The following is a 56979-nucleotide window of genomic DNA, read 5'->3' on the forward strand; positions in this document are numbered from 1 at the left end:
GGCAGGTCGCCACGCAGGGCGACGATGCGCCTGATGCCGGCGGCCTGGTACTCGGCGAGCAGGGCGCGCAGGTCGTCCTTGCTGTCACCCACGCAGGACAGGTGCGGGGCGGCCGGGACCTTCACTTCGTTTTCCAGCTGCAGCACGGTGTTCAGCGTGCGGTCGCGGGTCGAGCCACCGGCACCGTAGGTGCAGGAGAAGAAATCCGGGTTGTAGCTGGCCAGCTGGCGGGCGACACCCATCAGCTTCTCGTGGCCGGCGTCGGTCTTGGTGGGGAAGAACTCGAAACTGTAGCGGCGTTCTTGTGACATCTCTCGTTCCTTCGGCGGCGCGCCTGGGGCGGCTACCTGCAAATAAAAGCCAGGACGGTTGGGGCCGGCCTGGCTCGGACATCGGTTCGACGCGTTGCCAGCCAGCGCCAGGGCGATTGCCCGGCGCTGGCGCCGCTGCTTAGTAGCGGTAGGCGTCCGGCTTGAACGGACCTTCGACGGTCACACCGATGTACTCGGCCTGCTGCGGGGTCAGCTGGGTGACCACGCCGCCGAAGCCACGGACCATCTCCAGGGCCACTTCTTCGTCCAGCTTCTTCGGCAGCACTTCCACGGTCAGGCGCTCGGCCTTCTTGGCGGCTGGCAGTTCGGCGAACTTCTGCTCGAACAGGAAGATCTGCGCCAGGACCTGGTTGGCGAACGAGCCGTCCATGATGCGGCTTGGGTGGCCAGTGGCGTTGCCCAGGTTCACCAGGCGGCCTTCGGCCAGCAGGATCAGGTAGTCGTCGTTCTGCGGATCGAACACGCCAGCACCGGTGCGGTGGATCTTGTGCACCTGCGGCTTGACCTCTTCCCATGCCCAGTTCTTGCGCATGAAGGCGGTGTCGATCTCGTTGTCGAAGTGGCCGATGTTGCAGACCACGGCACGCTTCTTCAGGGCCTTGAGCATGTTGGCGTCGCAGACGTTGACGTTACCGGTGGTGGTGACGATCAGGTCGATGCGGCCCAGCAGGTCCTTGTTGATGCCGGCTTCGGTACCGGTGTTGATACCGTCCTTGAACGGCGAGACCACTTCGAAGCCGTCCATGCAGGCTTGCATGGCGCAGATCGGGTCGACTTCGGTGACCTTGACGATCATGCCTTCCTGGCGCAGGGACTGGGCCGAGCCCTTGCCCACGTCGCCGTAGCCGATCACCAGGGCCTGCTTGCCCGACAGCAGGTGGTCGGTGCCGCGCTTGATGGCGTCGTTCAGGCTGTGACGGCAACCGTACTTGTTGTCGTTCTTGCTCTTGGTGACCGAGTCGTTGACGTTGATCGCCGGGACTTTCAGCTCGCCCTTGGCCAGCATGTCGAGCAGGCGGTGCACGCCGGTGGTGGTTTCTTCGGTCACGCCGTGGATCTTGTCCAGCATGGCCGGGTATTTCTTGTGCAGGATTTCGGTCAGGTCACCACCGTCGTCCAGGACCATGTTGGCGTCCCATGGCTGACCGTCTTTCAGGATGGTCTGCTCGATGCACCACTCGTATTCCTGCTCGGTTTCACCTTTCCAGGCGAACACAGGGATGCCGGCGGCGGCGATGGCGGCGGCGGCCTGGTCCTGGGTGGAGAAGATGTTGCACGACGACCAGCGCACTTCGGCGCCCAGGGCGACCAGGGTCTCGATCAGCACGGCGGTCTGGATGGTCATGTGGATGCAGCCGATGATCTTCGCGCCCTTGAGCGGTTGCTCGGCTTGGTACTTGCGGCGCAGGCCCATCAGTGCGGGCATTTCCGATTCGGCGATGATGACTTCCTTGCGGCCCCAGTCGGCCAGGGAGATGTCGGCGACCTTGAAGTCGGAAAAACCAGCAGGCGTGTTTACAGCGCTCATTGAGAGCCTCCATTCGTAGTGTGCGAATGGGCGCCGTTGTGCGTTGAGCGTCCGCTTGCGCGGACAACGCCCCAACCGAGCCTGACAGGCCGAGCCTGCTGCAGCGCCCCTCGGTCGGGTGGCGGGATGGCCACCACTGCGGGGGACCATGTGAAACGGCAAGGATTATAGCCGCGGGCGTGTGACACACCCAAGACTTTCTGTCGATTTATCGAGACGATAGTCGATGTTCAATGGAGCGTGACCAAGCGGTCTGCCATCATGACTGCACGTTAGCCAAGCCGGTCAGGAGTAAAGATGAACTTTCACACCCGCAAATGGGTAAAACCCGAAGACCTCAACCCCAACGGCACCCTGTTCGGCGGCAGCCTGCTGCGCTGGATCGACGAGGAGGCGGCGATCTACGCCATCGTCCAGCTGGGCAACCAGCGCGTGGTGACCAAGTACATTTCCGAGATCAACTTCGTCAGCGCCTCGCGCCAGGGCGACATCATCGAGCTGGGCATCACCGCCACCGAGTTCGGCCGCACCTCGATCACCCTCAAGTGCGAAGTGCGCAACAAGATCACCCGCAAGGCGATCCTGACCGTCGACAAGATGGTCTTCGTCAACCTGGGCGAGGATGGCCAGCCGGCGCCGCATGGGCGTACCGAGATCAAGTACATCCAGGATCAGTTCCCGGACAGCGCCGTGGAGTGAGACCGGCGTTCGGCTCTTCGCGGGTAAACCCGCTCCCACAGGTCCTTCGGCGCCCTTGAAGGTTCTGCCATCCTGTGGGAGCGGGTTTACCCGCGAAGCAGCCAGCTCGATGCATCAGGCTTGTTGGCTTACGCCTTTGACCACCTTGCCGACCGTCAGACCCTGCACCAGGATCGACGACAGCACCACGATGTAGGTGATCGACAGCAGCAGGTCGCGCTCATCGCCCTGTGGCAGCGACAGCGCCAGGGCCACCGACACGCCACCGCGCAGGCCACCCCAGGTCAGCACGCGGATGGTGCCTTGCGGCACGGTCCGCCAGCGGCGCAGCAATACGATGGCCGGGGCCACGGTCAGCAGGCGCGAGGCCAGCACCGCCACCGCCAGCACGCCACCGGCCGCCAGGTGCAGCCAGTTGAACGGCAGCAGCAACAGCTCCAGGCCGATCAGGGCGAACAGCAAGGCGTTGAGCATGTCGTCGATCAGTTCCCAGAAACCGTCCATGTAGCGACGGGTCATGTCGTTCATCGCCAGGTTGCGCCCAAGGTTGCCGATGATCAGACCGGCCACCACCATGGCAATCGGCGCCGAGACGTGCAGCTCATAGCACATGGCCGAGCCGCCGATCACCAGCGCCAGGGTCAGCATGACCTCGACCTGGTACTGCTCGACGCTCTTGATCATGCGATAGGTGGCATAGCCGATCAGGCCACCGAAGACGATTCCACCGATGGCTTCGCGCGCGAACAGGATGGCGGTATCGGCGACGCTCGGGGTCTCACCCAGCTGGATGATGCCCAGCAGCACGGTGAATACCACCACTGCGGTGCCGTCGTTGAACAGCGATTCGCCGACGATGGTGGTCTTCAGCGGTTTCGAGGCGTTGGCGGTACGCAGCGCGCCGAGCACGGCGATCGGGTCGGTCGGCGAAATCAGCGCGCCGAACAACAGGCAGTAGATCAGCGGCACGTTCCAGCCGAACAGGGCGAATACCCAGTGCGCCAGGTAGCCGATCACCACGGTGGCGATCAGCACCCCGATCGTGGCCAGGAGGCCGATCGGCCAGCGATAGCTGCGCAGGTCGGCGAGGTTGACGTGCAGGGCGCCGGCGAACAGCAGGAACGACAGCATCCAGTGCATCAGCAGGTCGTTGAAGTCGATCTGGTTCATCAGGCCTTCGACGCGCTCTTCCAGGCCAGGGAAGCCGATCAGGCTCAGGCCTTGCAGCATCAGGGAGAACAGCAGTGCGGTGACCATCACGCCGATGGCCGGCGGCAGGCCGATGAAGCGGTAGTTCACATAGGTGAGGAGGGTGGTGAGGCAGATAAACGCGGCAACTAATTCAAGCATCCCGAATCCTGTAACAGTGGCTTCCAAGTCGTTTCCCGAGTGACTCGGGCAGTTCTTGGATGATCTGGCGACGGGCTCGGGACACACCTATGACCGGATTTATCGAAATCGTTCCCGCTCCCCTTGCAGGCGCCGGCTTGCCGGCGAACCAGCCGGCACGCTATATAGTGGTGGCCTCTAACGGCCCCAAGGATCCGAAGGCGTGTTGGCAACCTCCCTGGTACTGGTCGCGGCCCTGCTGCACGCCACCTGGAATACCCTGATCAAATTCAGCGCCGAGCGCCTGCTGGTGATCGCCAGCATGGACCTGGTCGCGCTGGTCTTCGCGGTCCTGGCCGTGGCCTTCGTCGACTTTCCACCGGCCAGCATCTGGCCCTGGCTGCTGGCTTCGGCGCTCGCCGAACAGCTTTATCGCTACCTGTTGATAAAAGCCTACAAAGTGGGCGACCTGGGCTTGGTCTATCCGCTGATGCGGGGCCTGTCGCCACTGGTGGTGCTGGGGCTGACCCTGGCCTTTGCCGGCGAGTCGCTCAGCCAGCAACAGGTCATCGGCATCTTGTTGATCCCGTGCGGTATGGCGTGTCTGCTGTGGCAAGGTGGTGGCGGGGATCGCTTGCCCTGGTCGATGCTGCCGGTGGTGGCGCTGATCGGCCTGTGCATCGGCTGTTACACCTGGTTCGACGGCCAGGCTGTGCGCCTGTGGGGCAAGCCCTTGGACTACCTGGTATGGCTGACCCTGCTCAGCGCCTGGCCGTTCCCGCTGCTGGCCGGTGTGGCCCGGCGGGCGCCGTTCGTGCTGTTCTGGCGAACCCAATGGAAGCTGGGCCTGGCGGTCGGTTTATGCGTGCTGTTCAGCTACGCCCTGGTGCTGTGGGCCATGCATCTTGGCTCGGTGGCCGAGGCGGCGGCGCTGCGCGAGCTGAGCGTGATCCTCGTGGTGCTGCTGGGCATGCGCTACCTCAAAGAACCTTTTGGCGGGCCGAGACTCCTAGCTTGCGGGCTGGTCCTGGCCGGCATGCTGGTAATGAAGCTGTGAATCGATCCCCTGTGAACAAGGAGTCCTGTAGATGACCGTTGCCCTGTGGTGCATTCTCGTCGCGCTGGTCCTGCCGCCGCTGTGCGCATTGATCGCCAAGCTCAGCAGCGGGTATTTTGGCCTGCGCGCCAATCACGACCCGCGTGCGTTCCTGGACAAGCTCGAAGGGCTGCCCCGGCGGGCCCATGCTGCCCAGTTGAACGGCTACGAGGCATTTCCCGCGTTTGCCGCGGCGGTTCTGGTGGCCGACATCGTCGGCAATGCCGAGCAGGTGACCCAGGATGTGCTGGGGGTGGTGTACATCACCAGCCGGCTGCTTTACATCATTTGCTACCTGGCGGACTGGGCCGTGCTGCGTTCGCTGGTGTGGTTCGTCGGGATGGCGCTGATCGTGGCGTTCTTCGTGGTATCCATCTGAACCTGTTGCGGGGCAAGTCCGCTCCGCGGTGGGAGCGGGCTTGCCCGCAACAGCGGCTGTCAGGGCACTTTCGGCACTTCGGGCAAAGGCTGCCCCTTGGGCCATAGCATCCAGATCTGTCCCTGCTGTTTCATGTTCCCCGCCAGCTCGCCAGCCTCGGGCCCGGTGCCCCAGAACAGGTCCGCGCGCACTTCGCCGGTGATGGCGCCGCCGGTGTCCTGGGCGCCGACCGGACGCACCACCGGGCTGCCGTCCGGGCGGGTGGTGGATAGCCAGAGCAGGCTACCCAGGGGGATCACCTTGCGGTCGATCGCCACGCTGTAGCCCGCGGTCAGCGGTACGTTGAGCGAGCCGCGCGGCCCCTCGTTGCTGTCCGGGCGGGTGCTGAAGAACACGTAGCTCGGGTTGCTGGCCAGCAGCTCGGGCACGCGCTGCGGGTTGGCCTGGGCCCAGGCGTGGATGCTGCCCATGGTCACCTCTTCCTTCGGCAACTGTCCTTGCTCCACCAGCCAGCGGCCGATCGGGCGGTATGGGTGGCCGTTCTGGTCGGCATAGCCCAGGCGCAACTGGCGACCGTTCTCCAATTGGATACGGCCCGAGCCTTGTATCTGCAGGAACTGCAGGTCCATCGGGTCGGTCAGCCAGGCCAGTACCGGCGCCCTGGCGCCGTCGCGGTTGATCACCTCGGCGGTGTCGTAGGGCTTGAGCACCCGCCCGTCGAGGCGCCCGCGCAGGCGCTTGCCCTTGAGCTCGGGGTACACGCTGGCCAGGTCGACCACGATCATGTCCTCAGGTACGCCATACACCGGGACGGACGCGCTGTCGGAACGGGCCAGGCTGCCGGGGTAGACCGGCTCGTAGTAGCCGGTGATCAGGCCGTTGGCGCTGTTCTGCGCCGAACGCAGGCCATAGACCTGCAGATTCTGTTCGAGGAAAGTGCGCACCTGGGTGGCATTGGCCGTTGCCGAGCCCGCCGCCTCGCAGGTGGCGGCCCATACCGGGTCGCGCCTGAGCTTCTCGCAGCCGTTGCGCCAGGCGTAGAAGCCGGCCAGCAGGTCATCGTCGCTGACCTGGGGCAGATCCTTGAAGGTGGCAGGCACATAGGTGGCGATGGCATGGGGTTCGGGTTTGGCGCTCTCACCGCCGTTGCAGCCGGCCAGAAGCGCCAGGGCAGGCGGTACCCAGGCGAGATGGCGCAATGCAGATTTCATGTCTTCGATCCTGTAAGGGGTGAAGCATGAAGATTCACCCATGTTTTCTGTGTGGCTATTGGTCTTTGCCTGCGGGGCGGCGATACTGGCCGCCCGTTTTCCTGGCCGAAGAGACCGTGATGTTCAAGCGATTGACCGTAGTACTGCTCGCCGCCCTTGCCCTGAGTGCCTGTGACGGCGTTGATCCCAACTCGCCACTGGGCCAGCGCAAGGCGATCTTCAAGCAGATGCTCAAGACCAGCGAAGACATGGGGGGCATGCTGCGTGGGCGCCTGCCCTTCGACGGGGTCAAGTTCGCCGACGGCGCGGTGAAGCTGGACACCCTGGCCCACGCGCCGTGGCAGCACTTCCCGCAGCTGCGTGACGCGGGCGACAGTAGCGCGCGGGCCGAGGTCTGGGAGCGCCAGGCGCGGTTCCATGACTTGGCCCGGCAACTGGAGGGCGTCACCGGCGAGCTGGTCGCGGTGACCCGTACCCAGCCACTGGATGCGGCGCGGGTGAAGGCGCCGATGGACAAGGTCGAGGCGGCGTGCAAGGCCTGTCATAGCGAGTTTCGCAATCACTGAGCCGAGGGGCTCTTGTGGGAGGCTATCCGGTCAGCGTTCGAGCTCGTCCACGGCCTCCTGCAACTCCTTCTTCGCCTCGGCCAGCTTGTCCTTGCGCTTGTTGATCTTCTCCGCGTCGCCCTTCTTCATGGCCTTGTCCAGGTCCTTGGTGCGCTGGTTCACTTCGTGGCGGGCGTCGAGCACCTTCTGCTCGCGCTCCTTGCGCAGGCCGGCATCGGTGCAGTGTTCAGTGACTTCGCTCAAGGCTTTTTCCAGGCCCGCCTGCTGATCGCTGTTGCCATGGGCGCGGGCTTGTTCGATCTGTTCGCTGATGGCCTGGCGCTTGGCCGCGCAGCCGGTCAGGACCGGCTGCTCTTCAGCGGCCAGCAGCGGGCTGGCGGCGAAGCCGAGCAGGGTGGACAGGGCGAGGGACGAAAGCAGTTTCATCGAGGGCTCCATTCGGGGCTGGGCAGCAGAAAGCGAAATGCTGCCCTGATCCGCGCAAATTAGAAACCCTCGATTGCATGGGTGCGCAGGTTTCGGACAAGTTCCTGGACCTGCTCGTGGGCGAAAAAGGCTTGCAGTTGCTCGGCCCGACCCAGCCCGACGCCAGGTTCGGCAAGCCATTGCTCGATGTTTCTGGACGCCAGTGTGTGCCAGTCGGGGCCCAGTTGCAGGCTGGATGGCGCGGGTACGCCGAGGCCCCGCAGCCAACGCTGGAAAGGCTGTCGGCGTGCCTGGGCGAAAGCCATTTGCAATTGCCTGGCCCGTGCCTGGGCGATCCCGGGTACCTCGAGCAGTTGGTCCTGGCCGAGGCTCAGCCAATCGGTCAACTGCACGATATGGCCATTTTCGACAAGGCGTTTCCAGGTTTCGGCCCCCAGACCTGGCAGGTCGAGGCCCTGCTTGCCGCCCAGCCAGGTCAGGCGGGCAAGGAACTGCTGCTGGCATCCCTCGCTGGCCTGCCAGCAGCTGAAGGCGTGGTAGTTCGCCGGATCTGGAGCCTGCACGATGGTGCGCCGAGCGGCACGATGCACCACGCTTTCCAGGCGTGGGATGGTCAGGCCGGCCAGGCTGACCGCTATCTGGTCACCAGGGCGGATATCCAGGTACTTCCAGCGCGCGAGTGAGCCAAGGCTGAGCTGTCGGATCTGGCGGTCGTCCAGGGTCACCGGCTGCAACAGCAGCAAGGGTGTGATGCGCCCGGTACGGCCGATTCGGAATTGCACATCCCTTACCTGTGCCAGCGCCTGGGCGAATGGGTATTTCCAGGCGGCGATCCAGTACGGCGCCTGGGCCCGCCAGCGCGGCGCCGCCGGGCGGCTGTCCTGGCGAAGGATCACGCCGTCGCTGGCGAAGGGCAGGGGCGAGCGGTACCAGTGCTGGCGCCAGCGCGCTGCTTCGGCAATGCCTTTGATGGCTACGCTGAGGCGCTGGCTGTCGGTGAAACCCAGTGCTGCCAGGCGTGCCAGGCGCTCGGCCTGGTTAGCCGGGCCGTGCGGCCAGTCCCAGACAAAAAGGCCGATGCCTGCCCCTTGTTCCTCGGTCATCCGCTTGCGTGCCAGCAGCCCGGCGACGGAGCTGCGGGCGTTGGCGCTGCCTGCTTCTGCTTGCACGTGGTGGTCCAGGCGCCAGTACAGCTCACCCTGGAACACACTGTCCAAAGGTTGGGAAAGTTGCCGCACGATACCGCTCAGCGCCGGGATGTGCCGGCTCCAGTCGTGCCCTAGTGTGCCGTCGCCACGGCTGAGCAGGCCTGTCAGTTGGCCCTGGCGGTAGATCAGTGACACCGCGACGCCGTCGACCTTCGGCTGCATCCAGATGTCGCGTTTGCCCAGCAGCCAGCGGGCTACGGCCTGCTCGTCGGCAAGCTTGTCGACACCGGTGTGGGGGATCGGATGGGGGATAGTGCCGCGGGCGCTCGCCAGCGGAGCGTCGTCGTGGGAAAGACCAAAGCAGGCTTGAAGCTCCAGCAGGTGCTGGCGGCTTTGATCGTAGAGTTCGTCGGCCACCAGGGCGATACCCTGGCGATGGTACTGGTCGTCCCAGTGGGCGAGGGTGGCGCGCAGCCGGGCGACCTCGGCCTCGGCCTGCGCCGAGTCCCAGGCCGGGCACACACCCGCCAGGACAACGGGGTGGTGCAACAGCAGCGCTATGACTATCAGCAGTAATGACATGGCCGGCATCCTTGCAAGGCGGGAAGGAGTTCTCAGCCTAGGCGGGTGACGGCGTGGGCGACGGTGGGCATTTGTCAGCCCATATGTCACAAAAAAGCCCCTGCCGATCATTCGGCAGGGGCTTTCCGGTACTGCTGTAGGAGGCTTACAGGCCAGCGGCGTCGCGCAGGGCGGCGGCGCGGTCGGTGCGCTCCCAGGTGAAGGTGGTGAAGGTGTCGTCGCCGACGGTCTTCTGCTGCGGCGTACGGCCGAAGTGACCGTAGGCGGCGGTTTCCTGGTACATCGGGTGCAGCAGGTCGAGCATGGTGGTGATGGCGTACGGACGCAGGTCGAAGCACTCGCGCACCAGCTGCACGATCTTCTCGTCCGAAACCTTGCCGGTACCGAAGGTGTTGATCGAGATGGAGGTCGGCTGGGCCACGCCGATGGCGTAGGACACCTGGATCTCGCAGCGCTCGGCCAGGCCCGCGGCAACGATGTTCTTGGCCACGTAGCGGCCGGCGTAGGCGGCGGAACGGTCGACCTTGGACGGGTCCTTGCCGGAGAACGCGCCACCGCCGTGGCGGGCCATGCCGCCGTAGCTGTCGACGATGATCTTGCGGCCGGTCAGGCCGCAGTCGCCCACCGGGCCACCGATGATGAAGTTGCCGGTCGGGTTGATGTGGTACTGGGTGTCCTTGTGCAGCAGCTCGGCCGGCAGGGTGTGCTTGACGATCAGCTCCATCACCGCTTCCTGCAGGTCTTTCTGCGAAACCTCAGGGTTGTGCTGGGTCGACAGCACCACGGCATCGATACCGACTACCTTGCCGTTTTCGTAGCGGCAGGTGACCTGCGACTTGGCGTCCGGGCGCAGCCATGGCAGCAGCTTGGACTTGCGCGCTTCGGCCTGGCGCTCGACCAGACGGTGCGAGAAGCAGATCGGCGCCGGCATCAGCACGTCGGTCTCGTTGCTGGCGTAGCCGAACATCAGGCCCTGATCGCCGGCACCCTGGTCTTCAGGGCGCGAGCGATCGACACCCTGGGCGATATCCACCGACTGCTTGCCGATGATGTTCATCACGGCGCAGGTGGCACCGTCGAAGCCGACGTCGGAGCTGTTGTAGCCGATGTCGATGATCACTTTACGCACCAGCTCTTCCAGGTCGACCCAGGCCGAGGTGGTGACTTCACCGGCGATGATGGCGACACCAGTCTTGACCAGGGTCTCGCAGGCCACGCGGGCGTACTTGTCCTGGGCGATGATGGCGTCCAGCACCGCGTCGGAGATCTGGTCGGCGATCTTGTCCGGATGCCCTTCGGACACGGACTCGGAAGTGAAAAGGGAGTATTCGCTCATCTCGATGGGTTCCTGAAATTTACCGATGTTGTATGTCGCCAGTGGTCCGCTGGAAGTGCCGGACCTGGATCTGGAAACCGTTACGCAAGCCCACGTAAAGGCTGTCCCCGGGGGCCAGCCCTGCCGCGTTGGCCCAACGGGCCAGGTCGTCCTGCTCGAAGCCAAGCCACAGGTCGCCGCAGGCTTCGCGCGCCCACCCCTGGTCATGGCTGCACAGCTCGGTGACCAGCAGGCTGCCGCCCGCCTTCACCCGTCTGGCCAGCAGGCGCAGGGCCTGGGCCGGATCGCTGAAATGGTGCAGGACCATGTTCAGCACAACGCAGTCGGCTTCCACATCCGTTGCACCCAGTGCATCGGCCAACTGCAGGTTTACGTTATTCAACTCATGGCGCTCGCAGACCTGGCGGGCCAGCTCGAGCATGGTCGGGCTGTTGTCCATGGCCGTGACCTGTTCGAAGCGCCTGGCCAGGTCGGGCAGGAAACCGCCGTCGCCGGGGCCGACCTCCAGGGCGCTGGCGCCCGCGTCGAAGCTCAGCTTGTCGAGCAGCGCCAGCAGGCTTTCGCGGTATTGCGGCAGGCCGGCGATCAGGTCCTGCTGGGCGCGGAACTTCTCTTCCACGCGCAGGAAGAAATCCTGGCTGGTGGCGGCGCGACGCTGCTGGACCTGGGCGATGCGAGCCTGCACTGCTTGAGGCAGGGCGAGGTCGTCGACCTCCTCGAGCAGCGCCAAATGCAGACGGCCGCCCAGGCGCTGGCTGTCGGGCAGGGCGCGGCGGTAGAAGATCGCGTTGCCTTCGCGGCGGGTCGCCACCAGCTCGGCCTGGGCCAGCACCTTCAGGTGATGGCTCATGCCCGACTGACCGATGTCGAAGATCTGCGCCAGTTCCAGCACGCCGAACGAATCATTGGCCAATGCGCGCAGCACGTTCAGGCGCAGGGGGTCGCCGCCGGCCTTGCACAGGGCGGCCAGCTCGTCGCTGCGTTGTGGGGTGATGGGCGCATTGAGGTTCATGGGGCCGGAGTCTAGACAGGCATCGTTACCCTAGCAAGACCAATATCAAAAAGTTTTGATATTGGCTGACCGATGGCCTAGTGGGGCTGATCGTGGGAGCGGGCTTGCCCCGCGATGGCGCTAGTCCTGGTACTTCCTGCGTCCAATCTGACGCAATCGCGGGGCAAGCCCGCTCCCACGACCCCGCTTTTTTACTCTTTTCCCAACCAATCACAGGAAAAAAGCCCGACTGCGACCATACGTCATTGCCCCCGGCCCCCCCTGTGGGCGAAAATGGCCGCCTTTTTTCGCTTCACCACCTATTTCAAGCCCCAGGAGACTCAGCGATGCCCAGCCGTCGTGAACGTGCCAACGCCATTCGTGCCCTCAGCATGGATGCCGTGCAAAAGGCCAACAGCGGCCACCCAGGTGCCCCCATGGGTATGGCGGATATCGCCGAAGTGCTTTGGCGCGACTACCTGAAGCACAACCCGAGCAACCCCAGCTTCGCCGACCGCGACCGCTTCGTGCTGTCCAACGGCCATGGCTCGATGCTGATTTATTCGCTGCTGCACCTGACCGGCTACGACGTCACCATCGACGACCTCAAGGCCTTCCGCCAGCTGCACAGCCGCACCCCGGGCCACCCGGAGTACGGTTATACCCCAGGCGTCGAGACCACCACCGGCCCGCTGGGCCAAGGCCTGGCCAACGCCGTAGGCTTCGCCCTGGCGGAAAAAGTGCTGGGTGCCCAGTTCAACCGTGAAGGCCACAACATCGTCGACCACAACACCTACGTGTTCCTGGGCGACGGCTGCATGATGGAAGGCATCTCCCACGAAGTCGCCTCGCTGGCCGGCACCCTGGGCCTGAACAAGCTGGTCGCTTTCTACGACGACAACGGCATCTCCATCGACGGTGAAGTGCACGGCTGGTTCACCGACAACACCCCGGCGCGCTTCGAAGCCTACAACTGGCTGGTGATCCGCAACGTCAACGGCCACGACGCTGACGAGATCAAGACCGCCATCGAGACCGCGCGCAAGAGCGACCGTCCGACCCTGATCTGCTGCAAGACCATCATCGGCTTCGGCTCGCCGAACAAGCAGGGCAAGGAAGATTGCCACGGCGCACCGCTGGGCAACGACGAAATCGCCTTGGCCCGCAAGGAACTGAACTGGAACCACGGCCCGTTCGAAATCCCGGCCGACATCAAGGCCGAGTGGGATGCCAAGGAAGCTGGCGCCAAGGTCGAAGCCGAGTGGAACCAGCGCTTCGACGCCTACGCCAAGGCCTACCCTGAGCTGGCCGCCGAGTTCAAGCGCCGCGCCGCAGGCGACCTGCCGGCCGACTTCTCCGAGAAGGCCCAGGCCTACATCAACGAAGTTGCTGCAAAGGGCGAGACCATCGCCAGCCGTAAGGCCAGCCAGAACACCCTGAACGCTTTCGGTCCGCTGCTGCCCGAGTTCCTTGGCGGCTCCGCCGACCTCGCCGGCTCCAACCTGACCCTGTGGAAAGGCTGCAAGGGCGTCGAAGCTAACGATGCCAGCGGCAACTACGTGTTCTACGGCGTGCGCGAGTTCGGCATGACCGCCATCATGAACGGCGTCGCCCTGCACGGCGGCCTGGTGCCTTACGGCGCCACCTTCCTGATGTTCATGGAATACGCCCGCAACGCCGTGCGCATGTCGGCGCTGATGAAGCAGCGCGTGATCCACGTCTACACTCATGACTCCATCGGCCTGGGCGAAGACGGTCCGACCCACCAGCCAATCGAGCAGCTGACCAGCCTGCGCAGCACGCCGAACCTGGACACCTGGCGTCCTGCCGATGCGGTGGAATCCGCTGTGTCCTGGAAAGCCGCCCTGGAGCGCAAGGACGGCCCGTCGGCGCTGATCTTCTCGCGCCAGAACCTGCAGCACCAGACCCGCGACGCCCAGCAGATCGCCGATATCGCCCGTGGCGGTTATGTGCTCAAGGACTGCGCCGGCGAGCCTGAGCTGATCCTGATCGCCACCGGCTCCGAAGTGGGCCTGGCCGTTCAAGCCTTCGACAAGCTGACCGCAGACGGCCGCAAGGTCCGCGTCGTGTCGATGCCGAGCACCAGCGTGTTCGACGCCCAGGACGCAGCCTACAAGCAGTCGGTACTGCCGCTGGAAGTTGGCGCGCGTATCGCCATCGAAGCCGCTCACGCCGACTTCTGGTACAAGTACGTCGGCCTCGAAGGCCGCGTGATCGGCATGACCACCTACGGCGAGTCGGCCCCGGCCAGCGCGCTGTTCGAGGAGTTCGGCTTCACCCTGGACAACATCCTGGGCACCGCCGAAGAGCTGCTGGAAGACTGATTCAGACTGTGCGAGGCGAGGGCGTTGCCCTCGTTTCGCGACACAAGGCCGCTCCTACAAGGTATGGCGTACACCGTACCCTGTAGGAGCGGCCTTGCGTCGCGATGGGCCGCAAAGCGGCCCCAAAAGCCATCATGCGTTAGCGAGCCATCGAATGCCCCACCCGCGTCCCTACAAAGTTGCACTCAACGGTTATGGCCGCATCGGCCGCTGTGTCCTGCGCGCACTGTTCGAGCGGGGGGCGAAGGCCGGTTTCGAGATCGTCGCGCTGAACGACCTGGCCGACCAGGCCAGCCTGGAATACCTGACCCGCTTCGACTCCACCCACGGGCGTTTCCCCGGCGAGGTGAAGGTCGACGGCGACTGCCTGCATATCAATGGCGACTGCGTGAAAGTGCTGCGCAGCGCCACCCCGGAAGGCATCGACTGGGCCGCCCTGGACATCGACCTGGTGCTGGAATGCTCCGGTGCCTACCACACCCGTGCCGACGGCCAGCGCTTCCTCGACGCCGGCGCGCCGCGGGTGCTGTTTTCCCAGCCCATGGCCAGCGAGGCGGACATCGATGCCACGGTGGTCTACGGCGTCAACCAGGATTGCCTGACCGGCAGCGAACTGCTGGTCTCCAACGCCTCCTGCACCACCAACTGCGGCGTGCCGCTGTTGCGCGTGCTGGACCAGGCCTTCGGCATCGAGTACGTGCAGATCACCACCATCCACTCGGCGATGAACGACCAGCCGGTGATCGACGCCTACCACCACGAAGACCTGCGCCGCACCCGTTCGGCGTTCCAGTCGGTGATTCCGGTTTCCACGGGCCTGGCCCGGGGTATCGAACGCCTGCTGCCGGAACTTGCCGGGCGAATCCAGGCCAAAGCGGTACGCGTGCCGACCGTAAACGTCTCGTGCCTGGACATCACCCTGCAGACTTCCCGCGATACCACTACCGAGGAAGTCAACCGGGTGTTGCGCGAGGCCGCCCTGGACGGCCCGCTGAAAGGCTTGCTGGCCTACACCGAGCTGCCCCACGCCAGTTGTGATTTCAACCATGACCCGCATTCGGCCATCGTCGATGCCAGCCAGACCCGTGTCTCAGGCCCCCGCCTGGTGAACCTGCTGGCCTGGTTCGACAACGAATGGGGTTTTGCCAACCGTATGCTCGACGTTGCCGAACACTATCTGCACGTCGTACACCCAACCCGCAGCAAACAGCCCTGAAGGACTGCATTCATGACCGTGTTGAAGATGACCGACCTCGACCTGCAAGGTAAGCGCGTACTGATCCGCGAAGACCTCAACGTCCCAGTGAAGGACGGTGTGGTAACCAGCGACGCGCGTATCCTGGCAGCGCTGCCGACCATCAAGCTGGCCCTGGAGAAGGGTGCGGCGGTAATGGTCTGCTCCCACCTGGGCCGCCCGACCGAAGGCGAGTTCTCTGCCGAGAACAGCCTCAAGCCGGTTGCCGACTACCTGGGCAAGGCCCTGGGCCGCGACGTGCCACTGGTCGCCGACTACCTCGACGGCGTTCAGGTGCAGGCCGGTGATCTGGTGCTGTTCGAAAACGTGCGCTTCAACAAGGGCGAGAAGAAGAACGCCGACGAGCTGGCGCAGCAATACGCCGCCCTGTGCGACGTATTCGTGATGGATGCCTTCGGCACCGCCCACCGCGCCGAAGGTTCCACCCATGGCGTCGCCAAGTTCGCCAAGGTTGCCGCCGCAGGCCCGCTTCTGGCTGCCGAGCTGGACGCCCTGGGCAAGGCCCTGAAAGCCCCGGCCACACCGATGGCCGCCATCGTCGCCGGTTCCAAGGTGTCGACCAAGCTGGACGTGCTGAACAGCCTGAGCGCGGTCTGCGACCAACTGATCGTCGGTGGCGGCATCGCCAACACCTTCCTCGCCGCCGCCGGTCACCCGGTGGGCAAGTCGCTGTACGAGCCTGACCTGGTCGAGACCGCCAAGGCCATCGCCGCCAAGGTCAGCGTACCGCTGCCGGTGGACGTGGTGGTCGCCAAGGAGTTCGCCGAAAGCGCCGAAGCCACCGTCAAGGCGATCGCCGACGTGGCCGCCGACGACATGATCCTGGACATCGGTCCAAAGACCGCCGAGCAGTTCGCCGAGTTGCTGAAGACCTCGAAGACTATCCTGTGGAACGGTCCGGTCGGTGTGTTCGAGTTCGACCAGTTTGGCAACGGCACCAAGGTCCTGGCCAAGGCCATCGCCGACAGCGCCGCGTTCTCCATCGCCGGTGGCGGTGACACCCTGGCGGCCATCGACAAGTATGGCGTGGGTGCCGATATCTCCTACATTTCTACCGGTGGCGGCGCGTTCCTCGAGTTCGTCGAAGGCAAGGTCCTGCCTGCCGTGGCAATCCTGGAAGAGCGGGCCAAGGCCTGAGCGTGAAGGCGCCTGGCAAAGGGAGCGACCTGATGGTCAAGCAATTGCCTGTGATGATCGTGGCCTTGTTGTTGGGCGCCTGCGCCGGCAACAAGGGCAGCGAAGCCGATCCGGCGCAGCCGCCCAAGGGCGGTTGCTACCAGTCCCAGTGGCAGGCGGAGACGGCACCGGTGATCAACAAGCGCCTGGGGCCGGACGGCCTGGAAAAGTACGACGACGAACACCAGCGCAAGGCTCCGGGCTGCCCTTGATCGGGTGGCTGGCAACCACGCCTGGGTTTTGTGGTCTTGGAAGAGGGGCTGCTGCGCAGCCCTTCGCGGGTAAACCCGCTCCCACAGGGAATGCACTGACCTTGTGGGAGCGGGTTTACCCGCGAAGGGCCGCGCAGCGGACCCATGACGAGGTTTTAGGATGAAAGCGCTTCTGGCCGCATTGGCCCTGGCGACCCTGGCAGGCTGCTCGCTGTTGCAGCCTGCCAAACCCGCCCCGGCGGATAACTGGACCCGCTGGGTCTGCGACAGCCAGGCCGAAGTGCTGTGGCGATTCGCCGACGCGCAGCAGGACGCAGTCGATGTCCGCCTTGGCGGCGGCGACCAGGTCCATCGGCTCAAGGCCGAGCCGGGTGCCTCCGGCGCGCTGTACAGCGATGGCATGCTGGCCTTCCACACCAAAGGTGAAGAAGGCCTGGTGTACTGGGTGGCGACCAACGATCTGATTGGGCGGGGCTGCAAGGCACCGTGACTGGCCGGGCCACGTAGATGGCCCACACTACTTGAACAGCAACCGCCCCTGCGGCAGGCTTGCATGAAACAAACGACGCTTGTCGGGAGAGAGATACACAATGGCACTCATTAGCATGCGCCAGATGCTGGACCACGCCGCCGAGTTCGGTTACGGCGTTCCGGCTTTCAACGTCAACAACCTCGAGCAGATGCGCGCGATCATGGAAGCCGCCGACGCTACCGACTCTCCGGTCATCGTCCAGGCCTCGGCCGGCGCCCGCAAGTATGCCGGTGCCCCGTTCCTGCGCCACCTGATCCTGGCCGCCATCGAAGAGTTCCCGCACATCCCGGTGTGCATGCATCAGGACCATGGCACCAGCCCTGACGTGTGCCAGCGCTCGATCCAGCTGGGCTTCAGTTCGGTGATGATGGACGGCTCTCTGAAGGAAGACGGCAAGACCCCGTCCGACTACGACTACAACGTCCGTGTCACCCAGCAGACCGTGGCGTTCGCCCACGCCTGCGGCGTGTCGGTGGAAGGCGAGTTGGGCTGCCTGGGCAGCCTGGAAACCGGCCAGGCCGGCGAGGAAGACGGCGTCGGCGCCGAAGGTATCCTGGACCACAGCCAGATGCTGACCGACCCGGAAGAAGCCGCCGACTTCGTCAAGAAGACCCAGGTCGATGCGTTGGCCATCGCCATCGGTACCAGCCACGGCGCCTACAAGTTCACCAAGCCGCCAACCGGTGACATCCTGGCCATCGACCGCATCAAGGAAATCCACAAGCGCATCCCCAACACCCACCTGGTGATGCACGGTTCCTCCTCGGTGCCACAGGACTGGCTGGCGATCATCAACGAGTACGGCGGCCAGATCAAAGAGACCTACGGCGTGCCGGTCGAAGAGATCGTCGAAGGTATCAAGTACGGCGTGCGTAAGGTCAACATCGACACTGACCTGCGCCTGGCCTCCACCGGTGCCATCCGCCGCTACATGGCCCAGCACCCGAGCGAGTTCGACCCACGCAAGTTCTTCGCCGAGACCGTGAAGGCCATGCGCGACGTGTGCATCGCCCGCTACGAAGCCTTCGGTACCGCCGGCAATGCCTCGAAGATCAAGCCGATCTCCCTGGAAGGCATGTTCCAGCGTTACGCCAAAGGTGAACTGGCGGCCAAGATCAACTGATCCGGCGCCGTTCAACGAAGGAGCCCGCAGCGATGCGGGCTTTTTTGTGCCCGTACGTCGCCTGCCCACCGCTCATACCGTTAGTCGGCTAACATCGGTTCAGATGGCGTATGGCCATCTGCCTGCATTGCGTCTTCGGGTGCCGAGTCTAGAGTAACAATCGGATCCAATCACAAGTCGAAGTTGGACTTACCAAGAGAAGCAGCATGGATGGCGCTTATTCACAATCACCGGAAAGCAGCTCGGTGCTGCTGGTCGTAGACGACTACCCGGAAAACCTCATCAGCATGCGGGCCTTGCTGTCCCGCCAGGATTGGCAGGTATTGACCGCCAGTTCAGGGATGGAAGCCCTGAGCACCTTGCTCGAACACGAAGTCGACCTGGTCCTGCTCGACGTGCAGATGCCCGAGATGGACGGCTTCGAGGTGGCCCGCCTGATGCGCGGCAGCCAACGCACGCGACTGACCCCGATCATCTTCCTCACCGCCAACGAACAGTCCGATGCCGCGGTGCTCAAAGGCTATGCCAGCGGTGCGGTGGACTACCTGTTCAAACCTTTCGACCCGCAGATTCTCAAGCCCAAGGTCCAGGCCCAGCTGGAGCAGCAGCGCAACCGGCGCATGCTGCAACGCCTGACCCGCGAACTGGAATCGGCGCGGGCCTTCAATGCCTCGATCCTGGAGAACGCCGCCGAGGGCATCCTGGTGGTGGACGAGGCGGGCTGCATCGGCTTCGCCAACCCGGCCATCTCGCGCCTGCTCGATGCCCCGGTGGAAAAGCTGCAGGGCGCGCACATGCTGGACCTGATCCAGTTGCCCTGCGCCAACCTGTGGCCCGAGTCGGACTTCTACCAAGCTTATCTGGGGCGGCAGATCTTCCGCGTGCACGACGCCCATCTGCGCACCCTCGGTGGCCAGCTGGTACCGGTGGCGCTGTCCTGCGCGCCGCTGCCCCCCGAGCAGAAGGCCATGGTGGTGACGGTGCTGGACATGTCGGTGGTGCGCAGCCTGCACCAGCAGCTCGAGTACCAGGCGGTCACCGACCCGTTGACCGGGCTGCTCAATCGCCGTGGTTTCTACCAGGCCGCCGAGAGCGCACTGTTGCGCAACGAGCGCTCGGACAAGGCCAAGGCCTTGATGTACATGGACCTGGACGGCTTCAAGCGGATCAACGACCTGCTCGGCCACGAAACCGGCGACAAGGTCCTGCGCTGGGTGGCCGACCAGCTCAAGGAGTGCCTGGGCAGCGAGGCGTTGCTGGCCAGGATGGGCGGCGACGAGTTCACCGCGCTGTTCGACGGCCTGCCATACCCCGAGCAGGCCGGACGCTATGCCGAGAAGTTGCTGGAGCGGATGTCGAGCTTCCAGCAGGTGGATGGCCTGGAGGTCAATCTGGGGGTGAGCATCGGCATCGCCACCTACCCCGACTGCGGCGCCAACGTGGAAGGCCTGCTGCGGGCGGCCGATGCCGCGATGTATGCGGCCAAGCAGGCCGGGCGCCAACAGTACCGTTTCTACGACCAGGAACTCAATGGTCGCGCCCGTTCGCGGCTGATGCTCGAGGACAGCGTGCGCACGGCCATCGAACAGAACGACTTCAGCCTGGTCTACCAGCCCCAGGTGGCGTTCGCCGACGGCCGGCTACGCGGCTTCGAGGCGTTGTTGCGTTGGAAGCACCCGAGCGTCGGCGATGTGCCGCCCGGATTGTTCATTCCATTGCTGGAAGAGGCGCGCCTGATCAACCGCCTGGCCAGCTGGATCTATCGCAAAGGTGCCGCGCAACGCAATGCCTGGAGTGATCGGTTCGGTTCGCCTTTGGTGCTGAGCATCAGCCTGAGTCGCGCCCAGTTCACCATGCCCGGTTTGGTCGATGAGTTGGCCCAGGTGATCGACAAGCACCAATTGCAGCCCGCCCAGCTGGAGGTGGAGGTGGCCGAAACGTCGCTGATGTACAACATCGACGCGGCGGTGAAGCAGGTGCACCGTTTGCGCGAGCTGGGCATTCGCGTGGCGCTTGACGACTTTGGTGCTGGCGACTGCTCGTTGCGCATGCTGCGCGACCTGCCCATCGACACCCTCAAACTTGACCGCCACCTGGTTGCGCGACTGCCGGACTCGGCGGCGGACATCGCCCTGGTACGCAGCGTCATTGGCCTGTGCGCGGCCTACGACATCACGGTGATTGCCGAGGGCGTGGAGACCCAGGCCCAGGCCGAGTGGCTCAAGGATGCCGACTGCGCCTATGTGCAGGGGTTCCTGGTCGCCCGACCGCTAACCGCCGTCGACGCCGGCAATTTCCCGGCGGTTTTCCCATGGGCGTCGTGATTGGCTAAACTCGCGTCTTCCCGATCCGAACGCCTGCCATGACCGCCTTACGCTACCTGCAAGCCTACCCGCTGCACCTGCAGGAACAGGTGCGCCAAATGATCGCCAGCGATCGCCTGGGCGATTACCTGCGCCAGCGCTACCCCGAGCGTCATGACGTGCAGAGCGACAAGGCGCTGTACGGCTATGCCCAGGAGATCAAACAGCAGTACCTGCGCAGTGCGCCGCCGTTGGACAAGGTGCTGTTCGACAACCGCCTGGACCTTACCCACCGGGCGCTGGGCCTGAACACGGCAGTGTCGCGGGTGCAGGGCGGCAAGCTCAAGGCCAAGAAGGAAATCCGCGTCGCTTCGCTATTTCGCGAGGCGGCGCCGCAATTTTTGCGCATGATCGTGGTGCATGAGCTGGCGCACCTGAGGGAGCGCGACCACAACAAGGCCTTCTACCAGCTCTGCCAGCACATGGAGCCGGACTACCATCAACTGGAATTCGACCTGCGCGTCTACCTGACCTATCGGGAGCTGCCGGGCAACACCTGAGGGACAAGCACCCCATGACCACGGAAGTGAGCAAGACCCGCAGCAGTTTCTACCGCCGCCTCTACGTGGCCTGGCTGATCGACAGCCAGACCGCCACCAGCGTGCCGGCGCTGATGGAAGCCACCGGCATGCCGCGGCGCACCGCCCAGGACACCATCGCCGCCCTGGCTGACCTGGATATCGTCTGCGAGTTCGAGCAGCAGGCCGGCGCGCGCAACCATGCCGGGCACTACCGCATCCGCGACTGGGGGGCGATCGACAAGCAGTGGATCATCCAGCACCTGCGCCAGCTGCGCGAAGTGCTGGGCTATCCCTGAAAAGACTCATCACCGGGCAACCCCGCTGTTCCCCGTGGGAGCGGGCTTGTCCCGCGATGGCGCGCGCAGCGCCCCCGGCAAATTCAGCTTTTTCGCATCCCGATGTGCGGAATATCGTCCTCGAGGTATTCCTCGCCGACCGCTTCGAAACCATGCCGAGCGTAGAACCCCTGCAAATGCGCCTGGGCTGACAGATAGATCGCGACGCCAGGCCAGCAATGGCCGGCAGCCTCCAGCCCCTTCAGCAGCAGCGGGTGGCCCAGCTTCATATCGCGAGCCTCGGGAGATGTCACCACCCGGCCAATGACGACTTCGCCATCCTGCGATTGTGGATCGAGCAAGCGCAGGTAGGCGACCAGCCGCTCACCGTCCCAGCCCATCAGGTGCAGGGTGTCGCCCAGCAGGTCAAGCCCGTCGACTTCCTGGTAGGCGCAGCGCTGCTCGACCACGAACACTTCGGTGCGCAGTTGCAGGATGGCGTAGAGTTGTTCCTTGGTGAGGTCGCTATGGTGCTTGCAGATCCACTCGATGGACATGGATGGGTACTCCTTCGGTTGACCGTCGATCATCGCAAATCCTGCCGGCTTCGACGAGTTCGAATGACGATACCTGGCACTCGGCCAAAATAGAGGCTAAATGACACTATCGCCCGCTGTCGCCAGGATGCGGCTTGTGTAATCTGAGTCTCTGTTGCTCGTAGAGACCGCCGTCACCAGCGTGAGCCCCCAACTGCGAAAGGAATTGAGCATGCGGCCACTGCTTTGCGTTCTTGGGTTACTGGGACTGTTGTGCGCAGGGCCTGCCCTTGCCCAAGGCAAGCTGCGGCTGGTGGCCGACAGCTGGCCGCCGTTCACCGACACCAGCATGCCCGGTGGCGGCCTGGCCACCAGCATCGTCACCACTGCACTGACCCGCGCCGGCTACGCCACCGAGTTCGAGGAGGTGCCCTGGGCCAGGGCGCTGATGGGCGTGGGCGAGGGGCGCTACGACGTGCTGATCAACGCCTGGTATAACGACGAGCGAACCCTGATCGGCCAGTTCTCCGACGCCTACCTGGTCAACCGCATCCGCCTGCTCAAGCGTGAAGGCGAGGCGTTCGACTATGCACGCCAGTCCGACCTGTACCCCTACACCATCGCCGTGGTGCGCGATTACGCCTATTCCCCTGAGTTCGACAGCGACGAGCGCCTGAACAAGGTGCCGGTGCGCAGCTTCTCGTCCGCGGTGCGCATGCTGGCGGCCGGTCGGGTCAACCTGGCGGTGGAGGATGAGTTCGTGGCGCGCTACAACCTGCAACGCGAGCCGCAACCGGTGCGTGAGGGTGTGGCCTTCGTCGATCCGCCGCTGAGCGAGAACAGTCTGCATATCCTGGTCAGCCTCAAGCACCCGGAGCACCAGAAGATCGTCGCCCGCTTCGAGAAGGCCATCGCCGCGATGAAGGCCGACGGCAGCTACGACCGGCTGTTGCGCCAGCATGGGTTCTGATCGCGAGGTGATCAGGCGGGTGGGCCTTCCTTGATCAGATGCCCTGCCAGCGTGCGCAGCGGTCCCAGTTGCCGGCAGATCAGCGCCAGCTGCGTCTGCACCAACCGCTGATGCTCGTCCAGCTCCTCTGGCATCTGCTCCAGCGCATTGGCCAGGGCTTCTTCGGCATCGCTGTGGATCGCCACCGGCAACCGCGCCGCCAGGCCATTGGCGATTTCGTCGAGGCTGCTGGCCAGGCTCCGCCCGGCGCCATCTATCAGCTGCTCGTGGACCTCGGCCGGCAGCGCCGTGTCACGATGCGCCCCGAGTCCCGAGAGGTAGCTGAGCAAGGTATGCGACAGCACCAGGAAGCGGAAGCCGACATCGGCCTCCTTACGGAAGTGTCCGGGCTCCATGAGCATATTGGCCAGGGTAGTGGACAGCGCCGCGTCGGCATTGTGCGCGTTGCGCCGGGCCAGGCGATAGGCCAGGTCGTCGCGCTTGCCATGGGCGTACTGCTGCATGATCTGGCGCAGGTACTCGCTGGCGCAGGCCAGGGTGTTGGCCAGCACCTTGTTCAGCCGCCGGCCCTGCCAGTCGGGCAGGAACAGGAACACTGCGAGAATGGCGATCAGGCTGCCCACCAGGGTATCGAACAGGCGCGGCAGGAACAGCCCGTAGCCATCGCCGATCTGGTTGAAGCAGAACAGCACCATCAGGGTGATCGCCGCCGTAGCCAGGGTGTAGCGGGTGGTGCGATTGACGAAGAACACCACCCCGGCGACCACCGCGAACAGCGACTGGATGATCGGGTTGGGGAACAGGTCGAACAGCGCCCAGCCGACGGTCAGGCCGATGGCGGTGCCGAAGATCCGCTGCACCAGCTTGCGCCGGGTCGCGCCATAGTTGGGCTGGCAGACGAACAGCGTGGTGAGGATGATCCAGTAGCCCTGGGTCGGGTGGATCAGGTGCACCATGCCGTAACCCACCGAGAGTGCCAGCGACAGGCGCAGGGCATGGCGGAACAGCAGTGAGGTCGGCGTCAGCTGGGTACGCAGGCGCTTCCACACGTCCTTGAGATTGCGTGGCGAGCGGTCGAGCAGGCTGCTGTCGCTGGCATCGGCCAGGCTGTCCGGGTTGCTTGCGGCGCTGAGCAGCCGGTCCAGGGTGGCCAGGTTTGCCGCCAGCGCCCGCAGCGAGCGCAGCAGGCCGCGCCAGGCCGGGTTGTTCTGGGTGCGCAGGTGCTCGAGCGACGCGTTGAGGTCTTCCAGCGCCTCGGGGTAACCGCTGGCCAGCACGAAGGGCTGGCGCAGGCGGATCGAGCGGGCCAGCTCCTGGCAGGATGAACCCTGCTTTCGCAGCAGGCGCTGGCAGCGGAACATCACGTCGCTATGGAAGAACGCGTCGGTCAGCGCGTTGTAGGGGTAGTGCGAGGCGCTGACCCGTTCATGGATGTCCTGGGCCAGGAAGTACAGCTTGAGGTAGCGGCTGACCTTGGAGTTGGGCTGGCTGTTACCGACCCGGTGCAGGATGATTTCCTTGGCCGCGTTGAGCGCCGCCACCACCCTGCCGTTCTGTTTGGCCAGCTCCAGACGCGTGGCCTCGACGTCGAGTGTACGCACCGGCTCGAACAGGCTGGCCTTGAGCTTGAGGTAGCTGCCCAGTTCATAGAACAGCTTGGCCAGGCTCTGCTGCACCGGCTGGTTGGAGAACAGCACCTGCCACAGCACCGACAGCAGGCCGTACCAGGCCGCTCCCGCCACCAGAAGCAACGGCTCGTGCCAGAAATCGCTGACTTCGCCGCCGCGCTGGTCGACGCCGATCATGGTGTAGACCGACAGGATCAGCGTGGCCGAGGCGATCGCCCCATAGCGTTCGCCCAGGGCCCCGAGCATGGTCAGGGAGAACGCCGCCAGGGCCAGGGCGACGGCGAAGATCCAGGGGTAGGGGAACAGCAGCTCGACCGACAGCGCGGCGATGGCAAAGCAGCCCAGGGTCACCAGCAGGGCGCTGAGCCGGCCCTGCCAGCCATCGTCGGTCTCGGCCAGGGCGCTGGCGATGATGCCGAGGAACAGCGGAATGAGCAGGCTCATCTCGTTCTGGTACCAGCACCAGGCCATGCTGCCGGTGAGGGCGATGGTCACGCGGATGGCATAGCTGAACTTGTCTTGGCCCCACAGGCGACGCAATGAATGGCGGAACGAGCTCGATGACATGATGGCCCTGGGCTGAGATCGAATGAATACCTTTGAGGCCGTCTGGGGCCGCTGTGCGGCCCTATCGCGGCACAAGGCCGCTCCTACAGGAGATCGCGTCCCTCTGTAGGAGCGGCCTTGTGCCGCGATAGGGCTGCGCAGCAGCCCCAAAAAATGGCGCTCCAGCACAGACCAGCAAGAAGCGTTCCGTGCTGCTGAATGGATTCTACTCTACACGAACTGCGCCGCCGCGTTGGCCGAAGCCCAGGCCCACTGGAAGTTGAAACCGCCCAGGTGGCCACTTACGTCCAGCACTTCGCCGATGAAGTACAACCCCGGGCTTTTCAGCGATTCCATGGTCTTGGACGACACCTCGCGGGTATCGACGCCACCCAGGGTGACTTCCGCGGTGCGATAGCCCTCGGTGCCGGCCGGGATCACTTGCCAGGCCGCCAGTTTTTCGGCGATCTGGGTCAATTCCGCCGGGGTGTACTGCTTCAATGGTTTCGAAACGAACCACTGTTCGGCCAGCAGGTTGGCCAGCTTGCGGGTGAACACCTCGCTCAGCACGGTCTTCAGCTCGCTGTTGGGACGCTCGACCTGCTGGCCCTGCAGCCACTCCAGCGCATCGCGATCGGGCAGAAGGTTGATCTCCAGCGTATCGCCGGCTTCCCAGAACGAGGAGATCTGCAGGATCGCCGGGCCACTCAGGCCGCGGTGGGTGAACAACAGATTCTCGCGGAAGCTCGTGCCATTGCAGCTGGCGACACAGTCCAGCGAGGTGCCCGACAATTCAGTGCACAGTGCCTTGAGCTGGGGCTCGGTGATGGTGAACGGCACCAGGCCGGCGCGGGTCGGCAACAGTTCATGGCCGAACTGGCGGGCGACCTGGTAGCCGAAACCGGTGGCGCCCAGGGTAGGAATCGACAGGCCGCCGGTGGCGATCACCAGCGACTGGCAGGCGAACGGGCCGGCGCTGGTCTGCAGGGTGTAGCCGCCTTCGGTCTTGTCGATGCGCTCGATGCTGGTGTTCATGCGCAGTTCGGCGCCGGCCTCGTCGCACTCGGCCAGCAGCATGTCGAGGATGTCGCTGGACTTGTTGTCGCAGAACAGCTGGCCGAGCTTCTTCTCGTGGTACGGCACGCCGTGCTTGCACACCAGCTCGATGAAGTCCCACTGGGTGTAGCGGGCCAGCGCCGACTTGCAGAAGTGCGGGTTGTGCGAGAGGAAGTTGGCCGGCTCGGTGTACATGTTGGTGAAGTTGCAACGCCCGCCGCCGGACATGAGGATCTTCTTGCCCGGCTTGTTGGCGTGGTCGAGCAGCAGCACCCGGCGCCCGCGGCGGGCGCTGAGCTGGGCACACATCAGGCCGGCGGCGCCGGCGCCGAGGATGATCACGTCGGTGGAGTGCACGGTGTAAACCTTTTATGAATGGAGCATCGGCCCCTGTGGGAGCGGGTTCACCCGCGAATACGGTAGTGGCTGCACCATCGTATTCGCGGGTGAACCCGCTCCCACAGGGATCTTTTGCCAAGCCTTTAGACGATACGGACTTTCAGGGCACGACCCTTGATCTTGCCGCTGTTCAGCCGCTGCATCGCCTGCTTGGCCACCGCCCGCTCCACGGCGACGAACGCCACGAAGTCGAAGATGGCGATCTTGCCCACCTGCTTGCCCGGCAACCCGGCGTCGCCGGTCAGTGCACCGAGGATGTCGCCCGGGCGCAGCTTGTCCTTACGCCCGGCACCGATGCACAGGGTGGTCATCGCCGGCAGCAGCGGCTCGCCGCCCTTGCTCTTGAGGTTGTCCAGCTGTTCCCAGCGCAGCGGCTTGTTCTGCAGGTCCTCGATGGCCTGGGCGCGGTGGCCTTCGGCCGGCGCCACCAGGCTGATCGCCACGCCTTTCTCGCCGGCGCGACCAGTACGGCCGACGCGGTGCACGTGGATCTCGGCGTCACGGGCCAGCTCGACGTTGATCACCAGGTCCAGGCCGTCGATGTCCAGGCCGCGGGCGGCCACATCGGTGGCCACCAGCACCGAGCTGCTGCGGTTGGCGAACATCGTCAGCACCTGGTCGCGGTCGCGCTGCTCCAGGTCGCCGTGCAGGGCCTGGGCGACGATGCCCTTGGCGGTCAGGTGGGTGACCAGGTCCTCGCACTGCTGCTTGGTGAAGCAGAACGCTACGCAGGACTGCGGGCGGTAGTGGCCGAGCACGCGGGTCACCGCTTCCAGGCGCTGCTGCGGGTCGATCTCGATGAAGCGCTGTTCGATCTGGCTGTCGCTGTGCAGCGCCTCGACCTTGACCTGCTGCGGCTGGCGCATGAAGTCCTTGGCCAACTGCTCGATGCCGGCTGGGTAGGTGGCGGAGAACAGCAGGGTCTGGCGGCGCGACGGGGTCTTGCCGATGATGCTGGCGATGGCGTCGAAGAAGCCCATGTCGAGCATGCGGTCGGCTTCGTCCAGGACCAGGGTGTTGAGACCGTCGAGCACCAGGGTGCCTTTGTCCAGGTGCTGCTGGATGCGCCCCGGGGTGCCGACGATGATGTGCGCGCCGTGCTCCAGCGAAGCGATCTGCGGGCCGAGCGACACGCCGCCGCACAGGGTGAGGATCTTGATGTTGTCCTCGGCGCGGGCCAGGCGGCGCAGCTCCTTGGCTACCTGGTCGGCCAGCTCCCGAGTCGGGCACAGCACCAGCGCCTGGCAGCCGAAATAGCGCGGGTTGATCGGGTTGAGCAGGCCGATGCCGAAGGCGGCGGTCTTGCCGCTACCGGTCTTGGCCTGGGCGATCAGGTCCTGGCCCTTGAGGATGACCGGCAGGCTCTGGGCCTGGATCGGTGTCATCGAGGCGTAGCCCAGGGCGTCCAGGTTGGCCAGCATGGCGGCGGACAGCGGTAGGGTGGCAAAAGCGGTGGTTTCAACGGTCACGAGGCGGGCCTGCGGTGCGAAGCGAAAAATGCCGCATAGTCTACCAGCCTCAAAGCCATTCGCCCTACGACTCGACGTGATGTTCCGGACGACGGGCGCGCCTTCCGTCCGTCGGCGCCAGTTGCAGGAAGATCGCCGCCGCCAGCATGGCCATCACGCCGATGGTGACGAAGGTCAGTTGGAACGCGCCCAGGGTGCTCTCCACGCCCTCGGCGCCGCCAGCCGCGGTGAAACCGCCGAGCAAGGCGCCGGCGCAGGCCACGCCCAGGCTCAGCGACAGTTGCGCGACCACTGACAGCAGGCTGTTGCCGCTGCTGGCGCTGGCGTCGTCGAGGTCGATCAGCGTCACCGTGTTCATTGCCGTGAACTGCATCGAGTTGACCGCGCCCAGCAGCGCCAGTTGCACCAGCAGCACGGCATAGGGCGTCTGCTCGTCCACCAGCCCCAGGCTGGCCAGCAGCAGGCCTAGCAGCAGGGTGTTGCCGGTCAGCACGATGCGATAGCCCAGGCGTTCGATCAGCGGCCGAGCAATGGACTTGGCGAGCATCGCCGCCGCCGCCAGCGGGATCATGCTCATGCCGGCCTGGGCCGGCGAATAGCCCAGCGCCACCTGCAGCAGCAACGGCACCAGGAAGGGCAGGGCGCCGCTGCCCAGGCGGGCGAACAGGTTGCCGAGGATACCGATGGCGAAGGTCCGTACGCGGAACAGCGAGGGCGAGAACAGGGGCTCCGGATCACGCCCGGCGCGCAGCCAGTAGGCGGCCAGGCAGGCCATGCCGGCGAACAGCAACAGCATCACCCGCAGGTGCGGCAGGTGCAGTTCGCCCAAGCCCTCCATGGCGATGGTGATCAGCACCATCGCCGCGCCGAACAGCAGGAAACCCGGGCCATCGAAGCTGGTGCGTTCGGCGCCGCGCAGGTCGGGGATGAACTTCCACACCGCGTAGCAGCCCAGTGCCCCCACCGGCAGGTTGATCAGGAAGATCCAGTGCCAGCTGAGAATCTCCACCAGCCAGCCACCCAGGGTCGGACCCAGCAACGGGCCGAGCAGGCCGGGGATGGTGATGAAGCTCATGATCCGCACCAGCTCCGAGCGCGGGTAGGCGCGCAGCACCACCAGGCGCCCGACCGGCAGCATCAGCGCGCCGCCCAGGCCCTGGATCACCCGGGCCAGGATCAGGAAGCCGAGGCTGTTGGCCATGGCGCACAACAGCGAACCGAAGCTGAACAGCAGGATGGCGCTGAAGAAGATGCGCTTGGTGCCGAAACGGTCGGCGATCCAGCCCGAGGCCGGGATCAGCAGGGCCACGGTGAGCATGTAGGCGATGATCACCCCCTGCATGCGCAGCGGGTCCTCGGCCAAGGAGCGGGCCATGGCCGGCAGCGCGGTGTTGAGGATGGTGCCGTCGAGCGACTGCATGAAGAAGGCGATGGCCACTACCCAGGGGATCCAGCGGGCGGTGACGGGGTCCAGCGGGGCGCGATCGGACATCAGCTACCTCTACGTTTTGTGTTGCCTGTGCCGACCTCTTCGCGGGTAAACCCGCTCCCACAGGGTTATCGACAAACCTGTGGGAGCGGGTTTACCCGCGAAGAGGTCGGTCCTGCGGATCACAGTGTCAGGGTCAACCCCTTCAGCAACGCCCCCGGCAGATGACTCGACCCAGTGCTGCGCTGCCCGTAGGTGCTGGTCGAGAGGATCATCTCGCGTTCCTGGGTCAGGTCCTCCAGCTGGCTACCCAGCAGGTTGTACAGGCTGTCGTCGAAGCGCATGGTGCTCACCGGCCCCTGGATCTGGCCGTTTTCCACCCAGAACGTGGCGAAACGGGTCAGCCCGGTCATGCGCGCGGCGGGCAGGTCCGAGTAGTTCAGGTACCACAGGTTGCTGATGTACAGCCCGGTGCCCAGACGCTCCAGAACCTCTTCTCCGGGCAGGTTCCCCGGTGCCAGGCTCAGCGCGCACGGTGACTCATGGCTGTCGGCGCCATTGGCCTGCTGTGCGAACTCGGCGGCGCTGCGGGCGCTCACCAGCCGCTCCAGCGCCCTGCCTTCACCGATCAGCAGCAGGTCGCGACGGGGCGAGCCCTCGTCGGAGAACGCCGGGCTCAGCGAGCCGCTGACCTGCTCGCTGAAGCTCACTCGTGGGCTCAGTTGCGCGTCGCCGTTGTACAGACGCTGCAACGGGCTGTTGCCCGTGGCCAGGGCCTGCGCGGAGAAACCGCCCCAGCACAGCATCCCGGCGATTTCGTCCATCGCCGCCGGCGCCAGGTAGGCGCGGTAGCTGCCGGGCTTGAGGGTAATGGCCGGGCGCCCCAGGTGAGCCAGTTGTTCGCGAGCCTGGCGCAGGCGGGAGGCGAAGGCCTCGCCGCTCCAGGCCTGCCCGGCATAGTTGGCCTTGACCGCCTGGCCGTTGGCGTGGAACAGGCTCCAGTCGAAGTTGAAACTGTTGGCCTGGTGCCAGCCGAAGGCCCCGAAGGAACTGGCGAAGCCCCGGCAGATGGGGCCGGCGGCATAGATGCCGACCAGGTCCAGGTCACCGGCTTCGCGCTCGACCAGGGCCAGCACTTCGTCCAGCTCGGGCAATGGCGGTTCGAGCAGGCTATGGCTGTGCCAGGCGCTGTCGTCGAGGTTCAGGTAGGGATCCACCGCCAGCAATGGCAAGGTCTGGCGCAGCTGTGCCAGGGCGTCGTGCAGGCGCTGGCGGTCGAGCTCGGGGTCGTCGCCCAAGGTGATCTGCTGCTCGGCCTGGCGCCCTTCACGCACCAGCCGCAGGTGTGCGCTGGCCTGGCTGACCAGCCCGGCCTGGCGCACCTTGGCATGGTTGAAGCGCACGAACTGCGAATGCTCGGCGCTGTAGCCGAGGGTGAACTGCTCGCCCGGTTGCACGGCGGCGTTCAGGCTGTCGAGCAGGCTTTCGAAACGTTGCTGGTACAGGCTGCTCATCAGGCGTCTCCCCCGAATACGTCGATCTGGCGGAACACGCAGGCCGGCGAGGCATGGCCGACACGCACCACCTGGTTGGGCTCGCCCTTGCCGCAGTTGGGCGTGCCGAGCACCTGGAAGGTGCTGCTGTCGCCCACGGCCGAGAGGTTGCGCCAGAAGTCGGCGGAGATGCCCCGGTAGTTCGGGTTCTTCACCACGCCCTTGAGCTCGCCGTTCTCGATCAACTGCCCCCACTCGCAGCCGAACTGGAACTTGTTGCGCGCATCGTCGATGGACCAGGAGCGGTTGGTGCGCATCAGGATACCGTGTTCGATCCCCCCGATCAGTTGTTCCAGCGACTGGTCGCCAGGCTCGACATTGAGGTTGGCCATTCGGTCGATAGGTGCGCGGTTCCAGCCGCAGGCGCGGCTGTTGGCCACGCCGTCCAGGCCCGAGCGCAGCTGCGACAGCACGCCGCCCAGGGGGCGCACCAGCAGGCCGTCGCGGATCAGGAACTGCTTGCTGGCCGGTGTACCGTCGTCATCGAAGCTGTAGCTGGCCAACTCCTCGCGGATCGTCGGGTCGAAGGTCACGTTGAGCCGCTTCGAGCCGTACTGCAGGTGGCCGAAGTCGCTGGCTTTGACGAAGCTGGTACCGGCGTAGTTGCGCTCATCGCCCAGGATACGGTCCAGCTCCAGCGGATGGCCGATGGACTCGTGGATCTGCAGCATCATCTGGTCGGGCATCAGCAGCAGGTCGCGCCGGCCGCTCGGGGTGTTGGGCGCCAGCAGCAACTGCAGCGCCTCGTCGGCTACCCGGCGGGCCGCGCCGACCAGGCCACAGCGCTGGATCACCTCGAAGCCGCCCTGCTGGCCGAAGTTCTCCCGGCCCAGGCTGCGGCTCTGGCTGTCCTGGCCGTCGCTGGCGGTGACGCCCAGGCCCGGGTAGACGAAGCGCTGGGCATGGCGCAGCTCGGCGCCGGCGGAGTTCAGGTAGGTCTGCTCGACCACGCTGATGCCAAGGCTGGCCTGCCAGTCCACCAGGCGCTCGTCACGTGGCACGCTGGCCGATTCGGCGGCCAGCACGTCCAGGCAGTCGGCGAGGTTGGGCAGGGGCTGCTCGAAGTTGGGCGAGACATGGTCGTGGCGTCCCTCCGGGGCCGGCTGGCCGCTCAGGTCGAGCAGGCTGCTGGCCTTGATCCGCCGGGCCAGCGCCTCGGCCTGCTCCAGGGCGCGTTGCAGCCCGGCCTGGGACAGGTCGGCGGTGGCCGCGTAGGCCTCCACGCCATCCACCCGCACGGTGAGCATGGCGCCTTCGTCCTGGCTGAAGAAGGGTGGCTCGGCGACGTTGCGCCGAACCGACAGTGACTGGTGCGATTGCTTCACATGGCGAAGCGAGAACAGTTCGGCCGTGCTGCGCAGCGCGGCAAAGCGCTGGCGCAGCAGGGTGCTGGAGTCGAACATGGAAATCTCCGTGTGTGCGGTGGCTCCCCCTAGAACCACCCCTCTTGCATCGCGAGGCAGGTGTCGTCGCGGGCCTCGAGCAAAGCGAGGTCATTATGGCAGCCCGGCACCTCCCAGGTGAGGAAATAACGCGCGGCCTGGAGCTTGCCCTGATAGAAGTCGCGGTCACTGCCCTTGAGCAGGCCGACCTCGGCATGAATGGCCTGCTCCAGCCAGCGCCAGCCGATCACGCAGTGGCCGAACACCTTGAGGTACAGCGCCGAGTTGGCCAGCGCGCCGGCGACCTTGCCGGCGGCCAGGTCGCCGAGCAGGGCGAGGGTCACGCTTTGCAGGCGATTGACCAGGTGCTCCAGGGGCTGGCGCAACGGATCGAGGTTCGGGTGATGGCTGGCGCGCTCGCAGGTGCCGGCGATCAGGCGAATCAGTTGCTTGAGCCCGGCGCCGTTGTTCTGCGCCAGCTTGCGCCCGAGCAGGTCGAGGGACTGGATGCCCTCGGTGCCCTCGTGGATCGGGTTGAGACGGTTGTCGCGGTAATACTGCTCGACCGGGTATTCGCGGGTGTAGCCGTGGCCGCCAAGGATCTGGATCGCCAGTTCGTTGGCTTTCAGGCAGAACGCCGAGGGCCAGGACTTGACGATGGGGGTGAGCAGGTCGAGCAGCTCCAAGGCTTGCCGGCGAGCCTCAGCATCCGCGGCGGTGTGGGTGTCATCGAACAGCCGGGCAGCGTACAGGCCCAGGTCGAAAGCACCCTCGACGTAGGCCTTCTGTGCCAGCAGCATGCGCTTCACATCGCTGTGCTCGATGATCGGCACGGCGGGGCTGTGCGGGTCCTTGTTGTCCGGCAGGCGGCCCTGTGGACGTTGACGGGCATAGTCCAGGGAATACAGGTAACCGGCGTAACCCAGCATCACCGCGCCCATGCCGACGCCGATGCGCGCCTCGTTCATCATCTGGAACATGCAGGCCAGGCCCTGGTGCGGCTGGCCCACCAAGTAGCCGACACACTGGCCGTTGTCACCGAAGTTCAGCGCCGTGGAGGTGGTGCCGCGCCAGCCCATCTTGTGGAACAGGCCGGCCAGCAGCACGTCGTTGCGTGGCCCCAGGCTGCCGTCGGCGTTGACCAGGTACTTGGGCACGATGAACAGCGAGATGCCCTTCACCCCGGGCGGTGCGTCCGGCAGCTTGGCCAGGACCATGTGCACGATGTTCTGCGAAAGCTCGTGGTCGCCGCCGGAGATGAAGATCTTGTTGCCCTTGAGCCGGTAGGTGCCGTCGCCTGCGGGTTCAGCGCGGGTGCGGATATCGGCCAGCGACGAGCCAGCGTGGGGTTCGGTCAGGGCCATGGTGCCGAAGTAGCGTCCCTCGATCATCGGTTGCAGGAACAGGCGTTTCTGTTCGTCGCTGGCGAAGCTCTCGATCAGGTTGGCCGCGCCCATGGTCAGGAACGGGTAGGCCGTGGTGCCGGCGTTGGCGGCCTGGAAGTGGGCGAAGCAGGCTTGCGACACCAGGCTGGGCAGCTGCATGCCGCCGACTTCGAAGTCGCGGTTGGCGTTGAGGAAGCCCGCTTCGAGGAAGGCGTCGACCGCAGGCTTAACGTCCGGGATCAGCTCGGCGCGGCCGTCCACGTAGCGCGGCTCGTTTTCGTCGCCCTTGCGGTTGTGCGGGGCGAAGTACTTTTCGGCAAGGGTACGGGCGGTGGTCAGCGCCGCGTCGAAGGTCTCGCGGCTGTGTTCGGCGAAGCGCGGGCGCTGGGTCAGGGCCTCGGCGTCGAGGACTTCGTAGAGTTCGAAGGCGAGGTTGCGGCTGCTGAGGAGTTGCTCGGACATGGCGGCATTCCTGGTTCGGGATGCAGCGAGTCTAGGCAAGGTGATGGGGCAGGGGACAGGTTAATTGGTTTGGGTGATATCGGAGCAGAAGTTGCCATCGCCCAGGCCTCCTTGGGTTGCGCCGGGCGCTATGGACGTGGGTGTTACCCGTCGCAAAGCCTTGTCACGCAATTGCGCTTATATCGATATCGATATAGTTTTATCTTTGCCGCTCATGGAGAGCTTACGCCTCCGGTATGGACAAGCCAGGCGAATGCATTGGCGGGAGCGTGCAGGATGCATGATGGGCAAAAGCCAATCGAATGGATGGGTAGCAGCAAGCAGGACCTGCGGGACTTTCCGATTGTGGCAAGGCAGCGGGCCGGGTATCAGCTGGAGCTGATCCAGGACGGTGAGGCCCCCTTCGACTGGAAACCAATGGAAAGCGTTGGGCCTGGGACGCGGGAAATCCGCATCAAGTGTCAGGACGGGGCGTTTCGGGTGTTCTACGTCGTGAGTCGACCAGAAGCGGTTTATGTCCTGCACGCGTTTCGCAAGACGACCGAGAAGACGGAAAAGCGCGATATCGATCTGGCGAAAGCGCGATACAAATGGTTGGGTGCCTGCTGAGCTGGAGTCGACAGTGTTTGAACGAGATGGATGCACAGAGGGATTTGCGATGACAAACGAACGCTCCACTTCGGTATGGGATGCGCTGTTCGACTCACCGGAAGAGGCCGAGAACCTGCGGCTTCGGGCGAAGCTGATGAGGGTGTTGGCCAGGATTGTCCGGTCCTGGGATCTGCCGCAGAAAGACGCAGCACGGCGACTGCATCTGACTCAGCCACGCTTGAGTGACTTGCTCAATGGCAAGATAGACAAGTTCTCGCTGGATGCACTGGTGAATATTCTGGCGAACGCCGACCTGGAAGTTGACTTCACGGTGAAAAAGAAATCGGCCTGATGGCTGTTTTGGCCTCAAATTAATCGCAGCTTTCCAGTCGCACCTATGGCTCGAATGGCCGAGCCGCAGTGCGTTTCCTACGCAGATTCCAAGACTTTCCCTATTCCATGTAGTCCAATTTCCAAACATACTCCCAAGCCCTTTCAAGCCATTGCGGTGCTCCGGGTTGGCCTCTAGTCTCGGACGGTCGCTGCACAATCAGCGACCGGCTTTGACAGGCCGATTATCAAGAGCTTACTCAACGGCTTTGCCCTTTATGGCGGCTGTATGTGGGGCACTTCGCGTGCGCCGGGGTTTTGCTCTTGCTGACCGGTCTGTCAACCCATATACAGCTGCCACCTTCTTGTTTGACAGCAACGGGTGGTGGTCCCACTTGATCAGCAAGAGGTAGCTATGTTGAAGATTGTCCCCGATCCCCCCCACAACCCTCATTCCCTCGAAGACACCCTCATCCAGGCCACCGAGTACGCCCTGTGCGCCTTGACCGTGGCCCATCACGCCGTACAGCTCAAACCCAGGTCGCCGGCTGCCGTGTTGATGATGGCGTCGATGCATGAAATGGAATCGCTGCGTATGTTGCTCGAAGCGGCGTTGATCCAGGTGCAGATGCCGGCGCAGGCGCCCACATTGCACTAGGTCGCGTGCCTGGTCGGGCCCTTTCGCGGGTAAACCCGCTCCCACAGGTTCAGCTGTGCCTTGGAGCCAGCGCTGTCCCTGTGGGAGCGGGCTTGCCCGCGAAGAGGCCCGCACAGGCACCCACCATTTCAGGGAGAAAAACCATGACCACAGGCAACATCCCCACCACCGTCGGCAAGACCAAGTTCTACCAGGGCGAAGGCATGACCGACCCGCTGTTCTGCATCGAGCCCGGCATCCCCTGCCAGCACGCCCGCGACCAGGCCTCGGAGCTGATGGGCTGCGTACGCGACCTGACCATCACCGGGATCATGGAGGAAAAGCCCCAGTTGCTCTGGGCGTCGTATTACCTGAGCGCCCTGGCCAAGGCATTGATGGATGATGCCGAACTCGGCATGAAACACTGAGATTTGTGCAGTCAGTGCCGGCCTCTTCGCGGGTAAACCCGCTCCCACAGTGGTCACCTGTGCCTTAAGGCCCGCGCTGTACCTGTGGGAGCGGGTTTACCCGCGAAGAGGCCCGCGAGGGGCTAATAAAAAAGGAGAGCCTGAGCTCTCCTTTTCCGTTCAACGACTGTCAGCGTCAGCCGATGGTCATCAGGCTGGCGTTACCGCCCGCCGCCGCGGTGTTAACACTCACCGCCCGCTCGATCACCAGGCGTTCCAGGGCGATCTGGTGATCGCCGCTCGACAGCCCGTGCACGCCGACGATCGCGCCGGCACGCTTGGCCACCTGCTCGCAGACGCCGCGCAGCTGGTCGGAGTGACCGTGGTGGATGACCGCGTCGAAGGCCACCTCATCCTTGCTCCAGTCGGCCACCAGCTTGATCTTCGCTTGCAGCTCCTTCGGCAGACGGCCGCGCACGGTCTTGGCCGGCTCGCCGTCCTGGAACACCGCCGAGCTGCCCACGGCCAGTACCGCCGCCAGTTGGGCCAGCAGGTCGGCCTCGTTGTCGGCCAGGCACAGCACGTGTTCGCGTGGCAGCACGCTGTAGGTGTTGCGCTCGCCGGTCGGGCCTGGCAGCACGCGGGTGATGCCGCTCTGCGACTGCTCGGCGAACTGCTCGCACAGCGCGGCCAGGTCGCTCATCTGGCTGCTGGCCGCCCAGGTCTTGAGGGTGGTCAGCGGCTTGAGCTGCTGGTCGCGCAGGGTGGTGTCGGCCTGGCTGCGCGCATCGTCGGCCTGGAAGTGGCGGGCGATGGCGTCGGCCGGGCGGGTCGACAGCAGGCGGTACAGGTACAGCGGGCCGCCGGCTTTCGGGCCGGTGCCCGACAGGCCTTCACCACCGAACGGCTGCACGCCGACCACGGCACCGACGATGTTACGGTTGACGTACATGTTGCCGGCGTTGACGTTGTCCACCACCTTGGCGATGGTCTCGTCGATGCGGGTGTGCACGCCTAGGGTCAGGCCGTAGCCGGAGGCGTTGATCTGCTCGATCAGCTGGTCCAGGTCCTTGCGGTTGTAGCGCACCACGTGCAGCACCGGGCCGAAGATCTCGCGCTTGAGCTCGTCGAAGCTTTCCAGTTCGATCAGGGTCGGCATCACGAAGGTGCCGCGCTTGATCTCCTCGCCTTCGGCGATGGCTACCTGGTAGACGGTGCGGCCTTTGTCGCGCATGCCCTGGATGTGCTTCTCGATACCGGCCTTGGCTTCGGCGTCGATCACCGGGCCGATGTCCACGGACAGGCGCTCCGGGTTGCCCAGGCGGCTTTCGGCCATGGCGCCCTTGAGCATTTCGATCACGCGGTCGGCGGAGTCTTCCTGCAGGCACAGCACACGCAGGGCCGAGCAACGCTGGCCGGCGCTGTCGAAGGCCGAGGAGACCACGTCGATCACCACCTGCTCGGTCAGCGCCGAGGAGTCGACGATCATGGCGTTCTGGCCACCGGTCTCGGCGATCAGCGGGATCGGGCGGCCCTGGTTGTCCAGGCGACCGGCGATGTTGCGTTGCAGCAGGCGGGCGACCTCGGTGGAACCGGTGAACATCACGCCCTTGACGCGTTCGTCACCGACCAGGCCGGCACCGACGGTTTCACCCTGGCCTGGCAGCAGTTGCAGCACGCCTTCGGGGATGCCGGCTTCCAGCAGCAGGCGCACGGCCTGTGCGGCGACCAGCGGGGTTTGTTCGGCCGGCTTGGCCAGTACCGGGTTGCCGGCGGCCAGCGCCGCGGCCACCTGGCCGGAGAAGATCGCCAGCGGGAAGTTCCACGGGCTGATGCACACCACCGGACCCAGTGGGCGGCAGCTGTCGTTGCGCAGGTCGTTGCGTGCCTGCACCGCGTAGTAGCGCAGGAAGTCCACGGCTTCGCGCACTTCGGCGATGGCGTTGGCGTAGGTCTTGCCGGCTTCGCGCACCAGCAGGCCCATCAGCGGCTGGATGTCGGCTTCCATCAGGTCGGCGGCGCGTTCGAGGATCGCTGCGCGCTCGGCCGGCGGGGTGGCCTGCCAGATCGGCGCGGCGTTCAGCGCGCACTGGATGGCGTTGTCGACGTCGGCGACAGTGGCTTCCTGCACGTGGCCCACGACATCGCGGTGGTCGGCCGGGTTGAGCACCGGCGCGGCCGGCTGCTCGCTGGCGGCGCAGGCCAGCAGCGGGGTGGCTTTCCAGTCGTTGTGGGCGGTGGCAAGCAGGGCGCAGGACAGCGACGCCAGGCGGTGTTCGTTGGCCATGTCGATGCCGGCCGAGTTGGCCCGCTCGCTGCCGTACAGTTCACGCGGCATCGGGATGCGCGGGTGCGGCAGGCCGATGCTGCCTTCCTGGGTGCCCATGCGCTCGATGCTGGCAACCGGGTCGGCGACCAGTTCCTGGATGGAGATCGAGTGGTCGGCGATGCGGTTGACGAACGAGGTGTTGGCGCCGTTTTCCAGCAGGCGGCGGACCAGGTAGGCCAGCAGGGTCTCGTGGGTGCCGACCGGCGCGTACACGCGGCACGGACGGTTCAGCTTGCCTTCGGAAACCTTGCCCACGACTTGCTCGTACAGCGGTTCGCCCATGCCGTGCAGGCACTGGAACTCGTACTGGCCCGGGTAGTAGTTCTGCCCGGCGATGGTGTAGATGGCCGACAGGGTGTGGGCGTTGTGGGTGGCGAACTGCGGGTAGATGGCTTCTGGCACGGCCAGCAGCTTGCGCGCGCAGGCGACGTAGGACACGTCGGTGTACACCTTGCGGGTGTAGACCGGATAGCCTTCCAGGCCCTCGACCTGGGCGCGCTTGATCTCGCTGTCCCAGTAGGCGCCTTTCACCAGGCGGATCATCAGGCGGTGGCGGCTGCGCTTGGCCAGGTCGATGACGTAGTCGATCACGTACGGGCAGCGCTTCTGGTAGGCCTGGATGACGAAGCCGATGCCGTTCCAGCCGGCCAGCGACGGTTCGAAGCACAGGCGCTCGAGCAGGTCCAGCGACAGCTCCAGGCGGTCGGCTTCCTCGGCGTCGATGTTCAGGCCGATGTCGTACTGCTTGGCCAGCAGGGTCAGCGACAGCAGGCGCGGGTACAGCTCGCTCATCACGCGCTCGTACTGGGCGCGGCTGTAGCGCGGGTGCAGGGCCGAGAGCTTGATCGAGATGCCCGGGCCTTCATAGATGCCGCGGCCGTGCGAGGCCTTGCCGATCGAGTGGATCGCCTGCTCGTAGGAGGCCAGGTACTTCTGTGCGTCGTGCTCGGTCAGCGCGGCTTCGCCGAGCATGTCGTAGCTGTAGCGGAAGCCCTTGGCTTCGAACTTGCTGGCATTGGCCAGGGCCTCGGCGATGGTCTCGCCGGTGACGAACTGCTCGCCCATCAGGCGCATGGCCATGTCGACGCCCTTGCGGATCATCGGCTCGCCGCTCTTGCCGATGATGCGGGTGAGCGAGGAGGTCAGGCCGGATTCGTTGTGGGTGCTGACCAGCTTGCCGGTCAGCAGCAGGCCCCAGGTGGCGGCGTTGACGAACAGCGACGGGCTGTTGCCCAGGTGCGGCTGCCAGTTGCCGGTGCTGATCTTGTCGCGGATCAGCGCGTCACGGGTACCTTTGTCGGGGATGCGCAGCAGGGCTTCGGCCAGGCACATCAGCGCCACGCCTTCCTGGGACGACAGCGAGAACTCCTGCAGCAGGCCCTGGACGATGCCGGCACGGCCGCCTGCGCTCTTCTGGTTGCGCAGCTTGTCGGCCAGGCTTGCGGCCAGCTTGTTGGTGGCTTCGGCCTGGGCGGCCGGCAGGCGTGCCTGCTCCAGCAGCATCGGCACCACTTCCTGCTCGGGGCGGCGGTAGGCGGCAGTGATCGCCGAGCGCAGTACCGACTGCGGCAGGATGCTTTCGGCGAATTCCAGGAAGCACTGGTGGGCGTGGTCGGCGGCGACTTCACCGGCGTCATCGCCAGCGGTGGCATGGCCGTTGAGGTCGTTCAGGGTGGCGCCACCCTCGAGCTTCTCGAGATAGTTGAAGATCGCTTGCTTGATCAACCAGTGCGGCGTGCGGTCGATGGACTGCGCAGCTGCTTTGAGTCGCTCACGGGTCGGGTCGTCGAGTTTGACCCCAAGGGTGGTCGTCGCCATTTCTTATCCTCGTTATTGGTCACGGATGTGGCCTAAGCTGAAGGCAAGATTAGCCTGTAGGACAATTCGGGTGCAACCGGGTGCAACCCGAAATCTTCGCGGTACAGGTGCAACTCGTCTGAAGGCTGTTTCCTTACAGCCGAAACGGTCTTTTTTGCTGCTTTTGCTTATTTAAAACGCTGTGTTTGCTCCGAAAAGGAGCAAAAAAGGGGCTTTATCCGAAAAGCCATGGCTGGGTGCAACTTGCAAATGAAAAATGGTTGCACCTCGTTCATGTTGTTGCATAGGATTCGCCGCCTGGGTGCAACCGTCGCGTGCGGCGGTCGCAAGAGATAAAAACAACGCCAGGGCACAACTCATGGGCAATCCACTAACGATCACCTTCGTGGTCTACATTGCGGCAATGGTGCTGATCGGCTTCGCCGCCTATCGCTCCACCAAGAACCTTTCCGACTATATTCTCGGCGGCCGTAGTCTCGGCAGCGTGGTCACCGCGCTTTCCGCCGGCGCATCGGACATGAGCGGCTGGCTGTTGATGGGCCTGCCGGGCGCCATCTACTTCGCGGGCCTTTCCGAGGCCTGGATCGCCATCGGCCTGACCGTCGGCGCCTACCTGAACTGGCTGTTCGTCGCCGGCCGTCTGCGTGTGCAGACCGAGCACAACGGTGACGCCCTGACCCTGCCGGACTACTTCTCCAGCCGTTTCGAAGACCAGACCGGCCTGCTGCGGATCATTTCGGCGATCGTCATCCTGGTGTTCTTCACCATCTACTGCGCTTCCGGCATCGTCGCCGGCGCTCGCCTGTTCGAAAGCACCTTCGGCATGCCGTACGAAACCGCTCTGTGGGCCGGTGCCGCGGCGACTATCGCCTACACCTTCATCGGTGGTTTCCTGGCCGTTAGCTGGACCGATACCGTGCAGGCTTCGCTGATGATCTTCGCGCTGATCCTCACCCCGGTGATCGTGCTGATCTCCACTGGCGGCTTCGACCAGACCTTCGCTGCCATCGACGCGGTGAACCCGGCGCACTTCGACATGTTCAAGGGCGCGACCTTCATCGGCATCATCTCGCTGATGGGCTGGGGCCTTGGCTACTTCGGGCAGCCGCACATCCTGGCGCGCTTCATGGCCGCCGACTCGGTGAAGTCGATCGCCAACGCCCGTCGCATCTCCATGACCTGGATGATCCTGTGCCTGGCCGGTACCTGCGCGGTCGGCTTCTTCGGCATCGCCTACTTCTCGGCGCACCCTGACCTGGCAGGTCCGGTCACCGAAAACCACGAGCGCGTGTTCATCGAACTGGCCAAGATCCTGTTCAACCCGTGGATCGCCGGTATCCTGCTGTCGGCCATCCTGGCCGCGGTGATGAGCACCTTGAGCTGCCAGTTGCTGGTGTGCTCCAGTGCACTGACCGAGGACTTCTACAAGGCCTTCCTGCGCAAGAGCGCTTCGCAGAAGGAATTGGTCTGGGTCGGTCGCTTGATGGTCCTGGCTGTCGCGCTGATCGCCATTGCGATGGCCTCCAATCCGGAAAACCGTGTGCTGGGCCTGGTGGCCTACGCCTGGGCTGGCTTCGGTGCCGCCTTCGGTCCGGTGGTGCTGATCTCGGTGCTGTGGAAAGGCATGACCCGCAACGGCGCCCTGGCCGGTATCGTGGTCGGTGCGCTGACCGTGATCCTGTGGAAGAACTACGTGGACATGGGGCTGTACGAGATCATTCCGGGCTTCCTGTTCGCCAGCATCGCCATCTTCGTGGTGAGCAAGCTGGGCAGCCCGTCGAACAGCATGGTTTCGCGTTTTGAAACGGCTGATGCGGCGTATCACGCTGACAAATAACGCCTGCTGAATCGGCGTTATCCCTATCGCGGGGCAAGCCTGCTCCCACGTGTCCTCGGGCATTTGTGGGAGCGGGCTTGCCCCGCGATGCTTTTGTGTCTACTGCAAGGCAAGGTAAACTTGGCACCCCCGCAGGAGTCCTCATGAACTATCGTCACGCCTTCCACGCCGGCAATCACGCCGACGTCCTCAAGCACATCGTGCTCACCCGCCTCATCGCCCTGATGTCGCGCAAGGAGCAGCCGTTCGCCTATATCGATACCCACGCAGGGCTTGGCCTGTACGACCTGCAGGGCGATCAGGCGAGCCGTACCGGTGAGTACCTCGAAGGCGTCGCCCGCCTGTGGAATTGCGATGACCTGCCGGCCGTTACCGCTGACTATCTGGGTGTCATCAAGCGGCTGAACAAGAACGGCGAGCTGCGTTACTACCCAGGCTCCCCCGAGCTGGCCCGGCGTTTGATGCGTGAACAGGACCGTGCGCAGCTCAACGAGAAGCACCCTGAAGACGGGGCGCTGCTCAAGGAGAACATGAAGAAGGACCCGCGGGTCACCGTTCACCTGGGCGAAGGCTGGTACATCCCGCGGGCGCTTCTGCCGGTGCAGGAAAAGCGCGCCATCATGCTGATCGACCCGCCGTTCGAGCAGGCCGACGAGCTCAAGCGCTGCACCGTGGCCATGAAAGAGGCGATCGGTCGCATGCGCCAGACTGTCGCGGCGATCTGGTACCCGATCAAGGACCAACGCTCGCTGACGCGCTTCTACCAGGACCTGACCAGCACCGGCGCGCCGAAGTTGCTGCGGGTCGAGCTGTACGTGCATCACCAGGACAGCCCGCAGGGTCTGAACGGCTCGGGCCTGGCCATCGCCAACCCGCCGTGGGGCCTGGAAGATGAGCTCAAGACGCTGCTGCCGTGGCTGGCCAAGGAGCTGGCGCAGACCGCCGGCAGCTTCCGCATGGACTGGCTGATCGCCGAGTAACCTGGCGGCACATTACCCTCGTGGGAGCGGGCTTGCCCCGCGATGGCGCCGGTGGATCCGCCGCCATCGCGGGGCAAGCCCGCTCCCACGCGATTACATCGCGCCTGACCATCTTTGCGTTATAATCCCGCCCTTTAGCCGCCATCCGCCCGAATGGCCGTTGGCGCACTTCATACCGATTTGAGAGGCTAGACCCTTGGCACTGACGATTCTTGGCCTGTCCGGCGCCCTTAGCCATGACCCTTCCGCGGCCCTGTACATCGACGGCAAGCTGATTGCCGCCGCCGAAGAAGAGCGCTTCGTGCGTGACAAGCATGCGAAGAATCGCATGCCCTACGAGTCGGCGAAGTTCTGCCTGGAGCAGGCCGGCATCAAGCCGTCGGACGTCGACGTGGTGGCCATTCCGTTCGCCCCGATCAGCCTGTTCGGCAAGGCCCGCTGGCACTACGCCAAGCGTTACTGGTACGCACCGGACCGCGCCCTCGACGCGCTGCTGATGGGCAACCGTCGCTACAAGCGCTACCGCAAGAAGATCGTCTGGTGCCTGGAGCAACTGGGCTTCGATCCGAAGAAGATCAAGATCGAGCCGGTCGAGCACCACCTGGCCCACGCCTCCAGCGCCTACCACTGCTCGGGTTTCAAAGAGAAAACCGCGATCCTCGGTATCGACGGCAAGGGCGAGTACGCCACCACCTTCTTTGGCTACGGCGAAAACGGCAAGATCCACAAGATCAAGGAATTCTTCGATCCGGACTCGCTGGGTGGCCTGTATGGCGCGATCACCGAGTTCCTCGGCTTCGAAATGCTCGACGGCGAGTTCAAGGTCATGGGCATGGCGCCGTATGGCGACGCCAGCAAGTATGACTTCTCGCGCCTGGCCAGCTTCGAAAACGGCGAGTTGGTGATCAACACCGAATACGCCAACGTCATCGGCCTGCGCCGCTATAAAGAGAAGGGCAAGGGCTTCTACTTCTCGCCCAAGCTGATCGAGTGGCTGGGTCCGAAGCGCGAAGGCGACATCGCCGACGAGCCTTACATCCACTACGCCGCCAGCATGCAGGCGCTGTTCGAGAAGCTGGCCCTGCAGATGATCGACCATTACCTGGGCGACACGCTGAAAGAAACCGGCAAGCTGGCCTTCGCTGGCGGCTGCGCGTTGAACGTCAAGCTTAACCAGAAGATCATCGCCCGCGACGACGTCAAGGAGCTGTTCGTCCAGCCGGCGTCCGGCGACGCAGGTACGGCGGTGGGTGCCGCGGCCTACGTTTCCCACGCCCGTGGCGTGCCGGTCGAGAAGATGGAGCACGTCTACCTCGGCCCTGCGTACTCCAACGAAGACGTGATCGCCGCCTGTGCCCGTCACCCGAACCAGCCGGCATGGCGCAAGCTTGAAAACATGCCAGAGCAGATCGCCAAGATCATGGTCGATGGCAATCCGGTAGCTTGGTTCCAAGGCCGCATGGAGTTCGGTCCGCGCGCGTTGGGTGGTCGTTCGATCATCGGCTGTCCGAGCGTTGAAGGCGTGGCCGATCGCATCAACCACCAGATCAAGTTCCGCGAGCGCTGGAGACCTTTCTGCCCGTCGATGCTGGACACCGTCGCGCCGCAGATGATCAAGATCGATCACCCCGCGCCGTTCATGACTTTCACCTTCGAGGTCGCCGAAGAGTGGAAGACCCGCGTGCCGGAAGTGGTCCACGAGGATGGCACCTCGCGCGCCCAGGTGCTCAAGCGCGAGTACAACCCGCGCTACTACGACATGATGAAGGCGCTCGAAGACCTGACCGGCAACGGCGTGTCGCTGAACACCTCGCTGAACCGCCGCGGCGAACCGATGATCTGCTCGCCGACCGACGCCCTGAACATGTTCTTCGGCTCGGACCTGCAGTACCTGATCATGGAAGACATCCTGGTGGTCAAAGACGGTGCGCCGGCGTATGCCGACGCCTGAGGTACTGATCAGCCTGGTCATGCCGGCGTACAACTACGCGAAGCTGGTGCCGCGGGCACTGGATTCGGTGTTGTGCCAATGGGGGGATGACCTGGAACTGATCGTGGTCAACGACGGCTCCACGGACAACACCCTGGAGGTGTTGGCCGGTTATGCCTCCCGTTATCCGCAGTTGCAGGTGCTCGACCAGCCCAATGCGGGCGCTGCCGCCGCGCGCAACAAGGGTATCGCACACGCGCGCGGTGACTATGTACTGTTGCTGGACGCGGACGACGAGCTGACGGTGGACGCCATCGCCACGCTGCGCGAGGTGCTGGCTGCCAATCCGGGAGCAGGCCTGGTGCTGGGGGCGCAGATCTCGGTGTTCCCCGACGGCGAGGAGCGCGTGCGCCTGCCGACACCGGTGCCGCGTGCCGGGGCCTTGGCGCTGGCGCGCCGCTACTTGCTGGAAAAGCGCATTTCCATTTCGCACTGCTGCACGCTGTTTGCTCGTGATCTGCTGCTGCGCAGGCCCTATCCGCAGGGGTTGCGCAGCGGCGAGGATATTCCGGTGTTCGCCTACCTGCTGGTCAATGCCCAGGTGGCCCTGACCAACCGGCCTCTGGCGCGTATCCACAAGCATGCCGACAGCTTGCGTCACAGTCGTGAAAACGAAGAGGAATATGCCTTGGGCATGGTTCGCGAAGTGTTCGCCAGCCTGCCCGACGAATGCCAGGTGCTGCGTCGGCGCTACACGGCGCAGCGCTACCTGTCGCTGTTTCGCGCGGCGCTGCTGGCCGGTGACCGCCGCTCGGCGCGTCGTTTCTATGCCCAGGCCTTGCGCTTGAGCCCGTTGCAGGCGGCGCGCTGGACTTACCTGCGCAAGGCCGTCCGGCTGATCAAGGCCTGACCGATTTACAATTGAGTGCTGAACAGGATGGGGAGCGCGGTGGGTTCTTACGTTTCAAGGATGGTCGGTACCTACCCGGTACGACTGGCATTTATCGGCAGCTTGCTGCTCTCGTTGATCGCCGTCCTCGGCACCACTGCGCTGGGGCGTGACGCGGCGCTCTACATGAGTGTCGCCCAGCGCATCAGCAGCGAAGGCCCGCAGGTGGCCTGGCAGGCGTTCGACTGGCCGTGGTTCACGTTCCTGCTGTCCGCCACCCATGGCGTCACCCGGTTGCCGATGGAGTGGTGCGCCTACCTGTGGTGCGCGCTGTTCATGGCCGGCACCTGTGCGTTGCTGGTCGACTCGGTACGCCAGCGCGTGCCGGCCGCCGCCGGCTGGGCGTTGCTGGTGGTGCTGGCGATGCCGGCGGTCAATCAGTTTCGCAACGACATCATTCGCGAGTATGGCTTCTGGTTCTTCAGTGTGCTGGCGCTGTGGCTGGCCTTGCAATGGCAGCTGCGGGGCGGTTGGTTGCGCGCGGCCAGCATCCATGTGGCGATCGCCGGTGCCGTGCTGTTTCGCCTGGAGGCGCTGATGCTCGAAGGCGCCTTGGGCCTGTGGATGCTGTTTGGCCTGCGCGAGCGCGGCGGCCTGAAGGCATTCGTCCAGTTCATCTGCGTGCCGCTGATTGCTGGTATCGCGGCGGCCATGGTGCTGTTGGCCAAGGGTGGTCTGTCGTTGGGGCGAGTGGACTACTTCCTCGGCCTGGTCGACCCGCGCAAGGTGCTGACCGCTTTCCAGGCATTGGCGGAGCAGTTCGGTGACAGCCTCAAGCACAAGTATTCCCGCGACGAGGCGGGGCGAATCGTGTTCTTCGGCTTGCTGGCGGCCCTGGCCATCAAGTTCATTGCCTTGAGTGGGCCGTTCTGCCTGCCGTTCCTGCGGCGTGGCACCTGGCAGGCGCTGAGTACCTACCTGCGCGAGTTCCGGCCGTTTGCCTGGGCGGCGCTGATCTACAGCCTGGTGCTCTTGCTGTTCTTCATCGCCCAGCAGTTCATGAACGGTCGTTACCTGAGCTTCCTCAATCTCCTGGCGCTGCCGCTGCTGGCGGTGGGCGCGATGCTGTTTGCCCAGCGCTTCCCGCGGCTGGGCAAGGCGTTGGTGGCGGTGGCGCTGCTGGTCATGCTGGCCAATGTGATTTCCACCGGTGCCGGCAAGCCACATATCGTCGAGGCCGGGCGCTGGGTCGGTGCCAATGTCGATCCGCAAGCCAAGGTCTATTTCGAAGACAGCCGTGTCAGCTACTACGCGGGTCGCGGATACCCCACGTTGCCCGCGCGTGAGCAGCTGCTGGAGGGGCCGAAGGCGCAGCAGTACAGCTACTTCGTTTTCGAGGCCAAGCCAGACGAGCCCTGGCTCACGGCCTGGCTCGAGCAGCACCAGCTGCGCGTGCTGGCCAGTTTCTCCAATCGCAAGAAGGCGACCTTCGTGGTGATCGGTCGCTGACAGCTCAGTCAAGCAACTGGCGAAGGTTGTCCAGCAGGCGCGGGCGGGGTTTGTGCTGGCCCCGCTCCAGTTCCTGGCGATAGCCCTGCAGGAAGGTTGCGCCGCTATCCTCCCCCAGCAGCCACTGGCGGTCCTGGGGGTAGCGCAGCATATGGTGGAAGTTGCGCTCGCGCTGACTGTCGCGAAGTGCTTGGCGTTGGCTTTGCAGGTCGGCAATGTCGATCAGGCCCAGGTCGTTGTCGGGCGTCAGCACCACGTTGCCCAGGTGCAGCGAGCGGAAATAGACCCCGGCTTCATGCAGGCGCGCAACGAACCGTCCCAATTGCGCGCGCAGGGCCTGTGCCTGGGCCTGATCCCCCAGGCGCTGGCGCAGGGTGTCCCCCGGCAGCGGGCGGTAGTACACCGCGTCGCGGGCGATGCTGGCAATGCGGTAGATGGCCAGCACTTCGGGGCAGGGGATGCCCAACCCAGCCAAGGTCCGGGCATTGCGTTCGAAGCGCGCCGCATAGGGGAACAGCAGTGCCGAGCTGAGCAGGCGCTTGCGCCGGAACAGCTTGAGCATCAGGCCATCACGCAAGCGCAGCACCTTGTCGCCGGAGCCATCGGCTTCCAGCACCTGGGCGCCCTCGCGCAGGGCCAGGTAGGTGGGGTGATCCATTGCTTGCATGCGTAACCTCCGATCGACAGGCCGGCTATCTTAGCCGACTTGTCGCGGCATGGCCCGTGCTCGGCTTCATTGGCGAAAAACGCCCTGTGCTATGATCGGCTCCTCTTTTTCGTGTGCGGATTCCCATGAGCAGTCCTGAACCTCGCCCCCAGACCACATTGGCGATCTATTTCCGCCTGCTGACCTATGTGCGGCCCTACCTCGGGCTGTTTCTGCTCAGTATCGCCGGCTTCTTGCTGTTCGCCTCGACGCAGCCGATGCTGGCCTACATCCTCAAGTATTTCGTCGATGGCCTGGCCAATCCGGATGCGGTCCTGTTCCCCAACAATCCTTACCTGGGCGAGCTGCGCCTGCTGCAGGCGGTGCCATTGATGATCGTGGCCATCGCGGCCTGGCAGGGCGTTGGCTCCTACCTGGGCAACTACTTCCTGGCCCGGGTTTCGCTCGGTCTGGTGCATGACCTGCGGGTGGTGCTGTTCAACAAGTTGCTCGAGCTGCCCAACCGCTACTTCGACCAGCACAACTCCGGGCACTTGATTTCCCGCATCACCTTCAACGTGACCATGGTCACCGGCGCGGCCACCGATGCCATCAAGGTGGTGATCCGCGAGGGCATGACCGTGGTGTTCCTGTTCTGCACGTTGCTGTGGATGAACTGGAAACTGACCTTGGTGATGGTGGCGATCCTGCCGATCATCGCCCTGATGGTCAGCAGCACCAGCCGCAAGTTCCGCAAGCAGAGCAAGAAGATCCAGGTGTCGATGGGCGACGTGACCCACGTCGCGTCCGAGACCATCCACGGCTACCGCGTGGTGCGCAGCTTCGGTGGAGAAAGCTACGAGAAGGCGCGCTTCCAGCAGGCCAGCCAGAGCAACACCGAGAAGCAGTTGTCGATGACCAAGACCGGCGCGGTCTACACCCCGACCCTGCAACTGGTGACCTACAGCGCCATGGCGGTGGTCATGTTCCTGGTCCTGCTGCTGCGCGGCGAGGCTTCGGCGGGCGACCTGGTCGCCTACATCACCATGGCGGGCCTGTTGCCCAAGCCGATTCGCCAGTTGTCGGAAGTCAGCTCGACCATCCAGCGCGGGGTAGCCGGTGCCGAAAGCATCTTCGAGCAGCTCGACGAAGCCCCCGAAGTGGACAACGGCCACATCGAGCGTGAGCGCGTGCAGGGGCGCCTGGAAGTGCGCAACCTCAGCTTCGAATACCCCGGTACCGACAAGAAGGTGCTCGACGATATCAGCTTCGTCGTCGAGCCCGGGCAGATGGTGGCGCTGGTCGGGCGCTCGGGCAGCGGCAAGTCGACCCTGGCGGGGCTGATTCCGCGGTTCTATCAGCACGAGCAAGGCCAGATCCTGCTCGATGGCGACGAGGTGCAGGCATTCACCCTGCGCAACCTGCGTCGGCATATCGCCCTGGTGAGCCAGCAGGTCACCTTGTTCAACGATACCGTGACCAACAACATCGCCTATGGCGACCTGGCCGGCGCCCCCATCGAGGCGGTGCACAGGGCGGCCAGCGAGGCTTACGCCGACGAGTTCATCCGCAAGATGCCACAAGGCTATGACACCCTGGTGGGCGAGAACGGTGTGCTGCTGTCCGGTGGGCAGCGTCAGCGCCTGGCGATTGCCCGCGCGTTGCTCAAGGACGCGCCATTGCTGATCCTTGACGAGGCCACCTCGGCGCTCGATACCGAGTCCGAGCGGCATATCCAGGCTGCGCTCGACCACGTGGTGCAGAACCGCACCACCTTGGTGATCGCCCACCGTTTGTCGACCATCGAGAAGGCCGACCAGATCCTGGTCATGGAGGAGGGGCGCATTGTCGAGCGTGGTTCGCACAATGAGCTGCTGGCCCGAAACGGCCACTATGCCCGTCTGCATGCCCGTGAGTTCGAAGACGACGACGGTCAACCTGCACAAGCGGTCGATGCATGCTGAGTCTGTGGCGTCCATGGCGGGAGCGGGGCTGGCAGGAAATCGACCAGGCGCAGTACGCCAAGGCCTGGCACCAGTACGGTGGCAGTTTCGCCACGCACCCCGACGTGGTGGCGAGGTTGTCGGACTTCATCGGGCTGCCGGTGCGCTATCTTGGCTGGCACGTCGATGGCCAGTTGCTGGCTGCAATGCCGTGCTCCGGTCGTTACCTGGCGCTGGCCAAGGAAGTGCTCAAGCGCGAAGGCAAGCGTAACCTGCTGGACCTGGGGAACGCCGAAATCATCCTGCCGGTGGCCGAATCCGTGCAGGTCCCGGTGCGTCAGCGCGTACGCTATGTCTCGGAGCTCAACGCCGGGCGCATCGGTACCCTGCGCGATCAGCCCGAGGGGCTGGCACTGGCCCGCGAGCCCGAGGATTACTCGAAGAAGTTTCGCTACAACCAGCGCCGCGAGCTGCGCCTGCTCGAGGAGGCCGGCGGTGTGATGCGCCCCATGGCGGACTTCGAACCGGCCCAGCAGGCGGCCATGTACACCGAGTTGTTCGAGCGCCGCTGGGGCTTCGATGTGCCGGGCAAGCAAGGCCTGGTGGAAGTGTTCACCCTGCTGCGCGAGTTCATGACCGGCTCGGTGGCGCTGCTTGAGGACGTGCCGGTGGCGATCCAGGTGCTGTATCGGGTGGAGGCGCCGCAGTGGATCTCGCTGGAGTACACCAATGGCGGGGTCGATCCGCAGAGTCGTGACTTCAGTCCCGGCAGCGTGCTCAGCTTCGTCAATACGCAACAGGCGTGGGCCGATGCCCGGGCGGTGGGCAAACCGCTGCGCTATTCGTTTGGCCGCGCCGATCGCGAATACAAGGACCGCTGGTGCCGCACCGTGCCGGTCTATCAGGTCTGAACCATGAGTGCACGCAAACAGCTGCTGCTGAAGAAACACCGTCGCGCCAAGCGCATCACCCTGCTGGTGGCCCTGCTGGCGCTCCTGTTGGCAGGTGTCATCGTGGCGTGGTGGCTGGTGCCGCTGCTGCTGGTGCTGGGTTGGGTCGCCCACGAGGCATGGTTTGCCGACCACCTGTTCTACCGTGGCAGTGACGACTATCAGTACGTCTTCCCGGAGGATGCCGATACCCAGGCGGTGAGCATTGTCGCGGGGCAGGTGCGACTGTCGGCCGGGCTCGCCGAGGGCGAGACCCTGGTGCTGGCGGTACGCGTGCGCCACAGCTGGCTTGGGCGTTGGCTGGACCCGTTCGTCGAAGTGGGCGATGACCGCCAGGACTTCGAGCGGGGTGTGGCAGGGCTGCGTTACCTCAACCTGTCGGGGCAGCGCGAGCGCCTGGCCAGCGGCGAACTGTCGCTGCGTGGGCGGCGCTGCCGTCTGGCCGCGCAGGCGGTGCTGCATGTCATGCGCAGTCCGGACTACAGTCGCCAACGCACGTTGATCCTGGCGCCCCATGCCGATGATGCCGAACTGGCCGCGTTCGGTTTCTACAGCCGCTGCGCCGAAGTGGCCATCGTCACCCTGACCCAGGGTGAGATCGAGGCCGAAACCTATCAGCGCATGGGCCTGACAAAAGCTGCCGCCGCCCGGCTCAAGGGGCGCCTGCGCAGTTGGGACAGCCTGGCAGTTCCCCTGTGGGGAGGGGTTCGGCCCAGCCACTGCGTGCAACTGGGCTATTACTGCCTGCAGCTTCCGGCAATGGCCGCCCAGCCGGAGCAGGCATTCGGCTCCCGAGAGTCGGGTGAAAGTGATATTCGCAGTGTGCGCCAGCACAACCCGCTGATGCTGCCGGCCGACCAGGATGGCGCACCCACCTGGCACAACCTGGTCGCCGACCTGACGGCGCTGCTGGAGCATTACCGGCCCGAGGTGGTGATCACCCCGCACCCGGAGCTGGACCCCCACGGCGATCATGTCGCCACCACCCAGGCCATCTTCCAGGCCATCGCCCGCAGCAGCAGCAAGCCGGGCACTGCATTGCTCTACGCCAATCACCTGCACGACAACGACCGTTGGCCGATGGGTCCGGCGGGCATGGGTATCGCCTTGCCACCCGCGATCGAGCCGCTGCCCGCTGATCGTCTGTGGAGTCCGCTGCTGAGCGACGCGCAGCAACTGGACAAGGCCATGGCCCTTGGCATGCAGCACGACCTGCAGGGGCCGCTGCCGTTCAAGCGCCGCCTGCGTCGCTGGATCCAGCGGTGGTTTGCCGGCCGGCGCTGGCCGGCAAGCGGCGAAAACGAGTTTTTCCGCAAGGCGGTCCGCCGTCATGAGCTGTTCTGGGTACGACGGATCGGCAGTTGAAGTGGTGTCATCGGCCCTGTGCTAATATCCCGCCCTTGTTCACTTTTTCAATATGGGTTGCCCATGAAGTTGTCCATGCCGCGTTTCGATCAAGCCCCCGTATTGGTGGTCGGCGATGTCATGCTCGACCGCTACTGGCATGGCGGTACTTCACGTATTTCGCCTGAAGCGCCGGTGCCGGTGGTCAAGGTCGATCAGATCGAGGACCGCCCTGGCGGCGCGGCCAACGTGGCCTTGAACATCGCCGCCCTCGGCGCGCCCGCCGCGCTGGTCGGCGTCACCGGCCAGGACGAGGCTGCCGACAGCCTCGCCAACAGCCTGCACGCCGCCGGTGTGCGCTCGATCTTCCAGCGCATTGCCCACCAGCCGACCATCGTCAAGCTGCGGGTGATGAGCCGTCACCAGCAACTGCTGCGCATCGATTTCGAGGAGCCGTTCGCCACCGACCCGCTGTCGCTGGGTGCGGAGGTCGATACCCTGCTCGAGGGCGTCAAGGTGTTGGTGCTGTCCGACTACGGCAAGGGCGCGCTGAAGAACCATCAGGCGCTGATCCAGGCTGCGCGCGGCAAGGGCATCCCGGTGCTGGCCGACCCCAAGGGCAAGGATTTCTCGATCTACCGCGGTGCCAGCCTGATCACCCCGAACCTCAGCGAATTCGAGACCATCGTTGGCCGTTGCGCCGATGAAACCGAGCTGGTCGCCAAAGGCCTGAAGCTGCTCGACGAACTGGACCTGGGCGCGCTGCTGGTGACCCGAGGCGAGCATGGCATGACCCTGCTGCGCACCGGTCACCCGGCATTGCACTTGCCGGCCCGCGCCCGTGAGGTGTTCGATGTCACCGGTGCCGGCGATACGGTGATTTCCACCCTTGCCGCTGCCATTGCCGCGGGCGAGGACCTGCCGCATGCCGTCGCCCTGGCCAACCTGGCCGCCGGCATCGTGGTCGGCAAGCTGGGTACCGCCGCCATCAGCGCGCCTGAACTGCGTCGCGCCATCCAGCGTGAGGAGGGCTCGGAGCGGGGCGTGCTGGGCCTGGAGCAGCTGCTGCTGGCCATTGACGATGCCCGTGCGCACAACGAGAAGATCGTCTTCACCAATGGCTGCTTCGATATCCTCCACGCGGGCCACGTGACCTACCTGGAACAGGCTCGCGCCCAGGGCGACCGGTTGATCGTCGCCATCAACGACGATGCCTCGGTCAGTCGCCTGAAAGGCCCGGGTCGGCCGATCAACAGCGTCGACCGACGCATGGCCGTGCTGGCCGGCCTCGGTGCGGTGGACTGGGTCATCAGCTTCCCCGAGGACACGCCGGAGAACCTGCTGCGCCAGGTCAAGCCGGATGTGCTGGTCAAGGGTGGTGACTACGGTATCGACCAGGTGGTCGGCGCCGATATCGTCAAGGCCTATGGCGGCACGGTGAAGGTGCTGGGCCTGGTGGAGAACAGCTCGACCACGGCGATCGTCGAGAAGATCCGCAAGCACTGATACGCTGCAAGTCGCGGGGCAAGCCCGCTCCCACGAAACGCTGGGAGCAGGCTTGCCCCGTGTTCATTTATGCAGCGAGGTCCGCGCCCGGGCCAGCAGTTCCCGTGCCTTGTCTCCGAACCGCTCCAGGTGCGACGCCGGCGCGGCCTTGCTTTCGACCAGACCCTGCTGCTTCAACCAGTCCTTCCAGCGCACCCGCTCATCCCGTACCACCCAACCATCCTGGCGGGCGAAGCTTTCCGCAAGCCACAATCCGCGCGTGCCCGCGGGTGTCAGCTGGTCCTTCTTCAAGGTGTACAGCTCGGCCACGGGCTGGCCGTCCTTGAGCGGCATCAGGTAGAGGTCCGGCCGCTTGCGATTGAGCCTGGCCACTAGCTGATCGCCTTCCAGGCGCTCGTCGACATGAAACAGGCTCAGCGATTTGGCCTCCTTGGGCACTTGCAGGCGCAGGTCGTAGATCAGCTGCAACGACGCCGTGGGCAGGTGCACATACGCGCGTGGCCGCTCCAGTAGCATCAGGTTGGCGCAATGCACCGGTCGGGCGGCGCCGGACTCGGGCGACAGCACGAACGGCAGGGCCTCGCGGTAGTGCAGGGCAGCGGCATAGGGCGCCGGCAGCCAGGTGTCGTTGAAGCGTCCGCCCAGCCAGCCTTCGGGGGTTTCCAGCAGGCATTCCTCGGCCACTTCCTGGATCGCCGTGTGCAGCGGCAGGTTCAGCTCGTGGGCCGGGACATAGCCGGAAATCAGCTTGAGCACCACATCGCCACGGTCCTGGCGGCGCTGGCGGACCAGCACCCAGTAGTCGCGGCCCTGCCAGTGCAGGGTCAGTCGCACCGACACGCCGAGGTTGGCCAGCTCAGCCACGAAGTGCTCGGGGTCGGTGACCTGGATGGCCTTGCGCCGCTGCAGGGTCTGGGCGAAATTCAGCGGCATGCCGATGCTCTGGTAGGTCAGGCCTTCGGGCGTGGCCTCGACGTGCAGCGGCAGGGTCTTGAAGTTGCTCGGATTCTTGCGGATCAGCGTACGCGGCACGAGGCTCCTCCTTGCGTTGGGCCCCCGCCTGGGCGGCTCAGGGCCGGCCCAGGATGCGGGCGACGGTGGCCACGTTGTGGGCCAGGTGCAGCGGGTTGATGGTGCCGACGATGGCACTGCTCACGCCCGGGTGGGCGAACAGCAACTCGAAACTGGCCTGCACCGGATCGACCCCGGGCGCCAGGCAGATATGCCCGCTGGCCAGGGCCTTCTTCACCAGAATGGCCTTGCCGTGTTCGGCAGCGTAGTCCAGCACGGGCCGCTCCGCCTGCTCGTTGAGGTTGTAGGTGACCATGGCGCAATCACCTTGCTCCAGCGCCTTCAGGCCGCCGGCGGCGGTTTTGCCGGACAAACCATAGCCGAGGATCTTGCCTTCCTGCTTGAGCGCGGCAAGGGTTTCGTACACGCCCTCCTGCTCGAGGATTGCCAGGTCGTTGCCGTCGGAGTGCACCAGCACCAGTTCGATGCGGTCGGTTTCCAGGCGCTGGAGGCTGCGCTCGACCGAGCGGCGGGTGTGGGCGGCGCTGAAATCGAAGTGCGACTGGCCGGCTTCGAACTCTTCGCCGACCTTGCTGACGATCACCCACTGCTCGCGCTGGCCGCGCAGCAACGGGCCGAGACGCTCCTCGCTGCGGCCATAGGCCGGTGCGGTGTCGATCAGGTTGATGCCCAGTTCGCGGGCCTGGGCGAGCAGCAGGCGGGCGGCTTCGTCATCGGGGATGGTGAAGCCGTTGGGGTACTTCACGCCCTGGTCGCGACCAAGCTTGACCGTGCCCAGGCCCAGCGGCGACACCCGCAGGCCGGTGCTGCCCAGGGGGCGGTGATGATCGTGCAGGGTCGGTAGGCTCATGGCAGCAGTTGCTCCCAGGCAGGTAGCGCCAGCGGTGGGCGGGGCAGGTCGGCGAGGTCCGGCTGGCTCGCCGGGCGGATGCCGTCACGTTCGAAGCTGGCCAGCACGCGGTCGGCGAAGTCCGGCGCCAGGGCCAGCTTGGTCGGCCAGCCGACCAGCAGGCGCTGCTGGTCGGCGAGGAAGGCGTTGTCCGGGCGCACCAGGCCCGATTGCGCGGGCTCGGCACGGTCGACGCGCAGGGTGGCCCAGCGCACCTGGGCCTGGTCGACCCAAGGCAACAGGCTGGCGACTTCCTTTTGCGCCGCGGCGATCTGCGCGGCGGGCTCGCGGGCCACGCCATCGGCCTCGGCGATGTCGCCACCCAGGTACCACACCCACTGGCCGTCGGCGGCCGGGTGGGTGGTCACGGTGATGCGCGGCTTGGGCCCGCCGCCCAGGCAGTGGGCGTACAGCGGCTTGAGGTTCGGGCCCTTGGCCAGGACCATGTGCAGCGGGCGGCGCTGCATGGCCGGTTGGCTCAGCCCCAGGGCGTGCAGCAGCGCCTCGGTGCCGCCGCCGGCGCTGAGGACGATGCGTTGGGCGCGGATCTCGCGGCCATCGACCACCAGCCCGGCCAGTTCGTCGCCCTCGCGCAGCGGCTCGATACGCTCGCCGGCCAGCAGGCTGTCGCCCGCCAGCTGGGCCAGGTTGGCCAGCAGGCTCGGCACGTCGATGACCAGTTCGGCCAGGCGGTAGACCTTGCCCTTGAAGGCACGGTCCTGCAGGGCCGGTGGCAGTTGCTCGCCCTTGACCTGGTCGACCCGGCCACGCACGGCCTTGCTGGCGAAGAAACTGGTGAGGTTGCCGGCCAGTGTGCCGGGGGACCACAGGTAGTGGGCGTCGGACAGCAGTCGGGTGCCGGTCAGGTCCAGTTCGCCGTTGCCGGCAAGCGCTTCGCGCCAGCGCCGCGGCATGTCGGCGATGGCCTCGGAGGCGCCGCTGAGGGCACCGTGCAGGGCGTACTTGGTGCCGCCGTGGATGATGCCTTGCGACTTGATGGTCTGCTCGCCGCCCAGGCTGGCGCGCTCCACCAACACCGTCGAATAGCCCAGGCGGCGCAGCCGGGCATTGAGCCAGAGGCCTGCGACCCCGGCGCCGACGATCAGCACGTCAGTGGTAATGGCGGATGGCATGCGGGCACCTCGAAAACTGGGACAGGTGCGCAGTATACA

At 65.0% G+C, this 56979-nt stretch carries 48 protein-coding genes and 1 riboswitch (1 of these 49 running past the window's edge); of the genes, 27 read left to right on the forward strand and 21 right to left on the reverse strand.

Going from position 1 to position 56979, the window contains the following annotated elements:
- Positions 1-311, reverse strand: partial view of a methylenetetrahydrofolate reductase [NAD(P)H] gene (gene metF / locus DMX06_RS03820; RefSeq protein WP_110734757.1) — the 5' portion only. 535 nt of this gene lie to the left of the window's left edge; the window shows 311 of its 846 coding nt (coding positions 1-311); it begins with the start codon at positions 309-311; the stop codon falls past the left edge of the window.
- A 139-nt stretch (positions 312-450) separates the two neighbouring features.
- Complete coding sequence (gene ahcY, locus DMX06_RS03825) at positions 451-1860, reverse strand: adenosylhomocysteinase (RefSeq protein WP_028688336.1); 1410 nt, start codon at positions 1858-1860, stop codon at positions 451-453.
- A gap of 21 nt (positions 1861-1881) precedes the next feature.
- Positions 1882-1978, reverse strand: a riboswitch (S-adenosyl-L-homocysteine riboswitch).
- Between the two features lie 179 nt (positions 1979-2157).
- Between ahcY and DMX06_RS03830 the strand changes: the two genes are divergently transcribed.
- Entirely contained in the window at positions 2158-2559 is a 402-nt protein-coding gene (locus DMX06_RS03830) for an acyl-CoA thioesterase (protein WP_050707228.1), read from the forward strand.
- A gap of 114 nt (positions 2560-2673) precedes the next feature.
- Here DMX06_RS03830 and DMX06_RS03835 read toward each other — a convergent pair whose 3' ends face one another.
- A complete protein-coding gene (locus DMX06_RS03835) occupies positions 2674-3909 on the reverse strand; it encodes a cation:proton antiporter (protein ID WP_110734759.1) in 1236 nt (411 codons plus the stop codon).
- A gap of 202 nt (positions 3910-4111) precedes the next feature.
- Here DMX06_RS03835 and DMX06_RS03840 point away from each other — a divergent pair, with 202 nt between their 5' ends.
- Both DMX06_RS03840 and DMX06_RS03845 read left to right on the forward strand, forming a co-directional pair.
- Complete coding sequence (locus DMX06_RS03840) at positions 4112-4945, forward strand: DMT family transporter (RefSeq protein ID WP_110734761.1); 834 nt, start codon at positions 4112-4114, stop codon at positions 4943-4945.
- Between the two features lie 31 nt (positions 4946-4976).
- The gene (locus DMX06_RS03845) at positions 4977-5363 is read left to right on the forward strand and encodes an MAPEG family protein (RefSeq protein WP_110734763.1); all 387 of its coding nucleotides are present in this window, start codon (positions 4977-4979) and stop codon (positions 5361-5363) included.
- A 59-nt stretch (positions 5364-5422) separates the two neighbouring features.
- Here the strand turns inward: DMX06_RS03845 and mltA are convergent, their stop codons facing one another.
- Positions 5423-6574: a murein transglycosylase A gene (mltA, locus tag DMX06_RS03850; RefSeq protein ID WP_110734765.1), complete on the reverse strand. Its 1152-nt coding sequence runs from the start codon at positions 6572-6574 to the stop codon at positions 5423-5425.
- 119 nt (positions 6575-6693) lie between these two features.
- Here mltA and DMX06_RS03855 point away from each other — a divergent pair, with 119 nt between their 5' ends.
- A complete protein-coding gene (locus DMX06_RS03855) occupies positions 6694-7140 on the forward strand; it encodes a c-type cytochrome (protein ID WP_110734767.1) in 447 nt (148 codons plus the stop codon).
- Between the two features lie 30 nt (positions 7141-7170).
- On the opposite strand, the gene DMX06_RS03860 is transcribed toward DMX06_RS03855, so the two are convergent.
- The 4 genes from DMX06_RS03860 to DMX06_RS03875 form a co-directional block, all read right to left on the reverse strand.
- Positions 7171-7566, reverse strand: coding sequence for a DUF1090 domain-containing protein (locus tag DMX06_RS03860; protein ID WP_110734769.1), 396 nt, complete (start codon positions 7564-7566; stop codon positions 7171-7173).
- A gap of 59 nt (positions 7567-7625) precedes the next feature.
- On the reverse strand, positions 7626-9305 hold the full coding sequence (gene ligB, locus DMX06_RS03865) for an NAD-dependent DNA ligase LigB (protein ID WP_110734771.1): 1680 nt from the start codon (positions 9303-9305) through the stop codon (positions 7626-7628).
- A 136-nt stretch (positions 9306-9441) separates the two neighbouring features.
- The gene (gene metK / locus DMX06_RS03870; RefSeq protein WP_110734773.1) at positions 9442-10632 is read right to left on the reverse strand and encodes a methionine adenosyltransferase; all 1191 of its coding nucleotides are present in this window, start codon (positions 10630-10632) and stop codon (positions 9442-9444) included.
- A 19-nt stretch (positions 10633-10651) separates the two neighbouring features.
- Positions 10652-11644, reverse strand: coding sequence for an ArsR/SmtB family transcription factor (locus tag DMX06_RS03875; protein WP_110734775.1), 993 nt, complete (start codon positions 11642-11644; stop codon positions 10652-10654).
- Between the two features lie 326 nt (positions 11645-11970).
- Between DMX06_RS03875 and tkt the strand changes: the two genes are divergently transcribed.
- The 9 genes from tkt (at position 11971) to DMX06_RS03920 (ending at position 21446) form a co-directional block, all read left to right on the forward strand.
- Complete coding sequence (gene tkt, locus DMX06_RS03880) at positions 11971-13968, forward strand: transketolase (protein ID WP_110734777.1); 1998 nt, start codon at positions 11971-11973, stop codon at positions 13966-13968.
- A 154-nt stretch (positions 13969-14122) separates the two neighbouring features.
- Entirely contained in the window at positions 14123-15184 is a 1062-nt protein-coding gene (epd, locus tag DMX06_RS03885) for an erythrose-4-phosphate dehydrogenase (RefSeq protein ID WP_110734779.1), read from the forward strand.
- A 12-nt stretch (positions 15185-15196) separates the two neighbouring features.
- On the forward strand, positions 15197-16360 hold the full coding sequence (locus DMX06_RS03890) for a phosphoglycerate kinase (RefSeq protein WP_110734781.1): 1164 nt from the start codon (positions 15197-15199) through the stop codon (positions 16358-16360).
- Between the two features lie 32 nt (positions 16361-16392).
- Complete coding sequence (locus tag DMX06_RS03895; protein ID WP_110735172.1) at positions 16393-16611, forward strand: hypothetical protein; 219 nt, start codon at positions 16393-16395, stop codon at positions 16609-16611.
- Positions 16612-16771: 160 nt separating this feature from the next.
- The gene (locus tag DMX06_RS03900; protein ID WP_110734782.1) at positions 16772-17101 is read left to right on the forward strand and encodes an MliC family protein; all 330 of its coding nucleotides are present in this window, start codon (positions 16772-16774) and stop codon (positions 17099-17101) included.
- A 100-nt stretch (positions 17102-17201) separates the two neighbouring features.
- Positions 17202-18266: a class II fructose-bisphosphate aldolase gene (gene fba / locus DMX06_RS03905; RefSeq protein ID WP_050707214.1), complete on the forward strand. Its 1065-nt coding sequence runs from the start codon at positions 17202-17204 to the stop codon at positions 18264-18266.
- 206 nt (positions 18267-18472) lie between these two features.
- Positions 18473-20590 carry a putative bifunctional diguanylate cyclase/phosphodiesterase gene (locus tag DMX06_RS03910; RefSeq protein ID WP_110734784.1) on the forward strand — a complete coding sequence of 706 codons (2118 nt, stop codon included), beginning with the start codon at positions 18473-18475 and terminating at the stop codon, positions 20588-20590.
- 38 nt (positions 20591-20628) lie between these two features.
- Positions 20629-21129: a M48 metallopeptidase family protein gene (locus tag DMX06_RS03915; protein WP_110734786.1), complete on the forward strand. Its 501-nt coding sequence runs from the start codon at positions 20629-20631 to the stop codon at positions 21127-21129.
- Positions 21130-21143: 14 nt separating this feature from the next.
- On the forward strand, positions 21144-21446 hold the full coding sequence (locus DMX06_RS03920) for a winged helix-turn-helix domain-containing protein (protein ID WP_028688318.1): 303 nt from the start codon (positions 21144-21146) through the stop codon (positions 21444-21446).
- 83 nt (positions 21447-21529) lie between these two features.
- Here DMX06_RS03920 and DMX06_RS03925 read toward each other — a convergent pair whose 3' ends face one another.
- Positions 21530-21982 (reverse strand): GNAT family N-acetyltransferase, encoded by a 453-nt coding sequence (locus tag DMX06_RS03925; RefSeq protein WP_110735173.1) that lies wholly within the window; start codon positions 21980-21982, stop codon positions 21530-21532.
- A gap of 211 nt (positions 21983-22193) precedes the next feature.
- Between DMX06_RS03925 and DMX06_RS03930 the strand changes: the two genes are divergently transcribed.
- Positions 22194-22931: a substrate-binding periplasmic protein gene (locus tag DMX06_RS03930; RefSeq protein WP_110734788.1), complete on the forward strand. Its 738-nt coding sequence runs from the start codon at positions 22194-22196 to the stop codon at positions 22929-22931.
- 11 nt (positions 22932-22942) lie between these two features.
- On the opposite strand, the gene yccS is transcribed toward DMX06_RS03930, so the two are convergent.
- The 7 genes from yccS to DMX06_RS03965 form a co-directional block, all read right to left on the reverse strand.
- Positions 22943-25126, reverse strand: a complete 2184-nt coding sequence (gene yccS / locus DMX06_RS03935) for a YccS family putative transporter (RefSeq protein WP_110734790.1) — start codon at positions 25124-25126, stop codon at positions 22943-22945.
- A gap of 210 nt (positions 25127-25336) precedes the next feature.
- Positions 25337-26518, reverse strand: a complete 1182-nt coding sequence (locus DMX06_RS03940) for an NAD(P)/FAD-dependent oxidoreductase (RefSeq protein WP_110734792.1) — start codon at positions 26516-26518, stop codon at positions 25337-25339.
- A 125-nt stretch (positions 26519-26643) separates the two neighbouring features.
- On the reverse strand, positions 26644-27981 hold the full coding sequence (dbpA, locus tag DMX06_RS03945) for an ATP-dependent RNA helicase DbpA (RefSeq protein WP_258378805.1): 1338 nt from the start codon (positions 27979-27981) through the stop codon (positions 26644-26646).
- Positions 27982-28093: 112 nt separating this feature from the next.
- Entirely contained in the window at positions 28094-29521 is a 1428-nt protein-coding gene (gene mdtD, locus DMX06_RS03950) for a multidrug transporter subunit MdtD (protein ID WP_110734796.1), read from the reverse strand.
- A gap of 119 nt (positions 29522-29640) precedes the next feature.
- Positions 29641-30972: a TldD/PmbA family protein gene (locus tag DMX06_RS03955; RefSeq protein ID WP_110734798.1), complete on the reverse strand. Its 1332-nt coding sequence runs from the start codon at positions 30970-30972 to the stop codon at positions 29641-29643.
- Positions 30972-32414: a TldD/PmbA family protein gene (locus DMX06_RS03960; protein WP_110734800.1), complete on the reverse strand. Its 1443-nt coding sequence runs from the start codon at positions 32412-32414 to the stop codon at positions 30972-30974. The genes DMX06_RS03955 and DMX06_RS03960 overlap by 1 nt, the downstream gene beginning before the upstream one ends.
- A 29-nt stretch (positions 32415-32443) precedes the next feature.
- Positions 32444-34240, reverse strand: a complete 1797-nt coding sequence (locus DMX06_RS03965; protein WP_110734802.1) for an acyl-CoA dehydrogenase — start codon at positions 34238-34240, stop codon at positions 32444-32446.
- 276 nt (positions 34241-34516) lie between these two features.
- Between DMX06_RS03965 and DMX06_RS03970 the strand changes: the two genes are divergently transcribed.
- The 4 genes from DMX06_RS03970 to DMX06_RS03985 all read left to right on the forward strand — a co-directional run bounded on the left by DMX06_RS03970 (position 34517) and on the right by DMX06_RS03985 (position 36226).
- Positions 34517-34849: a type II toxin-antitoxin system RelE/ParE family toxin gene (locus tag DMX06_RS03970; protein WP_110734804.1), complete on the forward strand. Its 333-nt coding sequence runs from the start codon at positions 34517-34519 to the stop codon at positions 34847-34849.
- Positions 34850-34898: 49 nt separating this feature from the next.
- Positions 34899-35183, forward strand: coding sequence for a helix-turn-helix domain-containing protein (locus tag DMX06_RS03975; protein ID WP_110734806.1), 285 nt, complete (start codon positions 34899-34901; stop codon positions 35181-35183).
- A 393-nt stretch (positions 35184-35576) separates the two neighbouring features.
- Positions 35577-35819: a hypothetical protein gene (locus tag DMX06_RS03980; protein ID WP_110734808.1), complete on the forward strand. Its 243-nt coding sequence runs from the start codon at positions 35577-35579 to the stop codon at positions 35817-35819.
- A 143-nt stretch (positions 35820-35962) separates the two neighbouring features.
- Positions 35963-36226 (forward strand): DUF3077 domain-containing protein, encoded by a 264-nt coding sequence (locus DMX06_RS03985; RefSeq protein WP_110734810.1) that lies wholly within the window; start codon positions 35963-35965, stop codon positions 36224-36226.
- 175 nt (positions 36227-36401) lie between these two features.
- Here DMX06_RS03985 and putA read toward each other — a convergent pair whose 3' ends face one another.
- Positions 36402-40352 (reverse strand): trifunctional transcriptional regulator/proline dehydrogenase/L-glutamate gamma-semialdehyde dehydrogenase, encoded by a 3951-nt coding sequence (gene putA, locus DMX06_RS03990; RefSeq protein ID WP_110734812.1) that lies wholly within the window; start codon positions 40350-40352, stop codon positions 36402-36404.
- 358 nt (positions 40353-40710) lie between these two features.
- On the opposite strand from putA, the gene putP reads away from it, so the two are divergent.
- The 5 genes from putP (at position 40711) to DMX06_RS04015 (ending at position 47497) form a co-directional block, all read left to right on the forward strand.
- Positions 40711-42189, forward strand: a complete 1479-nt coding sequence (putP, locus tag DMX06_RS03995; RefSeq protein ID WP_110734814.1) for a sodium/proline symporter PutP — start codon at positions 40711-40713, stop codon at positions 42187-42189.
- 143 nt (positions 42190-42332) lie between these two features.
- Positions 42333-43169, forward strand: coding sequence for a 23S rRNA (adenine(2030)-N(6))-methyltransferase RlmJ (locus tag DMX06_RS04000; protein ID WP_110734816.1), 837 nt, complete (start codon positions 42333-42335; stop codon positions 43167-43169).
- Between the two features lie 196 nt (positions 43170-43365).
- Positions 43366-45120, forward strand: coding sequence for a carbamoyltransferase family protein (locus DMX06_RS04005; RefSeq protein WP_110734818.1), 1755 nt, complete (start codon positions 43366-43368; stop codon positions 45118-45120).
- Entirely contained in the window at positions 45107-46009 is a 903-nt protein-coding gene (locus tag DMX06_RS04010; RefSeq protein WP_110734820.1) for a glycosyltransferase family 2 protein, read from the forward strand. The genes DMX06_RS04005 and DMX06_RS04010 overlap by 14 nt, the downstream gene beginning before the upstream one ends.
- Positions 46010-46048: 39 nt before the next feature.
- Positions 46049-47497, forward strand: a complete 1449-nt coding sequence (locus DMX06_RS04015) for a hypothetical protein (protein WP_258378802.1) — start codon at positions 46049-46051, stop codon at positions 47495-47497.
- A gap of 4 nt (positions 47498-47501) precedes the next feature.
- Here the strand turns inward: DMX06_RS04015 and DMX06_RS04020 are convergent, their stop codons facing one another.
- Positions 47502-48164 (reverse strand): phosphotransferase, encoded by a 663-nt coding sequence (locus DMX06_RS04020; RefSeq protein ID WP_110734824.1) that lies wholly within the window; start codon positions 48162-48164, stop codon positions 47502-47504.
- 125 nt (positions 48165-48289) lie between these two features.
- Here DMX06_RS04020 and msbA point away from each other — a divergent pair, with 125 nt between their 5' ends.
- From msbA to hldE, 4 genes are all read left to right on the forward strand, one after another.
- The gene (gene msbA / locus DMX06_RS04025; protein WP_110734826.1) at positions 48290-50107 is read left to right on the forward strand and encodes a lipid A export permease/ATP-binding protein MsbA; all 1818 of its coding nucleotides are present in this window, start codon (positions 48290-48292) and stop codon (positions 50105-50107) included.
- Positions 50101-50997 carry a GNAT family N-acetyltransferase gene (locus DMX06_RS04030; protein ID WP_110734828.1) on the forward strand — a complete coding sequence of 299 codons (897 nt, stop codon included), beginning with the start codon at positions 50101-50103 and terminating at the stop codon, positions 50995-50997. The genes msbA and DMX06_RS04030 overlap by 7 nt, the downstream gene beginning before the upstream one ends.
- 3 nt (positions 50998-51000) lie before the next feature.
- Positions 51001-52401 carry a PIG-L deacetylase family protein gene (locus DMX06_RS04035; RefSeq protein WP_110734830.1) on the forward strand — a complete coding sequence of 467 codons (1401 nt, stop codon included), beginning with the start codon at positions 51001-51003 and terminating at the stop codon, positions 52399-52401.
- Between the two features lie 63 nt (positions 52402-52464).
- Positions 52465-53886: a bifunctional D-glycero-beta-D-manno-heptose-7-phosphate kinase/D-glycero-beta-D-manno-heptose 1-phosphate adenylyltransferase HldE gene (hldE, locus tag DMX06_RS04040; protein ID WP_110734832.1), complete on the forward strand. Its 1422-nt coding sequence runs from the start codon at positions 52465-52467 to the stop codon at positions 53884-53886.
- Between the two features lie 63 nt (positions 53887-53949).
- On the opposite strand, the gene DMX06_RS04045 is transcribed toward hldE, so the two are convergent.
- Genes DMX06_RS04045 through DMX06_RS04055 form a run of 3 tightly spaced genes read right to left on the reverse strand, consistent with a single transcriptional unit; the run spans position 53950 to position 56940 of the window.
- Positions 53950-54918, reverse strand: coding sequence for a metal ABC transporter ATPase (locus DMX06_RS04045; protein WP_110734834.1), 969 nt, complete (start codon positions 54916-54918; stop codon positions 53950-53952).
- A 37-nt stretch (positions 54919-54955) separates the two neighbouring features.
- Positions 54956-55768 carry an aldo/keto reductase gene (locus tag DMX06_RS04050; RefSeq protein ID WP_110734836.1) on the reverse strand — a complete coding sequence of 271 codons (813 nt, stop codon included), beginning with the start codon at positions 55766-55768 and terminating at the stop codon, positions 54956-54958.
- Positions 55765-56940, reverse strand: coding sequence for an NAD(P)/FAD-dependent oxidoreductase (locus tag DMX06_RS04055; protein ID WP_110734837.1), 1176 nt, complete (start codon positions 56938-56940; stop codon positions 55765-55767). The genes DMX06_RS04050 and DMX06_RS04055 overlap by 4 nt, the downstream gene beginning before the upstream one ends.
- Positions 56941-56979 lie beyond the last annotated feature (39 nt).

The sequence above is a fragment of the Pseudomonas mosselii genome, from assembly GCF_003205295.1.
GTDB classification, from domain to species: Bacteria; Pseudomonadota; Gammaproteobacteria; order Pseudomonadales; family Pseudomonadaceae; genus Aquipseudomonas; species Aquipseudomonas mosselii_B.

Excerpts from the sequence above, each read along its gene's own strand:
- ahcY (WP_028688336.1), bottom strand. The coding sequence starts at position 1,860 with ATGAGCGCTGTAAACACGCCTGCTGGTTTTTCCGACTTCAAGGTCGCC.
- DMX06_RS03830 (WP_050707228.1), top strand. The coding sequence starts at position 2,158 with ATGAACTTTCACACCCGCAAATGGGTAAAACCCGAAGACCTCAACCCC.
- DMX06_RS03835 (WP_110734759.1), bottom strand. The coding sequence starts at position 3,909 with ATGCTTGAATTAGTTGCCGCGTTTATCTGCCTCACCACCCTCCTCACC.
- DMX06_RS03845 (WP_110734763.1), top strand. The coding sequence starts at position 4,977 with ATGACCGTTGCCCTGTGGTGCATTCTCGTCGCGCTGGTCCTGCCGCCG.
- mltA (WP_110734765.1), bottom strand. The coding sequence starts at position 6,574 with ATGAAATCTGCATTGCGCCATCTCGCCTGGGTACCGCCTGCCCTGGCG.
- DMX06_RS03855 (WP_110734767.1), top strand. The coding sequence starts at position 6,694 with ATGTTCAAGCGATTGACCGTAGTACTGCTCGCCGCCCTTGCCCTGAGT.
- DMX06_RS03860 (WP_110734769.1), bottom strand. The coding sequence starts at position 7,566 with ATGAAACTGCTTTCGTCCCTCGCCCTGTCCACCCTGCTCGGCTTCGCC.
- ligB (WP_110734771.1), bottom strand. The coding sequence starts at position 9,305 with ATGCCGGCCATGTCATTACTGCTGATAGTCATAGCGCTGCTGTTGCAC.
- metK (WP_110734773.1), bottom strand. The coding sequence starts at position 10,632 with ATGAGCGAATACTCCCTTTTCACTTCCGAGTCCGTGTCCGAAGGGCAT.
- DMX06_RS03875 (WP_110734775.1), bottom strand. The coding sequence starts at position 11,644 with ATGAACCTCAATGCGCCCATCACCCCACAACGCAGCGACGAGCTGGCC.
- tkt (WP_110734777.1), top strand. The coding sequence starts at position 11,971 with ATGCCCAGCCGTCGTGAACGTGCCAACGCCATTCGTGCCCTCAGCATG.
- epd (WP_110734779.1), top strand. The coding sequence starts at position 14,123 with ATGCCCCACCCGCGTCCCTACAAAGTTGCACTCAACGGTTATGGCCGC.
- DMX06_RS03890 (WP_110734781.1), top strand. The coding sequence starts at position 15,197 with ATGACCGTGTTGAAGATGACCGACCTCGACCTGCAAGGTAAGCGCGTA.
- DMX06_RS03895 (WP_110735172.1), top strand. The coding sequence starts at position 16,393 with ATGGTCAAGCAATTGCCTGTGATGATCGTGGCCTTGTTGTTGGGCGCC.
- DMX06_RS03900 (WP_110734782.1), top strand. The coding sequence starts at position 16,772 with ATGAAAGCGCTTCTGGCCGCATTGGCCCTGGCGACCCTGGCAGGCTGC.
- fba (WP_050707214.1), top strand. The coding sequence starts at position 17,202 with ATGGCACTCATTAGCATGCGCCAGATGCTGGACCACGCCGCCGAGTTC.
- DMX06_RS03910 (WP_110734784.1), top strand. The coding sequence starts at position 18,473 with ATGGATGGCGCTTATTCACAATCACCGGAAAGCAGCTCGGTGCTGCTG.
- DMX06_RS03915 (WP_110734786.1), top strand. The coding sequence starts at position 20,629 with ATGACCGCCTTACGCTACCTGCAAGCCTACCCGCTGCACCTGCAGGAA.
- DMX06_RS03920 (WP_028688318.1), top strand. The coding sequence starts at position 21,144 with ATGACCACGGAAGTGAGCAAGACCCGCAGCAGTTTCTACCGCCGCCTC.
- DMX06_RS03925 (WP_110735173.1), bottom strand. The coding sequence starts at position 21,982 with ATGTCCATCGAGTGGATCTGCAAGCACCATAGCGACCTCACCAAGGAA.
- DMX06_RS03930 (WP_110734788.1), top strand. The coding sequence starts at position 22,194 with ATGCGGCCACTGCTTTGCGTTCTTGGGTTACTGGGACTGTTGTGCGCA.
- yccS (WP_110734790.1), bottom strand. The coding sequence starts at position 25,126 with ATGTCATCGAGCTCGTTCCGCCATTCATTGCGTCGCCTGTGGGGCCAA.
- dbpA (WP_258378805.1), bottom strand. The coding sequence starts at position 27,981 with ATGCTGGCCAACCTGGACGCCCTGGGCTACGCCTCGATGACACCGATC.
- mdtD (WP_110734796.1), bottom strand. The coding sequence starts at position 29,521 with ATGTCCGATCGCGCCCCGCTGGACCCCGTCACCGCCCGCTGGATCCCC.
- DMX06_RS03955 (WP_110734798.1), bottom strand. The coding sequence starts at position 30,972 with ATGAGCAGCCTGTACCAGCAACGTTTCGAAAGCCTGCTCGACAGCCTG.
- DMX06_RS03960 (WP_110734800.1), bottom strand. The coding sequence starts at position 32,414 with ATGTTCGACTCCAGCACCCTGCTGCGCCAGCGCTTTGCCGCGCTGCGC.
- DMX06_RS03965 (WP_110734802.1), bottom strand. The coding sequence starts at position 34,240 with ATGTCCGAGCAACTCCTCAGCAGCCGCAACCTCGCCTTCGAACTCTAC.
- DMX06_RS03970 (WP_110734804.1), top strand. The coding sequence starts at position 34,517 with ATGCATGATGGGCAAAAGCCAATCGAATGGATGGGTAGCAGCAAGCAG.
- DMX06_RS03975 (WP_110734806.1), top strand. The coding sequence starts at position 34,899 with ATGACAAACGAACGCTCCACTTCGGTATGGGATGCGCTGTTCGACTCA.
- DMX06_RS03980 (WP_110734808.1), top strand. The coding sequence starts at position 35,577 with ATGTTGAAGATTGTCCCCGATCCCCCCCACAACCCTCATTCCCTCGAA.
- DMX06_RS03985 (WP_110734810.1), top strand. The coding sequence starts at position 35,963 with ATGACCACAGGCAACATCCCCACCACCGTCGGCAAGACCAAGTTCTAC.
- putA (WP_110734812.1), bottom strand. The coding sequence starts at position 40,352 with ATGGCGACGACCACCCTTGGGGTCAAACTCGACGACCCGACCCGTGAG.
- putP (WP_110734814.1), top strand. The coding sequence starts at position 40,711 with ATGGGCAATCCACTAACGATCACCTTCGTGGTCTACATTGCGGCAATG.
- DMX06_RS04000 (WP_110734816.1), top strand. The coding sequence starts at position 42,333 with ATGAACTATCGTCACGCCTTCCACGCCGGCAATCACGCCGACGTCCTC.
- DMX06_RS04010 (WP_110734820.1), top strand. The coding sequence starts at position 45,107 with ATGCCGACGCCTGAGGTACTGATCAGCCTGGTCATGCCGGCGTACAAC.
- DMX06_RS04020 (WP_110734824.1), bottom strand. The coding sequence starts at position 48,164 with ATGCAAGCAATGGATCACCCCACCTACCTGGCCCTGCGCGAGGGCGCC.
- msbA (WP_110734826.1), top strand. The coding sequence starts at position 48,290 with ATGAGCAGTCCTGAACCTCGCCCCCAGACCACATTGGCGATCTATTTC.
- DMX06_RS04030 (WP_110734828.1), top strand. The coding sequence starts at position 50,101 with ATGCTGAGTCTGTGGCGTCCATGGCGGGAGCGGGGCTGGCAGGAAATC.
- DMX06_RS04035 (WP_110734830.1), top strand. The coding sequence starts at position 51,001 with ATGAGTGCACGCAAACAGCTGCTGCTGAAGAAACACCGTCGCGCCAAG.
- hldE (WP_110734832.1), top strand. The coding sequence starts at position 52,465 with ATGAAGTTGTCCATGCCGCGTTTCGATCAAGCCCCCGTATTGGTGGTC.
- DMX06_RS04050 (WP_110734836.1), bottom strand. The coding sequence starts at position 55,768 with ATGAGCCTACCGACCCTGCACGATCATCACCGCCCCCTGGGCAGCACC.
- DMX06_RS04055 (WP_110734837.1), bottom strand. The coding sequence starts at position 56,940 with ATGCCATCCGCCATTACCACTGACGTGCTGATCGTCGGCGCCGGGGTC.